General features: G+C 55.1%; 59 protein-coding genes and 1 tRNA gene (2 of these 60 cut by a window edge). 32 read left to right on the top strand and 28 right to left on the bottom strand.

Annotated features, from left to right (window positions below):
- The 3 genes in view from lpxD to AC2FIM_RS02565 are tightly spaced (at most 32 nt apart) and all read left to right on the top strand, a layout consistent with a single transcriptional unit that may run on beyond the window.
- A protein-coding gene (gene lpxD, locus AC2FIM_RS02575; protein WP_271947158.1) for a UDP-3-O-(3-hydroxymyristoyl)glucosamine N-acyltransferase crosses the window boundary here: on the top strand, positions 1-840 show its 3' portion. The gene continues 252 nt to the left of window position 1, outside the view; the window shows 840 of its 1,092 coding nt (coding positions 253-1,092); its start codon lies beyond the left edge, outside the window; its stop codon occupies positions 838-840.
- Positions 841-872: 32 nt separating this feature from the next.
- A complete protein-coding gene (locus AC2FIM_RS02570; RefSeq protein ID WP_142633752.1) occupies positions 873-1,130 on the top strand; it encodes an acyl carrier protein in 258 nt (85 codons plus the stop codon).
- Between the two features lie 9 nt (positions 1,131-1,139).
- Positions 1,140-2,348, top strand: coding sequence for a beta-ketoacyl-[acyl-carrier-protein] synthase family protein (locus tag AC2FIM_RS02565; protein ID WP_271947157.1), 1,209 nt, complete (start codon positions 1,140-1,142; stop codon positions 2,346-2,348).
- Positions 2,349-2,388: 40 nt separating this feature from the next.
- On the opposite strand, the gene AC2FIM_RS02560 is transcribed toward AC2FIM_RS02565, so the two are convergent.
- On the bottom strand, positions 2,389-3,006 hold the full coding sequence (locus AC2FIM_RS02560) for an invasion associated locus B family protein (RefSeq protein ID WP_142633757.1): 618 nt from the start codon (positions 3,004-3,006) through the stop codon (positions 2,389-2,391).
- A gap of 433 nt (positions 3,007-3,439) precedes the next feature.
- Here AC2FIM_RS02560 and AC2FIM_RS02555 point away from each other — a divergent pair, with 433 nt between their 5' ends.
- The gene (locus AC2FIM_RS02555; RefSeq protein ID WP_271947154.1) at positions 3,440-4,981 is read left to right on the top strand and encodes a helicase HerA-like domain-containing protein; all 1,542 of its coding nucleotides are present in this window, start codon (positions 3,440-3,442) and stop codon (positions 4,979-4,981) included.
- Positions 4,982-5,017: 36 nt separating this feature from the next.
- Here the strand turns inward: AC2FIM_RS02555 and AC2FIM_RS02550 are convergent, their stop codons facing one another.
- The 7 genes from AC2FIM_RS02550 to AC2FIM_RS02520 all read right to left on the bottom strand — a co-directional run bounded on the left by AC2FIM_RS02550 (position 5,018) and on the right by AC2FIM_RS02520 (position 11,121).
- Positions 5,018-5,269: a hypothetical protein gene (locus AC2FIM_RS02550; RefSeq protein ID WP_496675633.1), complete on the bottom strand. Its 252-nt coding sequence runs from the start codon at positions 5,267-5,269 to the stop codon at positions 5,018-5,020.
- Positions 5,270-5,445: 176 nt separating this feature from the next.
- Positions 5,446-6,759, bottom strand: a complete 1,314-nt coding sequence (locus AC2FIM_RS02545; protein WP_271947152.1) for a branched-chain amino acid ABC transporter permease — start codon at positions 6,757-6,759, stop codon at positions 5,446-5,448.
- Positions 6,756-7,766: a branched-chain amino acid ABC transporter permease gene (locus AC2FIM_RS02540; RefSeq protein WP_142633765.1), complete on the bottom strand. Its 1,011-nt coding sequence runs from the start codon at positions 7,764-7,766 to the stop codon at positions 6,756-6,758. The genes AC2FIM_RS02545 and AC2FIM_RS02540 overlap by 4 nt, the downstream gene beginning before the upstream one ends.
- Positions 7,766-8,191, bottom strand: coding sequence for a hypothetical protein (locus AC2FIM_RS02535; RefSeq protein WP_142633767.1), 426 nt, complete (start codon positions 8,189-8,191; stop codon positions 7,766-7,768). The genes AC2FIM_RS02540 and AC2FIM_RS02535 overlap by 1 nt, the downstream gene beginning before the upstream one ends.
- A 2-nt stretch (positions 8,192-8,193) precedes the next feature.
- Complete coding sequence (locus tag AC2FIM_RS02530; RefSeq protein WP_142633769.1) at positions 8,194-9,024, bottom strand: ABC transporter ATP-binding protein; 831 nt, start codon at positions 9,022-9,024, stop codon at positions 8,194-8,196.
- A complete protein-coding gene (locus tag AC2FIM_RS02525; protein ID WP_271947144.1) occupies positions 9,021-9,809 on the bottom strand; it encodes an ABC transporter ATP-binding protein in 789 nt (262 codons plus the stop codon). Before AC2FIM_RS02525 ends, AC2FIM_RS02530 begins: the two co-directional genes overlap by 4 nt.
- Positions 9,810-9,939: 130 nt before the next feature.
- A complete protein-coding gene (locus tag AC2FIM_RS02520) occupies positions 9,940-11,121 on the bottom strand; it encodes an ABC transporter substrate-binding protein (RefSeq protein WP_496707798.1) in 1,182 nt (393 codons plus the stop codon).
- A gap of 153 nt (positions 11,122-11,274) precedes the next feature.
- Here AC2FIM_RS02520 and AC2FIM_RS02515 point away from each other — a divergent pair, with 153 nt between their 5' ends.
- Positions 11,275-12,372 carry a PQQ-dependent sugar dehydrogenase gene (locus AC2FIM_RS02515; RefSeq protein ID WP_496707799.1) on the top strand — a complete coding sequence of 366 codons (1,098 nt, stop codon included), beginning with the start codon at positions 11,275-11,277 and terminating at the stop codon, positions 12,370-12,372.
- Here the strand turns inward: AC2FIM_RS02515 and AC2FIM_RS02510 are convergent.
- On the bottom strand, positions 12,369-13,373 hold the full coding sequence (locus tag AC2FIM_RS02510; RefSeq protein WP_496707800.1) for a GlxA family transcriptional regulator: 1,005 nt from the start codon (positions 13,371-13,373) through the stop codon (positions 12,369-12,371). The genes AC2FIM_RS02515 and AC2FIM_RS02510 overlap by 4 nt on opposite strands.
- Positions 13,374-13,542: 169 nt before the next feature.
- On the opposite strand from AC2FIM_RS02510, the gene AC2FIM_RS02505 reads away from it, so the two are divergent.
- Positions 13,543-14,913 (top strand): class II 3-deoxy-7-phosphoheptulonate synthase, encoded by a 1,371-nt coding sequence (locus AC2FIM_RS02505; protein WP_142633778.1) that lies wholly within the window; start codon positions 13,543-13,545, stop codon positions 14,911-14,913.
- 73 nt (positions 14,914-14,986) lie between these two features.
- On the opposite strand, the gene AC2FIM_RS02500 is transcribed toward AC2FIM_RS02505, so the two are convergent.
- Entirely contained in the window at positions 14,987-15,661 is a 675-nt protein-coding gene (locus AC2FIM_RS02500) for a PAS domain-containing protein (RefSeq protein ID WP_416383910.1), read from the bottom strand.
- A 243-nt stretch (positions 15,662-15,904) separates the two neighbouring features.
- Here AC2FIM_RS02500 and AC2FIM_RS02495 point away from each other — a divergent pair, with 243 nt between their 5' ends.
- From AC2FIM_RS02495 to AC2FIM_RS02440, 12 genes are all read left to right on the top strand, one after another.
- On the top strand, positions 15,905-16,795 hold the full coding sequence (locus AC2FIM_RS02495) for a YicC/YloC family endoribonuclease (protein WP_496675618.1): 891 nt from the start codon (positions 15,905-15,907) through the stop codon (positions 16,793-16,795).
- A 16-nt stretch (positions 16,796-16,811) separates the two neighbouring features.
- Complete coding sequence (gmk, locus tag AC2FIM_RS02490) at positions 16,812-17,453, top strand: guanylate kinase (RefSeq protein WP_142633784.1); 642 nt, start codon at positions 16,812-16,814, stop codon at positions 17,451-17,453.
- Positions 17,450-17,974, top strand: a complete 525-nt coding sequence (locus AC2FIM_RS02485) for a gamma carbonic anhydrase family protein (protein WP_281972093.1) — start codon at positions 17,450-17,452, stop codon at positions 17,972-17,974. Before gmk ends, AC2FIM_RS02485 begins: the two co-directional genes overlap by 4 nt.
- 34 nt (positions 17,975-18,008) lie before the next feature.
- Positions 18,009-19,055 carry a sensor histidine kinase gene (locus AC2FIM_RS02480; RefSeq protein WP_142633788.1) on the top strand — a complete coding sequence of 349 codons (1,047 nt, stop codon included), beginning with the start codon at positions 18,009-18,011 and terminating at the stop codon, positions 19,053-19,055.
- A gap of 195 nt (positions 19,056-19,250) precedes the next feature.
- Positions 19,251-20,291: a substrate-binding domain-containing protein gene (locus AC2FIM_RS02475; protein WP_142633790.1), complete on the top strand. Its 1,041-nt coding sequence runs from the start codon at positions 19,251-19,253 to the stop codon at positions 20,289-20,291.
- Positions 20,292-20,369: 78 nt separating this feature from the next.
- Positions 20,370-21,842: a phosphate ABC transporter permease subunit PstC gene (gene pstC / locus AC2FIM_RS02470; protein ID WP_142633792.1), complete on the top strand. Its 1,473-nt coding sequence runs from the start codon at positions 20,370-20,372 to the stop codon at positions 21,840-21,842.
- On the top strand, positions 21,839-23,200 hold the full coding sequence (pstA, locus tag AC2FIM_RS02465) for a phosphate ABC transporter permease PstA (RefSeq protein ID WP_496707802.1): 1,362 nt from the start codon (positions 21,839-21,841) through the stop codon (positions 23,198-23,200). The genes pstC and pstA overlap by 4 nt, the downstream gene beginning before the upstream one ends.
- A gap of 12 nt (positions 23,201-23,212) precedes the next feature.
- Positions 23,213-24,010 carry a phosphate ABC transporter ATP-binding protein PstB gene (gene pstB / locus AC2FIM_RS02460; protein ID WP_142633794.1) on the top strand — a complete coding sequence of 266 codons (798 nt, stop codon included), beginning with the start codon at positions 23,213-23,215 and terminating at the stop codon, positions 24,008-24,010.
- A 16-nt stretch (positions 24,011-24,026) separates the two neighbouring features.
- Positions 24,027-24,728 (top strand): phosphate signaling complex protein PhoU, encoded by a 702-nt coding sequence (phoU, locus tag AC2FIM_RS02455; protein WP_271947126.1) that lies wholly within the window; start codon positions 24,027-24,029, stop codon positions 24,726-24,728.
- Positions 24,729-24,739: 11 nt separating this feature from the next.
- Positions 24,740-25,429, top strand: a complete 690-nt coding sequence (phoB, locus tag AC2FIM_RS02450; RefSeq protein ID WP_142633798.1) for a phosphate regulon transcriptional regulator PhoB — start codon at positions 24,740-24,742, stop codon at positions 25,427-25,429.
- A 121-nt stretch (positions 25,430-25,550) separates the two neighbouring features.
- A complete protein-coding gene (locus AC2FIM_RS02445; protein WP_496675609.1) occupies positions 25,551-26,780 on the top strand; it encodes an acyl-CoA dehydrogenase in 1,230 nt (409 codons plus the stop codon).
- Positions 26,781-26,901: 121 nt separating this feature from the next.
- Positions 26,902-27,669 carry an SDR family oxidoreductase gene (locus AC2FIM_RS02440; RefSeq protein ID WP_496731732.1) on the top strand — a complete coding sequence of 256 codons (768 nt, stop codon included), beginning with the start codon at positions 26,902-26,904 and terminating at the stop codon, positions 27,667-27,669.
- Here the strand turns inward: AC2FIM_RS02440 and AC2FIM_RS02435 are convergent.
- On the bottom strand, positions 27,666-28,535 hold the full coding sequence (locus tag AC2FIM_RS02435; RefSeq protein WP_271947120.1) for an acyl-CoA thioesterase: 870 nt from the start codon (positions 28,533-28,535) through the stop codon (positions 27,666-27,668). The two genes, AC2FIM_RS02440 and AC2FIM_RS02435, sit on opposite strands and share 4 nt — an antisense overlap.
- A gap of 49 nt (positions 28,536-28,584) precedes the next feature.
- A complete protein-coding gene (locus AC2FIM_RS02430) occupies positions 28,585-29,802 on the bottom strand; it encodes a serine hydrolase domain-containing protein (protein WP_496675605.1) in 1,218 nt (405 codons plus the stop codon).
- A 183-nt stretch (positions 29,803-29,985) separates the two neighbouring features.
- On the opposite strand from AC2FIM_RS02430, the gene AC2FIM_RS02425 reads away from it, so the two are divergent.
- Positions 29,986-30,597 carry a 2-hydroxychromene-2-carboxylate isomerase gene (locus AC2FIM_RS02425; RefSeq protein WP_496675600.1) on the top strand — a complete coding sequence of 204 codons (612 nt, stop codon included), beginning with the start codon at positions 29,986-29,988 and terminating at the stop codon, positions 30,595-30,597.
- Between the two features lie 12 nt (positions 30,598-30,609).
- Here AC2FIM_RS02425 and AC2FIM_RS02420 read toward each other — a convergent pair whose 3' ends face one another.
- On the bottom strand, positions 30,610-31,629 hold the full coding sequence (locus AC2FIM_RS02420; RefSeq protein ID WP_496675597.1) for a phosphotransferase family protein: 1,020 nt from the start codon (positions 31,627-31,629) through the stop codon (positions 30,610-30,612).
- Between the two features lie 25 nt (positions 31,630-31,654).
- Positions 31,655-32,473: an SDR family NAD(P)-dependent oxidoreductase gene (locus AC2FIM_RS02415; RefSeq protein WP_271947112.1), complete on the bottom strand. Its 819-nt coding sequence runs from the start codon at positions 32,471-32,473 to the stop codon at positions 31,655-31,657.
- Between the two features lie 151 nt (positions 32,474-32,624).
- Between AC2FIM_RS02415 and AC2FIM_RS02410 the strand changes: the two genes are divergently transcribed.
- From AC2FIM_RS02410 to AC2FIM_RS02400, 3 genes are all read left to right on the top strand, one after another.
- Positions 32,625-33,620: an NADPH:quinone oxidoreductase family protein gene (locus AC2FIM_RS02410; RefSeq protein WP_271947110.1), complete on the top strand. Its 996-nt coding sequence runs from the start codon at positions 32,625-32,627 to the stop codon at positions 33,618-33,620.
- Between the two features lie 100 nt (positions 33,621-33,720).
- Complete coding sequence (aroQ, locus tag AC2FIM_RS02405) at positions 33,721-34,161, top strand: type II 3-dehydroquinate dehydratase (RefSeq protein WP_271947108.1); 441 nt, start codon at positions 33,721-33,723, stop codon at positions 34,159-34,161.
- 5 nt (positions 34,162-34,166) lie between these two features.
- The gene (locus AC2FIM_RS02400) at positions 34,167-34,922 is read left to right on the top strand and encodes a LuxR family transcriptional regulator (RefSeq protein WP_142633818.1); all 756 of its coding nucleotides are present in this window, start codon (positions 34,167-34,169) and stop codon (positions 34,920-34,922) included.
- Between the two features lie 394 nt (positions 34,923-35,316).
- Here AC2FIM_RS02400 and tsf read toward each other — a convergent pair whose 3' ends face one another.
- The 5 genes from tsf to AC2FIM_RS02375 all read right to left on the bottom strand — a co-directional run bounded on the left by tsf (position 35,317) and on the right by AC2FIM_RS02375 (position 39,105).
- Positions 35,317-36,192, bottom strand: a complete 876-nt coding sequence (tsf, locus tag AC2FIM_RS02395) for a translation elongation factor Ts (protein WP_142633819.1) — start codon at positions 36,190-36,192, stop codon at positions 35,317-35,319.
- A gap of 77 nt (positions 36,193-36,269) precedes the next feature.
- A complete protein-coding gene (gene rpsB / locus AC2FIM_RS02390; protein ID WP_142633821.1) occupies positions 36,270-37,061 on the bottom strand; it encodes a 30S ribosomal protein S2 in 792 nt (263 codons plus the stop codon).
- A gap of 167 nt (positions 37,062-37,228) precedes the next feature.
- Positions 37,229-38,065 carry a lyso-ornithine lipid O-acyltransferase gene (gene olsA, locus AC2FIM_RS02385; protein WP_271948058.1) on the bottom strand — a complete coding sequence of 279 codons (837 nt, stop codon included), beginning with the start codon at positions 38,063-38,065 and terminating at the stop codon, positions 37,229-37,231.
- A gap of 4 nt (positions 38,066-38,069) precedes the next feature.
- Positions 38,070-38,825 carry an L-ornithine N(alpha)-acyltransferase gene (gene olsB / locus AC2FIM_RS02380; protein ID WP_496675580.1) on the bottom strand — a complete coding sequence of 252 codons (756 nt, stop codon included), beginning with the start codon at positions 38,823-38,825 and terminating at the stop codon, positions 38,070-38,072.
- Between the two features lie 97 nt (positions 38,826-38,922).
- Positions 38,923-39,105, bottom strand: a complete 183-nt coding sequence (locus AC2FIM_RS02375; protein ID WP_008756567.1) for a DUF3553 domain-containing protein — start codon at positions 39,103-39,105, stop codon at positions 38,923-38,925.
- Between the two features lie 42 nt (positions 39,106-39,147).
- Between AC2FIM_RS02375 and AC2FIM_RS02370 the strand changes: the two genes are divergently transcribed.
- A complete protein-coding gene (locus tag AC2FIM_RS02370; protein WP_271947100.1) occupies positions 39,148-39,744 on the top strand; it encodes a histidine phosphotransferase family protein in 597 nt (198 codons plus the stop codon).
- On the opposite strand, the gene AC2FIM_RS02365 is transcribed toward AC2FIM_RS02370, so the two are convergent.
- From AC2FIM_RS02365 to AC2FIM_RS02325, 9 genes are all read right to left on the bottom strand, one after another.
- Complete coding sequence (locus tag AC2FIM_RS02365) at positions 39,741-41,003, bottom strand: glutamate-5-semialdehyde dehydrogenase (RefSeq protein WP_271947099.1); 1,263 nt, start codon at positions 41,001-41,003, stop codon at positions 39,741-39,743. The genes AC2FIM_RS02370 and AC2FIM_RS02365 overlap by 4 nt on opposite strands.
- A 25-nt stretch (positions 41,004-41,028) precedes the next feature.
- On the bottom strand, positions 41,029-42,135 hold the full coding sequence (gene proB / locus AC2FIM_RS02360) for a glutamate 5-kinase (RefSeq protein WP_271947098.1): 1,107 nt from the start codon (positions 42,133-42,135) through the stop codon (positions 41,029-41,031).
- Entirely contained in the window at positions 42,123-43,157 is a 1,035-nt protein-coding gene (gene obgE / locus AC2FIM_RS02355) for a GTPase ObgE (RefSeq protein ID WP_271947096.1), read from the bottom strand. Before obgE ends, proB begins: the two co-directional genes overlap by 13 nt.
- A gap of 37 nt (positions 43,158-43,194) precedes the next feature.
- Entirely contained in the window at positions 43,195-43,731 is a 537-nt protein-coding gene (locus tag AC2FIM_RS02350) for a GNAT family N-acetyltransferase (protein ID WP_142633834.1), read from the bottom strand.
- Entirely contained in the window at positions 43,728-44,336 is a 609-nt protein-coding gene (locus AC2FIM_RS02345; protein ID WP_271947094.1) for a LysE family translocator, read from the bottom strand. The genes AC2FIM_RS02350 and AC2FIM_RS02345 overlap by 4 nt, the downstream gene beginning before the upstream one ends.
- Positions 44,337-44,429: 93 nt before the next feature.
- Positions 44,430-44,699 carry a 50S ribosomal protein L27 gene (gene rpmA, locus AC2FIM_RS02340; protein WP_120635433.1) on the bottom strand — a complete coding sequence of 90 codons (270 nt, stop codon included), beginning with the start codon at positions 44,697-44,699 and terminating at the stop codon, positions 44,430-44,432.
- 11 nt (positions 44,700-44,710) lie between these two features.
- Positions 44,711-45,328 carry a 50S ribosomal protein L21 gene (locus AC2FIM_RS02335; RefSeq protein WP_282021257.1) on the bottom strand — a complete coding sequence of 206 codons (618 nt, stop codon included), beginning with the start codon at positions 45,326-45,328 and terminating at the stop codon, positions 44,711-44,713.
- A 209-nt stretch (positions 45,329-45,537) separates the two neighbouring features.
- Entirely contained in the window at positions 45,538-46,335 is a 798-nt protein-coding gene (locus AC2FIM_RS02330) for a DUF2059 domain-containing protein (protein ID WP_496707803.1), read from the bottom strand.
- Entirely contained in the window at positions 46,335-47,177 is an 843-nt protein-coding gene (locus AC2FIM_RS02325) for a DUF2059 domain-containing protein (RefSeq protein WP_142633842.1), read from the bottom strand. Before AC2FIM_RS02325 ends, AC2FIM_RS02330 begins: the two co-directional genes overlap by 1 nt.
- Positions 47,178-47,300: 123 nt before the next feature.
- Here AC2FIM_RS02325 and AC2FIM_RS02320 point away from each other — a divergent pair.
- The 9 genes from AC2FIM_RS02320 to AC2FIM_RS02280 form a co-directional block, all read left to right on the top strand.
- Positions 47,301-47,390: transfer RNA gene (locus AC2FIM_RS02320), tRNA-Ser, on the top strand.
- A gap of 344 nt (positions 47,391-47,734) precedes the next feature.
- The gene (locus tag AC2FIM_RS02315) at positions 47,735-48,256 is read left to right on the top strand and encodes a hypothetical protein (protein WP_142633844.1); all 522 of its coding nucleotides are present in this window, start codon (positions 47,735-47,737) and stop codon (positions 48,254-48,256) included.
- A 200-nt stretch (positions 48,257-48,456) separates the two neighbouring features.
- Complete coding sequence (locus AC2FIM_RS02310) at positions 48,457-49,485, top strand: zinc-binding dehydrogenase (protein WP_496675568.1); 1,029 nt, start codon at positions 48,457-48,459, stop codon at positions 49,483-49,485.
- Between the two features lie 74 nt (positions 49,486-49,559).
- Positions 49,560-50,435, top strand: a complete 876-nt coding sequence (locus AC2FIM_RS02305; protein WP_496675565.1) for a branched-chain amino acid ABC transporter permease — start codon at positions 49,560-49,562, stop codon at positions 50,433-50,435.
- A 3-nt stretch (positions 50,436-50,438) separates the two neighbouring features.
- On the top strand, positions 50,439-51,536 hold the full coding sequence (locus tag AC2FIM_RS02300) for a branched-chain amino acid ABC transporter permease (protein ID WP_142633851.1): 1,098 nt from the start codon (positions 50,439-50,441) through the stop codon (positions 51,534-51,536).
- On the top strand, positions 51,533-52,297 hold the full coding sequence (locus AC2FIM_RS02295) for an ABC transporter ATP-binding protein (protein WP_271947084.1): 765 nt from the start codon (positions 51,533-51,535) through the stop codon (positions 52,295-52,297). The genes AC2FIM_RS02300 and AC2FIM_RS02295 overlap by 4 nt, the downstream gene beginning before the upstream one ends.
- The gene (locus tag AC2FIM_RS02290) at positions 52,294-53,067 is read left to right on the top strand and encodes an ABC transporter ATP-binding protein (protein ID WP_271947083.1); all 774 of its coding nucleotides are present in this window, start codon (positions 52,294-52,296) and stop codon (positions 53,065-53,067) included. The genes AC2FIM_RS02295 and AC2FIM_RS02290 overlap by 4 nt, the downstream gene beginning before the upstream one ends.
- A gap of 5 nt (positions 53,068-53,072) precedes the next feature.
- Positions 53,073-54,959, top strand: a complete 1,887-nt coding sequence (locus AC2FIM_RS02285) for an AMP-dependent synthetase/ligase (RefSeq protein WP_271947081.1) — start codon at positions 53,073-53,075, stop codon at positions 54,957-54,959.
- A gap of 29 nt (positions 54,960-54,988) precedes the next feature.
- A protein-coding gene (locus AC2FIM_RS02280) for an ABC transporter substrate-binding protein (protein ID WP_271947079.1) crosses the window boundary here: on the top strand, positions 54,989-55,199 show its beginning. 950 nt of this gene lie beyond the right edge of the window; only the first 211 of its 1,161 coding nucleotides appear in the window; it begins with the start codon at positions 54,989-54,991; the stop codon falls past the right edge of the window.

Genomic DNA, 55,199 nt, shown 5'->3' with positions numbered 1-55,199 from the left:
GCCGGGATCACCTCCATGCTGGATAAAGGGCAGGGCTTTGGATCCGGAGTTCACCCTTCGGCAGTCATAGACCCAACTGCGGATGTGGCAGATGGGGTCTCAATCGGCCCTCTGGCAGTCATTGGTGCACGGGCCCGAGTTGGCAGAGGGGCGAATATCGGACCGCATTGCGTCATAGGCATGGATGCTGTGTTGGGCGAAGACGCGGTTCTGCGCGAAATGGTCAGCATTGGTGCCCGTGTGCAGATCGGGGATCGTTTTATCGCGCAACCAGGGGCAAGGATCGGTAGCGACGGGTTCAGTTTTGTTACGCCCGAAGTATCGGGGGTAGAGAACGCGCGCAAGACCTTGGGGGATGCAGGAGACGCCAGCGCGCAAAGCTGGCTGCGCATTCATTCGCTTGGTTCTGTGGAAATTGGCGACGATGTCGAAATCGGTGCGAATTGTACGATCGACAACGGGACCATTCGTAATACTCGCATTGGGAATGGCACAAAACTGGATAATCAGGTCCATATCGGCCACAACACGCGCGTTGGTAATGACTGTCTGCTGTGTGGTCAGTCTGGTATTTCCGGTTCGGTTGAGCTTGGCAATAACGTGGTTCTGGGTGGGCAGTCAGGCGTTTCGGACAATATTTTCGTTGGCGACGGGGTGATTGTCGGCGGTGGTACCAAAATCCTGTCAAACGTACCTGCCGGTCGTGTATTGATGGGCTACCCGGCTGTGAAGATGGAAACCTTTACTGATGTCTATAAGGCGCAGCGCAGATTGCCGCGGATGCTTCGTGACGTGGAGGCGTTGAAAAAGGCTGTTTCCAAACAGCCTCCGAGCGATTAAATCACATTCAACGTGATAATCAGAGGATCGATATGAGCATCACCGACCGCGTCATTGCCATCATTGCCGAACAAGCCGTGTTGGAGCCTTCGGATGTGACGCCCGAAAGTACGCTCGAAGATCTGGGGATCGACAGCTTGGGGCTGGTCGAGAGTATCTTTGCCATCGAAGAAGAGTTCGACATTACCGTTCCGTTCAATGCCAATGAACCAACGGCCAGTGACTTTGACATCTCAAATGTCGCCGCGATCATAGCTGGGATCGAAAAGCTTGTGGCAGAAAAGGTCTGACCCAAGCAAATGAAACGGGTAGTAATAACCGGGGCAGGCACGATCAATTCGCTTGGTCATTCAGTTCCAGATACGCTTGAGGCGATGCGGGAAGGCCGTTGTGGCATTTCGGAACTTGAATTTCGAGACGTCGACAGGTTGGCGATCAAGATCGGTGGGCAGGTCCGGGGGTTCGAAGCCGAGGGTCGGTTCAACCGCCAACAGATGACTCTGTATGACAGGTTTACACAGTTTACCCTGACCGCGGCCAAAGAGGCCATAGATCAGTCCGGGATCGAATTCCACGGTGAGTTGGCTGCACGATCTGGCGTGGTTCTGGGAACAGCAGGTGGTGGCGTTTCGACCTGGGACGACAATTACCGTTCAGTCTATGAGGACGGGAAGAACAGGGTTCATCCATTTGTTGTTCCTAAACTTATGAACAACGCGGCGGCAAGCCACGTATCGATGGAACATAACCTCAAAGGTCCCAGCTTTACCGTATCGACTGCCTGTGCCTCATCGAACCATGCGATGGCGCAAGCCTTTCAGATGGTGCGCAGCGGGGCGGCCCCTGCGATGATCACCGGCGGCTCAGAATCCATGTTGTGCTTTGGTGGCGTTAAGGCCTGGGAAGGGCTGCGGGTGATGTCCAAGGATGCCTGTCGTCCCTTTAGCGCCAACCGAAACGGTATGGTGCAAGGAGAGGGAGCGGGCATCTTCGTGTTCGAGGAATACGAACACGCGAAGGCGCGTGGGGCAGAAATTTTGTGCGAAGTTGTTGGTTTCGCGATGACCTCGGATGCATCAGACATTGTAATGCCCAGCAAGCAGGGCGCAGCCCGTGCGATGTCAGGGGCGTTGTCTGATGCTGGCCTGAATGCCAATCAGGTGGGTTATATCAACGCCCATGGCACAGGTACTGCGGCCAATGACAAAACGGAATGTGCCGCTGTAGCTGGCGTTTTCGGCCCGCATGCGGACGAACTTTTGATCTCATCCACCAAGTCGATGCATGGTCACTTGATTGGCGGAACCGGCGCGGTAGAGCTTTTGGCCTGTATCATGGCCCTGCGAGATGGGGTGATTGCACCGACGATTGGCTACGAAGAACCAGATCCGGAATGTGCTTTGGACGTTGTGCCCAACGAGGCACGCGATGCGAAAGTCGAGGTTGCGCTAAGCAACGCTTTCGCTTTCGGAGGTCTGAACGCAGTACTTGCCTTGAAGCGGGTTTGAGAAAGCCGTTGGGTTAAACGGCTTTCTCGAAATGTTGTCTTCAGTTGGTTGCGACATCAACAATGTCGTAGCCTGCAGTAAACCCGGACAAAGATAGGTCAAGTTCGATCACCTGATCCGGCGCGGGCGCTGGAACGATGGTCAAAGTCGCCTTGCTGCCCTGCTTCATTGCGTCGATATCCCCTTGAGTCAGGCCGATTTGGGCAACGCAGCCAACAGGGTTACAAAACGAATAGTTGTAGCGTTTGGCAGGCGCCCCGTCGATTGAGAGGGTCAGCTGCGCTTGCAACAGTGTTTCAAGCGGAACCAAGATATTTGCTCCGGCTACGGCCGAACCACCTTCGGGTAGGCGGAACATGGAAAACTCAGCCATAGGCACATCTTGCGGGCCATTTATGACCTGCAGCAGAGAACACAGATCTTTGCCCGCGTTCATCTTCAAACAGTTCAAGCTCCAGTCGCCGAATTTTTCTTTGTCATAGCGCTGTCCAACCTTGACGGTTTCATCGACCGGTTGCCCCAGGTCGAGTCCATTGTCCACCTGCTCGGTCGTAGGGGATTCGGTGGCAGGTTCTGTCGTGTCGGTGGTCTCTTGCGCCAGGGCGGCGCCGTTGAAAAGAAAAGCTGCCGCAACAAGCTTTATCGGTGTCCTGAACATAATTGCCTCGTGATTGTTGATGTGGCTTTTCGCCGGGTCTAGCACCACTTGCGCGCAGTGTCAGGCATTATGCAGCGTAAAAAGACAGAAGTGATCGGAATCTCGCCTGAGGCCCCGTGGACAACACGTGTGGCCAAGATAAAAGGGAGCCGGTGGAGCGGCTCCCTTTCATGAATTTTTCTCCCCGTCGGACCGGCCGACTTATTTATGAGCAGACGTTACGAGAGGGCGGCGCGGTGGTCAACTGCTAACCTGAAAATTTAATTTTGAAGCTATGGTGGAAAAAGGGCCGCGCGTGAACGCGCGGCCAGTCGACAGGGAGGAAGTTTGTTGACCGCGCAATTCTCATACACGAACAACCAGAAAACTATCGCAGCCAAAGGTTAACTTTGTATGCTGGGTGGAGATCGGTAGGAAACAGGGCCTTAAGCATATGAGTGAGAACATATTTCTTGGCGGTGGTGGCGCGGATTATAGCCAACCTCAGACGTTGTCGTTGAAATACGCCAACCGCCACGGCCTGATTGCCGGTGCGACCGGTACTGGCAAGACCGTGACGCTTCAGATCCTGGCCGAGGGGTTTTCCAAGGCTGGGGTGCCGGTGTTTCTGTCTGACGTCAAAGGTGATCTGTCTGGTTTGGCGCTGGCGGGCAGTGAAAGTCACAAGCTACATGGGGCATTTCAGAAGCGTGCCGAAACCATCGGATTCACGGATTACAAATATGCCACTTGCCCGGTCACTTTCTGGGATCTGTTCGGTCAGCAAGGCCATCCGGTTCGAACCACAGTATCCGAGATGGGACCTTTGTTGTTGTCCAGGCTGATGGACCTGAGCGAAGCACAAGAAGGCATTGTAAACATTGCATTTCGGGTTGCCGATGAAGAAGGTATGCCCCTGTTGGATATGAAAGATCTGCAAGCCCTGTTGGTCTGGATTGGAGAGAACAGAGCAAATCTTTCACTGCGCTATGGGAATGTCTCAACCGCCTCGATCGGTGCCATCCAGCGACGGTTGTTGGTTCTTGAAAATCAAGGGGGCACCAATCTGTTTGGCGAACCTGCCCTGGAACTGGCCGATCTTATGCGCACCGATGTCAACGGGAATGGCATGGTGAATATCCTGGCTTCTGACAAGTTGATGGGATCACCTCGGCTGTATGCGACGTTCCTGTTATGGCTGCTGAGCGAACTGTTTGAAGAGTTGCCCGAAGTCGGCGATCCGGACAAACCCAAGCTGGTATTTTTCTTTGACGAAGCGCATCTGTTGTTCGAAGACGCGCCCAAAGTTCTTGTGGACAAAGTCGAGCAGGTCGCCCGCCTTATCCGATCAAAGGGCGTAGGGGTCTATTTCATCTCGCAAAACCCGGCAGACATCCCAGAAGACATTCTGGGTCAGTTGGGTAACCGGGTACAGCATGCTTTGCGAGCCTTCACCGCCCGAGACAGGAAAAACCTTCGCCTTGCGGCCGAAACCTACCGCGAGAATCCGAACTTTGATACAGAGGCCGCCATCCGTGAGGTTGGCGTGGGCGAGGCGGTTACATCCATGCTGCAAAAGAAAGGGGTTCCGGGCATCGTCGAACGCACTTTGATCCGTCCCCCTGGGTCACAGTTGGGGCCGATTACCGCTGCCGAACGGCAAACGGTAATGAATGCGTCTCCGATGAAAGGCAAATACGAAACCCGCATAGATCGCAGATCAGCCTTTGAGATGCTCCAGGCGCGGACTGATGCCGCAGCACAAGCCGCAGCCGAGGCAGAAGAACAACTTGAGTCTCAATCGATTGCAGAACGCGAATTTGCCACGGCTCGCCGATACTCAGATAGCAAAGTATCGCGGTCTTCTTCGCGGATCGTGCGAAAGAAAGACACCTTTGCCACCGCCATGAGCGAGGCCGTCATTAAAGAGCTTAAGGGAACAACCGGGCGCAGGATCGTCCGAGGCATTCTGGGCGGGTTATTTCGTAATCGTTGAATGGCGGGCCGGGCTAATTGCCCGGCCTCACAACGGTCACATCAGGCGGCGTTGGCCTTCTTGTCTGCAATATGCATCAGCCTCGGGGACGGACATTTTTGTTGCCGGAAAGTCGATTGCCCGGTCCCAGTCCACGCGGTTCTGCCGGTAGAGTTGGCATGTTACCACGCCCTTGGGGGTCTGGACTTTGACCGGAGTGGTTTCCAGATCTTTTGGTGACGGAATACATGCGGTCAAAGAGGCAAGAACCGGCAACAGAATGAGTGTCTTTGTAAGAGTGGTTTTCATCGGTGTTTTCTATTCCCTGCGGGCAAATGGTAGTAGTCTGCACAAAGGCAAATATTTGGTGAACACGACTGTGAAACTTGTCAGGCCGATGAGTTGCTCTAGTAAGTTCCTCACTCAAAAGCAAGAAACCGCACCAATTTCTTGACGCGGTTCCATATATTGGAGGTTCTGTGGCCCTATTTCTCGGGGATCAACCCTCTTGGGCTGAATCTAAGAACAATCAGCAGAATCAACCCCATCGTGAACAGTCGCATATGGGCCGCGCTGTCGATCAGATGCGTCTTGAGCGCACTGCCATCGGGCATTCCGGACGTGATCAGGTTCATAAGCCACAACCCAATCGGTTCGACCTGGACCCACAGGAACCAGATGAGGAACGCGCCCAGCACCGCACCAAAGTTGTTGCCCGATCCGCCCACGATCACCATGACCCAGACCAGAAATGTAAAGCGCAGAGGGTTGTAGGTACCCGGCGTCAACTGCCCGTCCAGCGTTGTCATCATTGCGCCCGCGATACCGCAGATGGCAGAGCCCAGAACGAAGATTTGCAAATGGCGGCGGGTGACATCTTTACCCATCGCCTCGGCTGCAACCTCGTTGTCACGGATGGCGCGCATCATGCGGCCCCAGGGGCTGCGCAGCGCCATCTGGGCCATCCACAGCAGGATCAGAAGAACAACCATGAACAGCAGGGAATAGCCCAGCTTGACCGACAGGGTCGAGGCGATGACAGGGTCCAGCCCAAACCAATCGGCACGGGCAATGAAGGATGGATCCTGCTGCAGCTCAACCTCATAGCCGACCACGGGCGAGGGGCGTGGGATGCCGTAGACATTCTTGACACCTCGGGCCAGCCAGTCCTCGTTTTTCATGATTGCGATGATGATTTCGGCAATCCCAAGCGTCGCAATCGCCAGATAGTCCGAGCGCAGGCCAAGGGCTGTTTTGCCGATCAACCAAGCAGCACCGGCGGCCAACACGCCGCCCGCGGGCCAGGCCAGCAGAACCGGCAAATTCAACCCGCCAAGGTTGCCCGCAACGGCTGGGTCAATGGCTTCGACACCAGCAACGCTGGGGTCAAACACCGCACGGTAAATGAAAAACCCGGCGATCAGAATGGCTACGATGGCAATCGTCTGTACACGGCCCCTCGGCATTTTTGTTGCCACCAGAACCGCCGCAACGACGGTCGCAGCCCCCAACAGCAACGCAAGGACGATCCCGTATCCTCCGGATGACCACGCGCCGGGTGTCGGCGGGGTTGAGACCAGCACAACTGCCAGCCCGCCCAGCGCAACAAAGCCCATAACACCAACGTTAAACAGGCCCGCAAAGCCCCATTGCAAGTTCACCCCAAGCGCCATGATGGCCGAGATCAACCCCATGTTCAGGATCAGGATTGCCGAATTCCAGCTTTGCGTGAATCCGGTCAACAGGATCAGGCCGCCAACAACCACGAAAAGCAGCGTATTTTTGACAGTCTCGGTCATACTGCTTTCCCCTTAAACAGACCTGTGGGCTTAAACAGAAGCACGATAAGCAAGATAACAAAGCTGACCGCGAATTTGTAATCGGTGGATAGGAATTGGACCAATCCCGATGGCTCCAGATGTTCCGGTGCCAGATAGGTCAGCACCTTTTTCCACGCATAGGTGATCGTCACCTCGGAAAACGCGATGATGAACCCGCCCGCGATAGCGCCCAGCGGGTTGCCGAGGCCGCCGACGATGGCCGAAGCGAAGATCGGCAGCAGAAGCTGGAAATAGACAAAGGGCTTAAAGCTCTTGTCCAACCCGTAAAGCACACCCGCAGTTGTCGCCAGCGCCGCGACAAGGATCCAAGTGATCATCACCACACGTTCAGGGTTGATGCCGGACAGCAGCGCCAGATCCTCGTTATCCGAATAAGCGCGCATCGACTTGCCGGTGCGGGTTTTGTTCAAAAACCAGAACAAAAGTGCCACGGCGACTACGGCCACAACCACAGTGATGCCCTGAGAGGTCTTGATCGCCAACCCCTCACGCAACCCGGTCATCGCCTTGAATTCCCGCGCTGAAACGATGAACCGCTCACCGTCCGAGAACCTTTGATCATCCGGCCCGATTATGAACCGCACCAGCCCGTTCATGATGAACATCACACCCATCGAGACGATCACAAGAATGACCGGCTTGGCCTTTTGTTCCCGGTAGAAACGGTAAACCATCCGATCCGTGATCAGAACCAGAACGATACAGCCGAGAATGGCAAAGGGCAGGGCCAGCAGAGCGGTTGGCAGCGGCCCGAAACTGACCCCGGCGGCCTGCAGGCCCCATGTGACCAGCACGGCGATCATCGCACCAAAGGCCATCGTGTCGCCATGGGCAAAGTTCGAGAACCGCAGGATGCCATAGATTAACGTCACCCCCAACGCGCCCAGCGCCAACTGGCTGCCATAGGCGATTGCGGGAACAAGGACGAAGTTGGAGAGCGCCACAAGGGCGTTGAGGAAGTCCATTAGTTTTGATTCTCCGCTTCGCAAAAACCTTCAACTGACCTTGTCAGTAGTTTGTCGCGTCCAACCAATGTTTCACTTAAGATTGCAGTTCCAAGTTCATAGTTGGGTTTGTCCGCATTAAAAACGCCTTGAAACACGTCGAGCCTTGGGCTGCCAATGTCTGGGCCATAGGCGAATACCGAAAGTATTGGATCATGCGTGACCCGAATATGCGACCAGTCACTAGTTGGGTATTCTAAGCCATTTTCGTGCCAGATTAATTGGTGCTCTGTTTCAGAAAGCATCACATTTCGTTGATTCTCAAACCTACAAAGAAGCACAATTTCTGATTCAGTTTGTTTTGATTGAAGTATCGCGCTCTCAGCAGAAGCGACGGTTACAAAAAGACAGACGAAAAAGGCGGCGAGACAGCTAAATCTATTCATCCTCACCCCCCCAAGAAACTCTTACGAACCTCTGGATCGGCCAGCAGTTCCTTGCCCGTGCCGGTATAGGCATTCCGCCCCTGAACCAGCACATATCCCTTGTCGGCGATCTCCAACGCCTGACGAGCGTTCTGCTCAACCATCAGGATCGGCAACCCAGTGCGCGAGACCTCGATGATCCGATCGAAAAGCTCATCCATCACGATGGGCGAGACACCAGCAGTCGGTTCGTCCAACATCAGCACTTTGGGCTGGGTCATCAGCGCGCGGCCCACGGCAACCTGTTGGCGCTGACCGCCTGACAGCTCTCCGGCTGCCTGGTTGCGTTTGTCGCGGAGGATGGGGAAGAGGTCATAGACCTGCTCCATCGTGTCCGAGAAATCATCACGGCGGATAAAGGCACCCATCTCAAGGTTCTCTTCCACCGTCATCGACGTAAAGATGTTCGAGGTCTGAGGAACAAAGCCCATCCCCTTGATCACCCGATCCTGGGGCGACAGGTTGGTGATGTCTTCTCCGTCCAGTCGCACAGATCCCGCGCGGACATCCAGCATCCCAAACACGGCCTTCATTGCAGTGGATTTACCGGCGCCGTTGGGGCCAACGATTACAGCGATTTCACCGGCGTCGACGGAAATCGTGCAATCATGCAGGATATCCGGGCCCTTGCCGTAGCCTCCGGTCATGGTGTCGCCGATCAGGAATGGGCCACCTTCGACGCGGTGCGTCTTTCCGCTTTTGCGATGTGCGGGCGTCATTGTGCCCATGCCGTGTGTATTGGTGATCGAGGCATCCTTGTTGCCGTGGTCATCCTGATAAGGATTATCGCTCATGCCCCGGCCTCCAGCTTGTCTTTGTTCTTCAGGCCGGTGCCCAGATAGGCTTCGATCACATGCTCATTGGCTTTGATCTCGTCCAGAGTGCCCTGGGCCAGAACCTTGCCCTCGGCCATACAAATGACCGGGTCGCAGATTTTGCCGATGAAATCCATGTCGTGTTCGATGACTACAAACGTATAGCCGCGTTCCTTGTTCAGGCGCAGGATTGTGTCGGCGATGGTCATCAGCAGGGTGCGGTTCACACCCGCGCCGACCTCGTCCAGAAATACGATCTTGGCGTCGACCATCATGGTGCGGCCAAGTTCCAGCAGTTTTTTCTGCCCGCCCGAGACCTGACCGGCCTTGTGATCGGCCAGATGTTCGATGGTAAGAAACTCCAGCACCTCATCGGCCTTGGCCTTTAACGCGCGCTCTTCATTGGCGATGCGTTTGCGGCCGAACCAGGTGTTCCACAGCGATTCCCCGGATTGCGCTCCGGGCACCATCATCAGGTTCTCTCGGCAACTCATCGAGGAAAACTCATGCGCGATCTGAAAAGTGCGCAGCAGACCTTTGTGAAACAGATCGTGTGGTGGCAAGCCGGTTATGTCCTCGCCATCCATGAACACGCGTCCAGAGGTGGGCGGGAGCACACCCGCGATCACGTTGAACAGAGTTGTCTTTCCGGCCCCGTTCGGCCCAATCAGGCCGGTGATCGAACCCTTCTGGATTTCCAGCGATGCCCCATCCACCGCATGAAACCCGCCGAAATGCTTATGCACGTCCTCGACGACGATCATCTTTTCCCCTAGCCGCCGTTTTCGGCGTTCTTGTTTTCACACCCTCATTGTAGAGGTGCGGTCTTTTTTCACTGAAGCAGCCCGGACACAAGGTCCGGGCTGCTTATTTTCAGGTCTTCTCAGGTCAAAATCAACGGAAGTTGACGGTCTTGTTTTCGCCGTCGGTGACTTCGATCTCGCGATACGAACCTGCGCTTTCGCCGGGGCCGATCAGCTCAACGCCGGACGCGCCGACATAGTCGATGTCCTGACCTGCGGCCAACAGTTCCAGACCTTTGGCCAGCTCACCCGGATAGATCTTCTCTCCTGGAGCGTTGGCAACATCTAGGATCTTGCTGCCATAGTCGGCCGGGTTGGTCGAACCAGCGGCCTGCATCGCCAGCATGAACAGCGCTGCGGCGTCATAGCTTTCAGGCGAATAGGGCGACGATCCGTCAAAACCGGCGGCTTCAGCCATGGCAAAGTATTTTTCAGCACCTTCACCGCCCGAACCGGCGATCTGACCGAACGAGCCGTTCAGGTCGGGACCGACATTGGCAGGCAGCGAGTCACCGATCATGCCGCCCGGCAGACCGAAGGTGTCAAATGCACCGCTGTCCAGTGCTGACTGAATGATGCCCAGTCCGCCCTGATCCAGATACCCGGCAACAACCAGAATGTCGCCACCGGCCGAGGCCAGCGCGCCGACTTCGGCCGAATAGTCTGCCTTGCCATCTTCATGCGCGGCCACGATTGTGACCTCGCCGCCCGATGCCTCGTACGAGGATTGGATCGCGTCTGCCAGACCCTTGCCATAGTCGTTGTTGGTGTAGGTCAGTGCGATTGAAGTGATACCGCGATCATTCAAGATATCTGCCATCACTTGACCTTCACGCGCATCCGAAGGGGCGGTGCGGAAGAACAGGCCGTTATCCTCCATGGTCGACAGACCGGGCGAGGTGGCCGAGGGCGAGATCATGACCATCCCGTTCGGGATCGCGACATTCTGCAGGATCGCTCCGGTCACGCCAGAGCAGTCACCGCCAATGATGCCGGCAACGCCGTCGGCAATCATGCGTTCACCGTTCGAGGTGGAAAGACCGTTGTCGATGCAGCCAGTATCAGCGCGCGATGCGGTGACGGTCGAGCCATCCAGCAGTTTGCCGGATTCGGTGACTTCGGCCATCGCCATCTCGGCGCCTGAACCCATTGCGGGTGCCAGCGATTCAATCGGTCCGGTAAAGCCGAACAGAACACCCAATGTGACGTCTTCGGCCATAGCTGCGCCCGAAAGAAGGGCGGTTGCTGCAGTTGCTGTAAGCAGCTTTTTCATATGGTTACTCCCAGTTGTGAACGTATTCGTTCTGGGCACGACCCTAGGCAAGCTGTTCGAAAAAGAAAAGTCCTAACGCAAACGTGTTTTTGTGGCGCACAGTTCTAGTTGTTCAGATGTGCCCGGCGCGGTGTTTTCGGTAAGGAGAACGAGATGTTTAGACTAGCTTTGATCTTCATCTTTTCTGTTGTTTCAGGGTTGGCAGGGGCAGAATCGCTAACTACCAACTCCGGATCGGCGCGTGTGACGGCGATGGTGAAGGGGCTCGATACGCCCTGGGCAATCGGCATCCTGCCTGACATGTCCTTTCTGGTAACTGAGCGCGAAGGTGAACTTCTGTTTGTGTCGGAGGGAAACATAGTTCGCGTCAAAGGCACTCCCAATGTGGTTGCAAAGGGGCAAGGCGGTTTGCTGGACGTAACCGTTGCCAGGGATTTTTCGCAAAGCCGTGAGGTTTTCCTGACCTATTCCAAGCCTCAACCAAAGGGGGCAGGCACTGCACTTGCGATTGCGCGCCTGTCCGAAGACGGATCAGAGCTGACCGATCTGCGCACGATTTTCGAAGCTGAAAATGGTGGGGATTCTGGGCGTCATTTTGGCTCTCGTATTGTCGAGGCAAAGGACGGGACATTACTTGTCACTATCGGCGATCGTGGTGATCGCCCGACCGCACAGGATCGATCGAGTCACAACGGCTCGGTGATCCGTGTGAACCGGGACGGCTCGGTGCCGGCTGATAATCCATTTGTCGGACAACCGGGAATTCAGCCAGAGATATGGTCTTATGGCCACCGGAATCCCCAAGGTGCAGGGCTGGATGCACGGGGGCATCTATGGGTATCGGAACATGGAGCCAAGGGCGGTGATGAAGTGAACCTAATCCGGCCGGGGCGGAACTATGGCTGGCCGGTGATTTCCTATGGCAAGCACTATTCCGGACAAACAATCGGCGAGGGGACGGCGAAACCGGGGATGGTGCAGCCTGAATTCTATTGGGACCCTTCCATCGCCCCATCCGGCCTTTTGATTTATTCAGGCAAGCTTTGGCCCGAATGGAAGGGTGATCTATTCGTCGGGTCGCTCAAATTCGACTACATTGCTCGGCTTGAAGGCACTCCATTGACTGAGGTCGAGCAGATCAAGGGCCCTCAGACGGAACGCGTCCGCGACATTGTCGAGGCACCGGATGGATCAATCTGGTTTATTTCCGTCGGGCAGGGCGCTGTCTTTCGCATGACCCCCAGCGATTAAACAGACAAGCGCCCGCTTTGCGCACCGCGCTCACGATAGGGCGTGGTGTTGTAGTGCGCCCGGTAGCATTTCGAGAAATGGCTAGGCGAGGCAAACCCGCATGCTAGCGCCACGTTGATCACGCTCATGTCGGTCTGCATCAGCAGGTTCCGGGCCTTATGCAGGCGCAGCTCCATATAATAGCGTTTAGGCGACCGGCTCAGGTAACGGCGAAACAGACGCTCTAGCTGCCGCGTGGACATGCCGACCTCTTTGGCCAGAATCGAAGGCGAGATCGGCTCTTCGATGTTTTTCTCCATCATCAGGATGACCTGGCTCAGCTTGGGATGGCGTACCCCAATCCGTGTTGGGGTCGACAAACGCTGTGTGTCCTGATCGGTGCGGATCGAGGAATAGATCAACTGATCGGCCACCGCGTTGGCAAGGTCTTCCCCGAAATCCTCGGCGATGATTTTCAGCATCAGGTCGATAGAGGAAGTGCCACCGGCTGTTGTCATCCGGTTTCCGTCAATCTGGAATACGGATTTGGTCAGTTCGACCTCATCAAATTCTTCGGTGAAACTGTCTGAGTTTTCCCAGTGAATTGTCGCACGCTTGCCATCCAGTAAACCGGCCTTGGCCAAGGTATAAGCTGCGGTACACAGCCCACCAATGCGCAATCCCCGGCGTGCTTCGCGGCGGACCCAGTTCAGAATTTTCTTGGTGGTAGCGGCTTGAACATCGACACCGCCGCAGATCAGCACGACGTCATCGCGCTGCAGCTCGGCTAGATCAGCGTCCAGTTTGAACTCGGTCCCGGCGGAGCATTTGATCGTCTCGCCGCCTTCGCCAGACAGGCTCCAACTGTAAAGCTCATTGTCGGCCATGCGGTTTGCGATGCGCAGGCTATCCAGCGCGGATGCGAAACACAGCAGCGAGAATTTGTCCAACAGGACAAACACGAAATGACGAGGGCTGGCCGCAGTGGTTTCCACCGTGACAACTTGGCGTTGCTCTTGCATGGCGAGGTGTCCTTGATTCGGCGCCGTTTGACCCTACGTCCGGCGACAGATTTGACCGCCACCATGATCAAAGCTTGTTTGCGACGTCAAGAGGTCCAAATCGTATATGGCCTCTCATCAAACGTTTTTGTATAGAGGCGACTTGAATACTTCAGCGGAGATCAAAGCTATGACCGAATGGCAAAAAACGAACTGGCGCAACAAGCCCCGGGTTCAGATGCCAGACTATACCGACGCAGCCGCGCTGGCAAAAGTCGAGGCTCAGCTTTCGCAGTATCCGCCGCTGGTGTTTGCAGGTGAGGCACGTCGGCTCAAGCAACATCTTGGTGCTGCGGGGCGGGGTGAGGCTTTCCTGCTGCAGGGCGGCGACTGTGCTGAAAGCTTTGAACAATTCAGCGCGGATGCGATCCGCGACACCTTTAAGGTGATGCTGCAGATGGCCATGGTTCTGACCTATGGCGCAAAGGTGCCGGTGGTCAAAGTGGGCCGTATGGCTGGACAGTTCGCCAAACCGCGCAGCGCACCGACAGAGGTGGTGGATGGCATTGAGCTGCCCAGCTATCGCGGCGATATCATCAACGAGCTGGATTTCACGCCCGAGGCGCGGATTCCGAATCCGTCCAAGATGTTGCAAGCCTATACGCAGGCAGCGGCAACATTGAACCTGTTGCGTGCCTTTTCGACCGGTGGTTTCGCCGATATGAGCCATGTGCATTCGTGGACACTCGGCTTTGCCGATGGCCAGGATGTTCAGAAATACTCTGAAATTGCTGACCGAATTCAGGATTCGATTGATTTCATGGGGGCTGCGGGCATCACCGCGGACACAACGCATGAATTCTCGTCGGTTGAATTCTATACCAGCCACGAAGGTCTGCTGCTTGAATACGAAGAGGCGCTAACCCGTCTTGATTCTACATCGGGCAACTGGTTGGCCGGGTCCGGCCACATGATCTGGATTGGCGACCGCACCCGTCAACCTGATGGCGCGCATGTTGAATTCTGTTCCGGCGTTCTGAACCCGATCGGTCTGAAATGCGGTCCGACGACATCTGCCGAAGACCTCAAAGTTTTGATGGCCAAACTGAACCCGGAAAACGAAGAAGGGCGTCTGACCCTGATCGCGCGGTTTGGTGCAGGCAAGGCGGGAGAGCATCTGCCGCGTTTGGTCAAAGCCGTCAAGGAAGAGGGCGCCAAGGTGACCTGGGTCTGTGACCCTATGCACGGCAATACGATCAAATCGGCCACCGGCTATAAGACCCGGCCCTTTGATTCCGTGCTGCGCGAAGTTCGCGACTTCTTTGGTGTGCATCAGGCCGAGGGCACGATCCCCGGCGGTGTGCATTTTGAGATGACCGGGCTAGACGTGACCGAATGCACTGGAGGTGTACGCGCTGTAACAGAAGAAGATCTGTCAGACCGTTACCACACTGCCTGCGATCCACGTTTGAACGCGTCGCAGTCGTTGGAACTGGCCTTCCTTGTTGCGGAAGAACTGACAGATCTGCGCCGGAACCGCGGCAAACGCGCAGCCTCCTAACCACTTGGTCAGACGGTTTTAAAAAGGCGGGTCTAATAGGCCCGCCTTCTTTACATTTAATACGCGTTACTCGTTACTTATCCCGTGATACGACCAATCGAAGGTGAAATCCGGGACGTTTGAACTCTTGTTGTTCTTCGGCAAATCCTTCGACAACAGGCTGAACCGGTTGTTGAGGCGCCTGTATTTCTGACACAGCACGCAGTTTATGATGGCTTACATCAAAGCGCCGGGGGGTTGCCCCAATCGCCCCGACACTGACCATGACGCCCAGAACACGGCTGACATCGCCCAATTCGCTTTTCAGCGGTAAAAGGATCATTCGCGCCTGAAGATCCGTGCGCCCAAACCCACCGGTCGAGGCCAATTCAAGTTCAGCAATGGCAGGACCGGCAAAAACCTGTTCAAGGATTTCGTTAACCTGAGTTCGCGCGCTGGGTTCGAAAAAAGCGGTCAGAGGCATTCCCCGAACCTCCATACCCGCCAGTGTGTTCAAGTGACTGCCGGCCAGACGAAACCGGGCCAGACCGGGTGCAATGCGTTCAAGGATGAAGGTGTTAGGCAGGATATTCTCAAGCCCGCGCGGGTCGATCTGAGATCGCATAGGAACACCATCGCCGGGCAGCAAGGCTGTCCAGTACGCTTCGGCCTGTTGTATGGGCGATAGACTGCGCCCACTGTCAAAACGATCCATTGCGACGATCTTTCCAAATTTAGTCCCGGAACCGTTACCGAAAAAGATCTTCATTTTCATCACCCTAACTGCAATCGACCGTCATTTTCATAAAATGCAAGATACCGGGAGCTTTTGCGCCTTGTCGGTACTTGCCTAGACGAGATTGGCACGGGTTGAGTCAATTTTGGAGTAATTCTTTAATGAATGGTTAACCTCTGTCCGACGCTGTCATTCTCAGCAAACTCTTGCCCTGCACACGAGGATGGCATTAGGTGCGGACAAGAACACTGGGCGGGCAAAGCGGAGAAGATAGGCATGATCAGATCCATGACCGGATTTGCCTCGGGCAAGGGAACACATGGTCCACATAGCTGGACCTGGGAGTTGCGCAGCGTAAACGGCAAAGGGCTGGATATGCGTCTGCGGGTGCCTGAATGGCTCACCGGGCTCGAAGCCGCGCTTCGTTCGCGGATTTCGAAAAGCCTGGGCCGGGGGAATGTGACGCTTTCGCTCAAGCTGAGCCGCGAGGAAACGACAGCCGATCTTGTGCTGAATCCAGTTGCGATGGCCGCTGCTCTGGATGCTCTGGCGCGAACGCAGACGATGGCAGAAGAACGGGGACTAGCGCTGGCCCCGTCGACGGCGGCCGAGCTTATTGCTGTCAAAGGCATGTTGGAAACCGGTGGGGATGCGGATGATCCGGCCCCCTTGGTCAAACATCTAACCGGCGCGTTTGATGATTTGCTGAGCGATTTCATTAAGATGCGTGTATCCGAAGGCCGGGCCCTGGCCGATGTGCTTGAGGCGCAGCTATCGCAGGTTTCAAGCCTTACGGAGCAAGCCGCCAAGCTCGCTGAAGAGCGCCGGGATAAAATCGCTGAAAACTTACAAGAAAACCTGCAGCGCGTGATGGATAATGCGCAAGGCGCAGATCCGGACCGGGTTGCACAGGAGCTGGCTCTGATCGCAGTCAAGTCGGATATAACGGAAGAAATTGACAGGCTGAAAGCCCATGTCACTGCCGCACGCGATTTGCTTGCACAGGATGCCGCCGTGGGGCGCAAGCTTGATTTTCTGATGCAAGAGTTCAACCGCGAGGCCAATACGCTGTGTTCCAAGGCACAAAGCGCCGATTTGACATCGGTTGGGCTTGAGTTGAAGGCGGTAATAGATCAGATGCGCGAGCAAGTGCAAAACGTAGAATAATGACAGGAGCGCCCTGATGGCGGATCGACGTGGCCTATTAATCATTCTGTCCTCGCCTTCGGGCGCAGGGAAATCCACGTTGGCCAAGCGTCTGATGCAATGGGACACAGATCTGGAGTTCTCGGTTTCGGCCACAACACGCGCGCCCCGGCCTGGGGAAGAACATGGGCGTGAGTATTATTTCCTGACCGAAGATACCTTTCGACAGCAAGTGTCCGAGGGACAGATGCTGGAACATGCCCATGTGTTTGGCAATTTCTACGGCTCTCCGGCTGGGCCAGTCCGCGAGTCCATCAATGACGGCAAGGACGTTCTGTTCGATGTCGACTGGCAGGGCGAGGTGCAGATTAGGAACTCGGATCTGGGCAAACACGCCCTGTCGATTTTCATCCTGCCACCGTCGATCCCCGAATTGCGCCGCCGATTGGAAAGCCGCGGTCAGGACAGTGAAGAGGTTATTTCCAAGCGGATGCTCAAAAGCTGGGATGAGATCAGTCATTGGGGATATTACGATTATGTGCTGGTCAATGACGATCTGGACGAGACCGAAGAAAAGCTGAAAACCATCGTCAGTGCCGAGCGAATGCGGCGTATCCAGCAACCCAAGCTTCAGGATCATGTCCGTACGCTGCAAAACGAATTCGAGGATCAGTCATGACCATCTATGCCCTTGGCTCTGATGTACCGGAAATCCACGAGGACACCTGGGTCGCCCCAGACGCCAATCTGATCGGCAAAGTCGTGCTCGAGCAGGGGACTTCGGTCTGGTTCGGCTGTACGATCCGCGCTGATCACGAGGAAATTCGGATTGGAGAAGGCAGCAATGTTCAGGAAAACTGCGTCATGCATATTGATGCGGGGTATCCTCTGACCATCGGGAAGAACTGCACGATTGGGCATAAGGTCATGCTGCATGGCTGTACGATCGGGGATAATACCCTGATCGGAATGGGGGCCATCGTGTTGAACGGTGCCAAGATCGGCAAAAACTGTCTGATCGGGGCAGGGGCTTTGGTGACCGAAGGAAAAGAGATACCGGATAATTCTCTGGTCATGGGCTCACCGGGTAAAGTCGTGCGCGAGATCGACAATGCGACCGCCCAGAAGCTGACCTTCAGCGCCTTGCATTATCAAGAAAACATGCGTCATTTTCGCGATACAATGCGAGAGCTATCCTAGCGTCCAACTGCGTTGCTAAGAGAACTGCCCCTATATGACCAACGACCAACTTGAAGAAATTGTAACCGCCATCCCGATGCCCGCGCTGATGGTTGACCAGACGGAACGGATTATTGCGGTCAATACCGAAGCAAAGACGTTGTTGGGCCAGAATATCCTGCAGCGGCATTTCGCGACCATCCTCAGACAGCCGCAGGTTATCGAAGCGATTGAACAAAGCCTGCGCACGAAGGGAACGTCCAACACTCGGCACCTGTCCAATGACGGTGCCCAGGATACAACTTTCGAAGTTCAGTGCCGGTATATGAATGGGGTCGGTGCAGTATCCGGCGGTGCGTTGCTTGCTGTATTTCAGGACGTTACGCATGTTGAGCAAGCAAATCAGATGCGACGTGATTTCGTCGCGAATGTCAGCCATGAATTGCGGACCCCGCTGACGGCATTAATGGGCTTTATTGAAACCTTGCGCGGTCCGGCCCGAGATGACGAGGCTGCCCGGGATCGTTTTCTTCAGATCATGAACGACGAGGCAAATCGAATGAACCGGCTTGTCGGTGATCTTCTGTCTTTGAACCGCGTCGAAAGCGAAGAGCGGGTTCGCCCGAAAGAACAACTTGAGTTGACAGCACTTCTTAAATCGACCCTCAATTCTCTGCGCCCGTTGGCAGATGACGCGGATGTAGTGCTGAGCCTGGATGCGCCCGAAGACAAAATAATGCTAGTTGGCGACAGCGACCAGTTGCTCCAAGTATTTACCAACCTGATCGAGAACGGAATTAAATACGGCGGCAGCGGTGGTCGGGTAGAAGTTCGCGTCAAATCTTCGGATCACGATACTGCTATGCGTGGTCCCGGTGTTCGCGTTCAGATCGTGGATAGGGGACCTGGAATCGACCCGAAGCATGTATCGCGTTTGACCGAACGATTCTATCGCGCGGACAGTCATAGGTCACGGCAACTGGGTGGAACCGGGTTGGGCCTGGCGATTGTAAAACATATTCTAAACCGCCATCGCGGCAGATTGCGGGTGGAAAGCGATCTTGGAAAAGGCACTGTTTTTACAGTGATTTTGCCGCGCTGATCGCTTGGATCAAGCCAGTTGTCGGATCTGTTTTGTTTCTTTCACAGCATATGTTCTGTGGCGTATCGGCTGAAAATCCAAACATGTCATGAAACCGTTACACACTTGTCACAAAAGACTTACGCACGACTTTTAGAGGTTCGGCCAAGATCATCATGAGGATGATCCAGAAACATATTTCTCAAGGAGACTGAAATGTCCTTTGTAAAACTGTCGGCTTCGGTTCTGGCTATCGCTGCTGTTTCGGCCACTGCGGCCACCGCGCGTGATCAAGTTCAGGTTGCTGGTTCTTCCACCGTTCTGCCCTATGCTTCGATCGTTGCAGAAGCCTTTGGCGAAAACTTTGACTTCCAGACCCCGGTTGTTGAATCGGGCGGATCTTCGGCCGGCCTCAAGCGGTTCTGTGAAGGTGTTGGCGAAAACACCATCGACGTAGCGAACGCTTCGCGCCAGATCCGTGAAAAAGAGATCAAAGCCTGTGCCGAAAACGGCGTCACCGACATCATCGAAGTTCAGATCGGCTATGACGGCATCGTTTTCGCATCCGACATCAACGGCAACTCGTTCGAGTTCACGCCGGAAGATTGGTACAAAGCTCTGTCCGCTCAGATCGTGGTTGATGGCCAGCTGGTCGACAATCCCAACAAGACCTGGGCCGACGTGAACCCTGCATTCCCAGCGCAGCCGATTGCAGCCTTCATCCCCGGCACCAAGCACGGCACGCGTGAAGTGTTCGAAGACAAGGTGATCCTGGCCGGTTGTGAGCATCTGGGTGACTTTGATGTCTACAAAGCCGCAAATGGCGACGACAAGAAAGCCGCTGAAAAAGCCTGTATCGCTCTGCGTACGGATGGCGTTTCGGTCGACATCGACGGTGACTATACCGAGACCCTGGCGCGTATCGACAGCAACAAAGACGGCATCGGCGTCTTTGGTCTGGCGTTCTACGAAAACAACACCGACAAACTGCAGGTTGCGACCATGGCAGGCATCGTGCCTTCGACCGAATCCATCGCAACTGGCGAATACCCGGTATCGCGCCCGCTGTTTTTCTATGTGAAAAAAGCGCATATCGGCGTTATCCCCGGGCTGAAAGAATATGCAGAGTTCTTCGTCGCTGACGAGGTTGCAGGCCCCGATGGCCCTCTGGCTGCATACGGTCTCGTATCAGACCCAGAGCTGGTCAAGGTTCAGGAAATCGTAGCCAGCGAAACCACTTTGGGCGGCGGTTCCTAAGCTTTCACACGACTGAACCGGGGCGGTGTCTACGCCCCGGTTTTCTTAAATCCACTCCTGCCGCTTGACGGAGTTCTCATGGCACTAACCTGGCTGCTGCTCATTTTGCTGGCGATTGCTGTTCTTGGCTATTTTGCGGGCCGGTCCCGCGCGATGGCCAGCGCGGACGGAAACCTGCGCAATCTGCACTCTCTTCCATCCTATTACGGCTATAACGTCGCACTGACGGCTCTGATACCGGGGTTCGTTTTGTTGGTCACCTGGTTGCTGGTGCAGCCCTTGATCGTTAGCAATTCTGCCTCTGGGTTGCTGCCGGACTCGGCAATCCCCGAGGGGTCGACCCGCGGCTTGCTGATGAGCGAAGTGCGCCGGGTCGCCAACGGCCTGGACGGCGCGGTTGCCGCAGGCACCATGACCGAAGACTTTGCCCGCAGCGCGCATGAGGATTTTGCCGATGTGACCGCGAGACTGAAAGAGGCTGGCCAGATCATTACGCAAGAGGTAACCGCACCCATTCTGCTGGCGGCGCAGAAATATCGCTCGATGAGCGCAAGCGGAAACATTGCGATGCAGATCGCGGTTTTGGTTGTGACGCTGATCGGGGCCTCATTTGCCTATATCCGCACTCATAAAGAATTTCGCGCCCGAAATGTTGTCGAACAAGGCATTCTGGCGCTGCTGCTGCTGGCCGCTTCGATCGCAGTTCTGACCACAGTCGGCATCGTCCTGTCCATGTTTTTTGAAACGATGAATTTCTTCGAACTTCATTCGTGGAAAGACTTTTTCTTTGGAAGCACCTGGGCCCCGAACTTCCGGGGCGGAAGTGAACTGTCGATCCTCCCACTGCTGTGGGGGACTTTGTATATTTCTCTGATCGCGTTGCTGGTTGCGGTTCCGATTGGGCTGTACGCTGCGATCTATCTTTCCGAATATGCCTCGAGCGTGGCAAGGTCTGTGGCCAAGCCTTTGCTGGAAATCCTCGCCGGTATCCCAACCATCGTTTACGGTCTTTTCGCGCTGCTGACGGTCGGTCCGGCACTGGTATCTGTGTTCGGGCAGGGGGGTGCTTTGGGCGTTGGTTGGATGGCCAGTTCGAACGCTGTACTCACGGCGGGTCTGGTCATGGGCATCATGCTCATCCCATTCGTGTCGTCACTATCTGACGACATCATCAACGCGGTGCCCCAGTCAATGCGAGACGGATCGCTAGGCTTAGGCGCAACGCATTCCGAAACTGTCAGGCAAGTCGTCCTGCCGGCAGCTTTGCCCGGGATCGTAGGGGCAATCTTGTTGGCCGCCAGCCGCGCAATCGGTGAGACCATGATTGTCGTGATGGCCGCAGGTGCGATTGCCAAATTCTCGGGAAACCCGTTCGAAGCCATGACCACAATCACCACTAGGATCGTCAGCCAGCTGACCGGGGATACTGATTTCGCAAGCCCGGAGACTCTTGTGGCCTTTGCCCTGGGTCTGACCCTGTTCATCATCACGCTGGGGCTGAACATCTTCGCCCTCTATATCGTGCGCAAATACCGGGAGCAGTATGAATGACTGACATGTCCCAAAAACAAGACGCAGCACCTGCCGCTAAACACAAAGGGGCTTCGCTGTTCAATCAGGACACACAAACCAAGCGTCGCAATGCGGCCGAAACCCGGTTCAAATTGTACGGTATCGCGGCCATTGGTATCGGTCTTGTGATGTTGATTGTGTTGGTGACTAATATCGTCACCGCTGGTACGGGCGCTTTTCAGCAAAGCTTCCTAGAGCTGACGATTGAGCTGAAGGAAGACAAGCTCGACAAAAAGGGCAACCGCGACATCGCGGATATCAGCAAGGTTTCGACCTTCGGATACGCGCCTTTGATCGCCTCCGCACTGGAGGTTGAGGTGCAGAAACTGGGCATCCAGTCCGATCTGTCGCCCAAAGAGATGGGGCAAATCCTTTCCAAATCCGCACAGGCGGACCTTCGTAATTACGTCATCTCGAACCCGGATGAGATCGGAAAGTCGGTCAGCTTCCGTTTTTTGGTGAACAGCCGCGTTGATGGCTATCTGAAGGGCCGTGTGACACGCCATTCCATCGCGAATGACAAGAGCATCTCGGTCGCACAGCTGGACTTCGTGGATCAGTTGCGTGCTGCTGGTGTGCTGTACAAGGCGTTCAACCCTGACTTTATCTTCGGGGCGGACGCCTCCGATCAGCGGCCCGAGGCTGCCGGGATCGGGGTCTCTATGCTGGGCTCACTGTTCATGATGCTGGTTGTGTTGGTGCTGGCGCTGCCGATCGGGGTTGCGGCCTCAATCTATCTGGAAGAATTCGCGCCGCAGAACCGGTTTACCGATATTATCGAGGTGAATATCTCGAACCTCGCGGCAGTTCCTTCGATTGTGTTCGGTATTCTGGGCCTGGCCGTGTTCATCAACTATATGCACCTGCCGACCTCGGCCCCGCTGGTGGGTGGTCTGGTTCTGACGCTGATGACGCTGCCGACGATCATCATTTCGACCCGCGCGTCGCTAAAGGCGGTGCCGCCGTCGATCCGGGACGCCGCGCTGGGGGTAGGGGCCTCGAAAATGCAGGCAGTGTTTCATCATGTGTTGCCACTGGCCGCACCTGGCATCCTGACGGGTACTATTATTGGCCTGGCGCAGGCGCTTGGTGAAACTGCGCCGTTGCTGCTGATCGGGATGGTGGGCTTTATCGCCTCGAACCCGCCGGATGGAATAGTGGACGGTTTTCTGTCTCCGAACTCGGCCATGCCAGCACAGATTTACGAATGGTCCAAGCGCGCCGACCCGGCCTTTTACGAACGCGCATGGGGGGGCATCATTATCCTTCTGCTTTTCCTGGTAACAATGAATGCAATCGCAGTCATCCTGCGCCGTCGCTTTGAACGCCGCTGGTAAATGGGGTCAATTATGAACGATATGACACGAGTGGAGAGAACCGTGGACGCCAAAGACATCAAGATCGCCGCGAACAAGGTTCAGGTTTATTACGGTGAAAATCACGCCATCAAAGACGTCGACGTCAGGATCGAAGACAAGACCGTCACCGCCTTTATTGGTCCCTCGGGTTGCGGAAAATCCACCTTCCTGCGCTGCCTGAACCGGATGAACGACACGATCGACATCTGCCGTGTCGAGGGCGATATCCTGCTGGATGGCGAAGATATCTATGACAAACGCGTCGACCCGGTTCAGCTGCGTGCCAAGGTCGGCATGGTGTTCCAGAAACCGAACCCGTTTCCCAAGTCGATCTATGACAATGTGGCCTACGGCCCGCGTATCCACGGGTTGGCCAGAAACAAAGCTGAACTGGACGAGATTGTTGAGAAATCACTGCGCCGCGGCGCCATCTGGGATGAGGTCAAAGACCGTCTGGATGCCCCCGGAACCGGCCTGTCCGGCGGTCAGCAACAGCGCCTGTGCATCGCCCGTGCGGTGGCTACGGAACCTGAGGTTCTGCTGATGGACGAGCCGTGCTCGGCCCTTGATCCGATTGCGACTGCGCAGGTCGAGGAACTGATCGACGAATTGCGGTCGCGATACTCGGTGGTGATCGTTACCCACTCGATGCAGCAGGCCGCTCGCGTCAGCCAGAAGACCGCGTTTTTCCATTTGGGCAACCTTGTCGAGTTTGGTGAAACCGGACAGATTTTCACCAACCCAGAAGATCCCCGCACCGAAAGCTACATCACCGGCCGTATCGGCTGAACATAGGTATTCTGAGATGACAGAACAACATATCGCATCCGCCTTCGACCGGGATCTGGAAGCCATTCAGGCGCATATCATGAAAATGGGCGGCCTCGTCGAAGCCGCAATCATGAGCGCGGCACGGTCGCTTGAGTCGCGCGATGTCGAACTCGCGCAAGAGGTGCGTCAGGGCGACAAGGCCATTGATGCGTTGGAAGAGCTGATCAACGAAGAAACGGCGCGTTTGATCGCGCTGCGTGCGCCAACAGCAAGCGATCTTCGTCTGGTCCTATCGGTATTGAAGGTTTCCGCCAACCTGGAACGTATCGGCGACTATTCAAAGAACATAGCCAAACGCACGACGGTCCTGGTCAATACCAGTGAGATCAATGGCAGTGCCGCCGCCTTGCGACGTATGGCACGTGAGGTCGAGCGGATGCTCAGGGACGCTTTGGACGCCTATGTCCAGCGCGACGCTGAGCTGGCGGCGGATGTCATCGAACGTGATGAGGAAGTCGACCAGATGTATAATGGTCTGTTCCGAGAATTCCTGACTTTCATGGCAGAAGACCCACGCAACATCTCATCCTGTATGCACCTGCATTTCATCGCCAAGAATATAGAACGTATGGGCGATCATGTGACGGCGATTGCCGAGCAGGTCGTTTATCTGGTGACCGGAGAGCGCCCGACAGAAGCGCGTCCCAAAGCCGATTTTACATCGCAATCCGTCTAGGAGATTTGAGAATGTCCGCTGATCAACCGACCGTTCTGGTTGTCGAGGATGAGCCGGCTCAGCGCGAAGTCCTGGCCTATAATCTCGAGGCAGAAGGCTTTCGCGTATCCAAAGCAGCCAATGGTGAAGAGGCCATGTTGCTGGTCGATGAAGACAGTCCGGACATTATCGTACTGGACTGGATGATGCCCAATCTCAGCGGGATCGAGGTTTGCCGCCGGCTGAAAACCCGCTCCGACACGCGGTCGATTCCAATTATCATGTTGTCGGCCCGGTCGGAAGAAATCGACAAAGTACGAGGTCTGGAAACCGGGGCTGATGACTATGTGGTCAAACCCTATTCGATTGTCGAGCTTATGGCCCGGGTACGCACCCAGTTGCGGCGTGTCCGGCCTGCGACTGTAGGAATTAGGCTGGAATTCGCAGACATCGTTTTGGATTCTGAAACTCATAAGGTCAGCCGCGACAGCAAACCACTAAAGCTTGGCCCAACCGAATTTCGCTTGCTGAGCACATTCATGGAAAAGCCGGGCCGCGTCTGGAGCCGAGAACAGCTATTGGATCGCGTCTGGGGGCGGGATATTTATGTCGATACACGAACGGTCGACGTTCATATCGGCCGCTTACGCAAAGCACTAACGCAGTATGGTGGAGATGATCCGGTTCGCACTGTTCGCGGTGCGGGATACGCGCTGGGTTGAACGCGTGGGGCAGGCGGATGCAAGCTATGAGTTTTACTCAAGGGTGGATGCGAAACTCTTACTGTTTTTTGACGGGCCGACGGGTTAGTTTGCCGCGAAGCTGACAAAGCGGAGAAGCACCATGAATGCCCCTGACACCAAGCCGACATTACGCGCCAAAGATGTGCCTGACATGGGCCAGTTCGCCTGGGATGATCCGTTCCGCCTGTCAGACCAGCTAGACGAAGACGAACGTATGATTGCGGCCAGTGCGCAAGCCTATGCGCAGGAAAAGCTTCAGCCGCGGGTGACAGAAGCATTTCAGAACGAAAAAACTGACCCCGAGATTTTTCGTGAAATGGGTGAAATGGGTCTGCTGGGCACTACGATCCCGGAAGAATACGGCGGGCTAGGGGGCGGATATGTCTCTTACGGCCTTGTCGCCCGAGAAGTGGAACGCGTGGATTCGGGCTATCGCTCGATGATGTCTGTACAAAGCTCGTTGGTGATGTATCCGATCTATGCCTATGGCAGCGAGGAGCAGCGCCGGAAATACCTTCCGAAACTGGCCAGCGGCGAATGGATCGGATGTTTTGGTCTGACCGAACCTGATGCGGGCTCTGATCCGGCAGGTATGAAAACGCGTGCGGAAAAGATCGACGGTGGATATCGTCTATCTGGCAGCAAGATGTGGATATCGAACGCCCCGATTGCGGATGTGTTTGTTGTTTGGGCCAAATCTGATGCACATGACGGAAAGATCCGTGGTTTTGTCCTTGAAAAAGGCCTCAAAGGTCTGAGCGCGCCGAAAATCCAGAACAAGCTGAGCCTACGCGCCTCGATCACCGGTGAAATTGTGCTGGAGGGTGTCGAAGTCACCGAGGATGCTTTGCTGCCTCATGTTCAGGGCCTGAAAGGCCCGTTTGGATGTCTTAACCGCGCACGCTACGGAATCAGCTGGGGTGTTATGGGCGCTGCCGAAAGCTGTTGGCATGCGGCGCGCCAATATGGGTTGGACCGGAAACAATTTGACAAGCCATTGGCGCAGACGCAGCTTTTCCAGCGCAAATTGGCGGATATGCAGACAGAAATTGCTCTGGGTCTTCAGGCAAGCCTGCGTGTCGGGCGACTGATGGACAAGGCCGAAGCCGCGCCCGAGATGATATCGATCATTAAGCGCAACAATTGCGGCAAAGCCCTGGATATTTCACGTCATGCGCGTGACATGCACGGCGGCAACGGCATTTCGCTAGAGTTTCAGGTCATCCGACATATGGTGAACCTAGAAACGGTCAACACCTACGAGGGGACGCATGATGTTCACGCGTTGATCCTCGGGCGTGCACAGACGGGATTGCAGGCGTTTTACTAAGTTTCCAGAATACGTGTAATTGGTATTATGGTAAATTAATGCCAATGCGCTTGGGAAACTTTTCAAATCCTCACAATACCTTACGATCTGTTCCTGACACCTACTGCATCATGAGGATCGAATGGAATTGAACGGAAAGATCGTTGTTGTGACCGGTGCCGCTGATGGCATCGGAAAAGGTTTGGCACAGCGATTTGCTCGTGAAGGTGCCACGGTTGTCTGCGCTGATATCAACAAAACCGGCGCAGACGCTGTCGCAAAAGAGATTGGCGGCCATTCATTCCATTGTGATGTTTCGCTTGAGGCTAATACAGCCGAGTTGATCGAAGCTGTAGAAAGCTCGGTTGGCCCTATCGATCTGTATTGTGCAAATGCCGGGATATTGACGATTGGTGGTTTGGAGGTTCCGGATGAAGACTGGGATCGCATCTGGAAAATCAACGTGATGTCACATGTTTGGACCGCGCGGCATCTGGTGCCCAGAATGCTCGAACGTGGCGGCGGCTATATCATGACAACGGCCTCAGCCGCTGGATTGCTGAACCAGCCAGGTGCAGCTCCATATGGTGTCACAAAGCACGCAGCCGTTGGGTTTGCTGAATGGTTGTCGTTTACATATGGGCACAAAGGTTTGCGGGTCTCGGTACTTTGCCCACAAGCCGTACGGTCCGATATGACGCGCGGGCACGAAACTTCCGTGGCTTCGATTGACGGAATGTTGGAACCTGAAGATGTTGCCGAGGCTTGCGTAAAGGCAATATCTTCTGAGCAATTTCTGGTACTGCCGCATCCACAGGTTCTGGACTACATTCGCCATAAATCCGGAGATTATGACAGGTGGATTTCAGGAATGCAGAAGTTAAATCAAATGTTTATTGAAGAGACTTAACTTTTGTTCTGAGGGCGCCTCATCAGGCCTTCCTGGGCAACTGATGCGACCAGAACGCCATCTTCGGAATAGATTGATCCACGGTTGAAGTTGCGCCCTCGTCCGCTCCATGGCGAATCCATGGAATACAGATGCCAATTCTCGAACTTGAGCGGCGCGTGAAACCAAATCGCATGGTCCAGGCTGGCGCCGTTCACCTCACCAGTAAACCAGCTTAGGCCGTGCGGGCGCATTCCCGAGCTCATGAGATACATATCTGAAGCATAGGCCAGCAACAGATGCTGCGTGACCGCATCGGCATTGGCCGCGGCCCCCATCCGGAACCAGATCTGGTTGCGGTCATCCGATTTCTCTGGGTTGAAAGGATCCAGATGGCCGACCTCGCGGACTTCGATCGGGCGCTCGCGTGTTAGTTCTCCGCGAAAGCTGGGCGATACTTTGTCCAGATATTTCTTCTTGAGCTCTGATCTCGATGGGTAGGATTCAGGCGTTTCCATCTCAGGCATGTCGTGCTGATGATCCCAACCTTCGTCCTGAATGTGGAATGAGGCGGACATGTTTAAAATCTGCTTACCATGCTGAATTGCAACCACACGGCGCGTCGTGAAGGAACCTCCGTCACGGGCCCTATCAACTTGATAAATTACGGGAATGCTTGGGTCGCCTGGGCGGATGAAATAGGCGTGCAGGGAATGACATAGGCGGTTGTCGACGGTGCGATATGCGGCGGCTAGTGCTTGTGCGATGACCTGACCGCCGAAAATCCGCATAGGTGTTTCGCCGCCCGACCCTGTTCCCCGAAACAGGTCCACTTCCAGTCTTTCAACGTCCAGAAGATCCAGAAGAACTCTCTCTGCTTCGGTCATATGCGGTACTCCGATTAATCTTGGCGAATGGGTATCAGCGCGCCGAATGTCATTCAATGATTGACCCGAGGGTGAGCGCCTTCAATTCTGCGCGGGAGGGATAAGAGCTGGATGGTGACAGTTGGGTGAAAAAAATCGCTGTAAAATCGTTCTGACGATCAACCCAAAAGAAGGTCGATGCCATACCACCCCAGCTGAAATCCCCCATGCTGCTCGGAACACAGGTTCTGCCGGGGTTAATGATGACAGCGCCACCAAGGCCAAAGCCCATGCCCTCCATGGGTTGTTCCGCAAAACTCTGCGGTCCCATCGAGGCAATATCGCCGGGTAAGTGGTTGTGAAGCATGAATTCTACAGTTTTTGGTGCAAGAATCTGTTGATCACCGAATCTTCCGCGATTTCGGAGCATCTCTGAAAATCTAGCAAAGTCATCAATGGTTGAAACCAACCCTCCGCCCCCAGAGTACATTGTTGCCGATTCAAAGGGCGATGCTTCGGCATTGTCGACCAGACGCAATGTCTGCTCACCCGTACGGGCTTCGTTTAGCGCCATCGCATTGCCCGCCAAAGGCGTATAGAGCGAGGCAAACCGATCCCCTGCTCCCGCCGGAACCCTGAACCCGGTCTGGGACATGCCAAGAGGTTTGAAAATCTCTTCCGCAAGGAAATGCTCCAGAGATTGGCCAGAAATAACTTCTATCACGCGACCAATAACGTCTATCCCCACCGAATATTCCCATCGCGTTCCTGGCTGAAAGGCGAAAGGCAAAGTGGACAGCAAAGATACTCTTTCGGCCAAAGACCCTTCTTTAGGGCCGAAAACAAGATCAAGTTCGTCCATTGCCGCAGCCAGGATGCCGGGGTTGAAAGGATAGCTCAGGCCACTTGTATGGGTCAGCAGCTGATGAAGCGTTGGTGCAGGTGCAGGTTCGGTCTGATCCAACCTTGTGGCGCCGGGTACCAGCGCCTGTGTTGCGGTGAAATCAGATATATATTCAGACACTTGAGCGCCGAGGTGAACCTCACCGCGTTCGACAAGGATCATCAGGGCCGCAGTGGTTATCGGCTTGGTCATCGAATAGATGCGAACGAGGGTATCCCGCTCGAATGGCAGATTGTTCTCAACGCTTCTAAGCCCGCAGGAATGAAACAGAACCTCCCTGCCCTGATGCATCATCAAGAATGAGCTTCCGGCATATTTGCGATCATCCACATAGGATTGCATCCAATCGCAAATACGATCTAGCCGGGCTTGTTCGAACTTCATCTGTGTGTGCTCAACTTTGAGAAATTAACGTATCTTTCCCGGATATTGCGGGGTTAAGCGGAAAAAGGACAGCTAAATCACCTCAATCCAACGATGTCCCTGTACGCCAGAAGGGTTTTGCCTGCTAATGTGGTCGCAGATAGATTCGTGTCCGGTTCGGCTCTCGCCTAATGGAGGAGAAATATGCCGCAACATATAGAATTTGTTTATGATTTTTGCAGTCCGAACGCCTTCCTCGCGCAGAAGATGATATCTGATATCGCTGCAAAGCACGAAGTCGGTGTTACATATGTTCCGGTTCTGCTGGCCACTGTTTTCAAAGCCACCAATAACCAAAGCCCGTTTAAGGCTTTTTCAGAGAACCGGCAGAAGACGGCCTATTTGACCCGCGATCTCCATCGCTTTGCGCGTCACCGTGGGTTGAGCTTTCATATGAGCCCACATTTCCCGATGAACACCAAATTCGCCATGCGCGGGGCTTTGTTAGCATCCGGTAAACCATGGGAAAACAGATATATAGCGTCCATATTTGATGCTATTTGGGTGCACGGCCAAAAAGTGGATGATCTGGGTGTCCTTTGCGACATTCTTCAGGATAACGGCTTGCCTATACGAAAACTGCGCGAGGCCATGACCAATCTGAACGTAAAACAAAACCTGAAAAACCAAACCAAGGCTATGGTCAAGCGAGGTGTTTTCGGTGTCCCCAGCATGTTTGTAGATACTGAGATGTTCTTTGGCAAAAACAGCCTGGCCAACCTTGAGCTTGAATTGTCGAGATTTCATACGCCCTAGGTGGTTTCACCCTCAGCCCAATGCAGTCAGCCCTCGTTGTGCAAACTTAGGAACGTAACTACCAAAAACCTGAGCTCTTTTCGGATCAGAGGCGTTTCCGTCAAGCGCCCGCTTATAAACACCCTGCAAGATCGCGGCCATTCGGAAGAAATTGAACGCCAGATAGAACCCAAAGTTATCAATTCCGGGCAGATCGCGGCGCTCGCAGTATTGATCAATGAAAGCCTGATCGGATGGCAGGCCGAGCGAGGACCGGTCTATGCCAGCCAGACCCCGCCCCTCTTTTCCAGGTGGCATCTGCCATTGCATGATAACGGCTGCGAGATCGGCAAAGGGATGCCCGATTGTCGACAATTCCCAATCCAGTACGCCCAGACAGCGTGTGCCCTGCTTTTCGAACATCAGATTGTCGATGCGGTAATCGCCGTGAACCAGCGTTCTCTGACCATCATCCTTGGGGGTTGCGTTGGTCAAAGCCTCGATCAAGGCATCCATATCCGGAATCTGAGTGGTTTCGGACGCCCGAAATTGTTTCGTCCACCGCCCGATCTGACGCTCAAAATAGCTTCCCGGCGGGCCATAGTCGGACAGACCAACAGAATCGATGTCGACCTTATGCAGCGCCGCCAGAACGCGGTTCATCTCGTCGATAATTGCCGTGCGGGTTTCGGTTCTTTCACCAAGCATTGTGGGTTCAAGAAAAGTCCTGCCATCGAGATGCTCCATCACATAAAACGCCGACCCGATGACGTCATCATCCTCGCAAAGCAGCAGCATTTTGGGTACAGGCACATCGCTGTCGGCCAGAGCACTTTGAACCCTGAACTCGCGGTCAACGGCATGGGCGGATTTCAGCAACACTCCCGGCGGCTTGCGGCGCAGGACATAGGAATTCTCAGGCGTTTTTAACTCAAAAGTTGGGTTTGATTGGCCAACCTCGAATTTTTTCGCCTCCAACGGACCCCGATACCTTTTGAGATGCGTGCCGAGATAGGCATCGACGCGTTTCAGATCCAGAATTGCGTTGTCCATTTCGTGGCTCCCCTTGGCCGATGCTTCAGAGTGCTTCAGCAAAGATGTTGCCGGCGGTGACAACATTGATCCCGCCCGAAACCGGGATCACCGCGCCTGTGACATAGCTGCCGCCCAGACCGCACAGGAACAGCATACAGCCTGCGATATCCTCGTCACGTCCAACGCGACCCAAGGGCACGGATTTGCCGACTTTCTTGCGCGTCCCTTCGTCAGATGTGGCAAATGCCGTCATCCGAGAGACAAAGGGTCCAGGTGCCAGCGCATTGACGGTGATGTGATGCGGAGCAAGTTCTTTGGCCATGATTTTGGTTAGATGCAGCACAGCCGCCTTTGAGGCAGAGTAGCTATACGCACCGTCGCCCATAGGAACTTCGCCCATAACCGATCCAACATTGACGATGCGGGATGGATCTTCGGCAGTCCCGGAAGACATCAGAATCGGCAACAGTTTTTGGGTCAGTTCGAATATTCCTGTCACATTGATCGACATGACTTTTTCCCAGGCTTCGTAGGGAAACTGACCCATCGGTGCGCCCCAGGAAACACCGGCATTGTTCATGAGGATATCCAGCCGGTCCGTGCGCTTGAGCACTTCGGCCACCAGATTGCCGACACCCTCTTTTGATCCGACATCACCGGCAAACCCTTCGGCGGTTCCTGTGGCGCCCAGTGCGTTCAATTCGGCCGCGACCGCCTCGCACGCGTCACCTTTACGAGATGCCAACAGTACACGTGCACCCGCCCGGACCAGCGCCTCGGCCGCCATTCGGCCAATTCCGGTGGCCCCACCCGTGACCAGAGCGGTTTTGCCCTGCAATGAGAAAAGAGTTTCGGGGGTCATGACCTGCTCCTCGGTTTTTGATTTTGGCAAACTGTCTCATTTGTCGGTCAAGAGTAACGCCTAACCCGGTTGTGCCGGGTGGTTTCTTGACAACTCAGAACAGTAGGCCAAAAGTTCCTCCTTACCGAATAACAGGGACATTAGCGTAAACATGCAAGCCTTACTCAGCGTCGCTCCGGGCGGGCCGGAGACATTGGAACTGACCACCCTGCCCGATCCGTCGCCGGGCAAGGGCGAATTGCTTGTTCGCGTGCGGGCCGCAGGCGTTAATTTCCCGGATACACTGATGATACGCGACCTGTATCAGATAAAGCCACCAAGACCGTTTGCCCCCGGAGGTGAGATCGCTGGCGAGGTTATCGGGTTGGGCGAAGGTGTTTCGGGCTTTAACGTTGGCGACCGTGTGCTGGCCCTGACCGGACACGGAGGTTTTGCCACACATCTGGCGGTCAAAGCGGCGACAGCTGTTAAATTCCCGAGCTCAATGCCATTTGAGGACGCGGCGAGCTTTATCTTCACCTATGGCACCTCATATCACGCACTGAAGGACCGCGCTGCGCTGCAACAAAGGGAAACGGTCCTGATTCTGGGTGCCGCAGGCGGAGTTGGTACGGCTGCGATTGAGCTAGCCAATGCCATGGGGGCTAGGGTTATTGCGGCAGTCTCATCGCAGGACAAAGCAGATTTCTGTCGTCAGATCGGGGCGGACGAAACGATCATTTACGCGCGCGACATGGACAAACAGGCGCAAAAGGCCTTTGGATCGGACATCAAGGCCTTAGCCGGTAGTCAGGGCATTGATGTCGTCTACGATGCCGTTGGCGGTGCCTATTCAGAGCCAGCGCTGCGCAGCTTGGGGTGGAAGGGGCGATTCCTGGTCGTCGGTTTCCCAGCCGGAATCCCTCAGATACCATTGAACCTCCCTCTGCTTAAGGGTTGTCAAATTGTTGGTGTTTTCTGGGGCGCCTCGGTGTTTCGCGACCCGAAGGGACATGGCAAAAACATGAAAGATTTGTTCGGGTTATATGCCAAAGGTCAGATCAAACCACAGATCAGCGCGCAGTTCCCTCTGGACCAAGCGCAAGAAGCGCTAGAGCTTTTGGCCAGCCGAAAGGCCCTTGGGAAGATTGTCGTGACCATGGCATAGCCTCGTGTCCTAATGGCCGCGGTTCTGACGCATGATCCAGGTTCGGTGGACATCTCTACCTGTTCACGTTTAAGAACCTTGTTATGGGGACAGTATAACAATGCATAAAGCTCTTATTCTGAATGGTCCGAACCTCAATCTGCTGGGCACGCGACAGCCCGAGGTTTACGGAAGCACAACGCTGCAAATGGTCGAGGATATGTGCCTCGAACACGGTAAGTCTATCGGGATGGAAGTGATTCATTTCCAATCCAACCACGAAGGCGCGTTGATTGATGCCATTCATGCCGCCAAAGGTGTGCAGGACGGCATTGTTTTGAACGCAGGTGCCTATACGCACAGCTCGATTGCCCTGATGGACGCAATCGCCTCGGTTGAGCTGCCGGTCATCGAGGTTCATTTGTCTAATATCCACGCGCGTGAGGAGTTTCGACACCGATCCTATATCTCACGTGTGGCTGTAGGCATGATTTGCGGATTGGGCCCGCAGGGATATGTGCTGGCGCTGGATGCGTTGCGGTCCCATTTACAGGGTGAATGATCGCTATGAAGCTTTCTGAGTATCTGAATTTCCTCAGCTATACCAAAACCCTGGAAGAGCTCTGGGATGCCCATTGCCGGCAAATGGCAGAATATGGGTTCGATCGTTTGCTGTACGGATATACGCGATATCGCACCGAAACGTCGCTGGGGGATCCCGAGGATTTTGTAATCCTGACCAATCACAGCAAAGATTACCTGGATGGGTTTCTGGGAGGCGGGTTGTATTTCCATGCTCCAATGCTGAAATGGGCTTTGCATAATGAAGGGGCCGCAAGCTGGAGGATCGCCCAGGATCTGATGACTGATGGCACCCTGACCGCAAAAGAGCGAGACGTCATCGAGTTCAACAAAACCAAAGGTGTCGTCGCCGGCTATACGGTCAGTTTCGACTCGGTTTCGGTTCGGTCGAAAGGGGCAATTTCGCTTTCAGCGCATGGATCGCGTACACAAGACGATGTGGACGCTGTCTGGGAGGAATTTGGCCAGGATATTCTTCTGATGAACAACGTTGCTCATCTGAAAATCCTCACCCTGCCCTATAACGCACCAAATCGCGCCCTGACAAAACGTCAGCGTGAGGCGCTTGAGTGGGTCGGCGACGGCAAAACAACTCAGGACATTGCGATTCTGATGGGGCTGACTTCGGCCACTGTCGAAAAGCATCTGCGTCTGGCGCGCGAGGCCCTCGTAGTCGAGACAACGGCGCAGGCAGTTTTGAAAGCATCTCTTCAAAATCAGATGTTCATCGTTGGGGTTTGACTCAGGGAGTGACGCGAATATGCGTCAATTTACCTAGGGTAAGGAAAACATGACTTTCCGAATCTAACGCTAAAGTTGCAAAGTGGTATTGTTCCGTGAGTGGTGGCTTTAGCCTGGGAACATTTGGTCGGATCTTTGCAATAACAAAGCTCTCCGATCGCTCTGACAATAGGGCGCCTATTTGTCCGCGTCTCTTTGTCGGAATTTTGGGGGGCCTCGTCCATCCCCATCTTTGCGGGGCCCCTCATTCAAACTAGGTTTAACTTGTGGACGCTTTCGGCGTCCTTTTTCGTTTCTTGGCATCATTTCTACACTAAGGGCAAAGAAAAACCGGATACGCATGGCGTACCCGGTTTCTCTGATCGATACAGGCCCTGTTCAGGGCCTGTGATGCTTAGCCCTGAACTGCTTTTGCAACTTCAGCAGCAAAGTCTTCTTTTTCGACAACGATGCCTTCGCCAACTTCCAGACGCACGAATCCGGTGACAGTCGCGCCTGCTTCTTTGGCAGCGGCCTCAACGGTCAGGTCAGGGTTTACAACGAACTGCTGGTTCAACAGGGTCGATTCAGCGACGAACTTCTTCATGCGACCAACGATCATCTTTTCGATGACCTGCTCCGGCTTGCCGGATTCGCGCGCGATGTCCATCTGGACCTGCTTTTCTTTTTCGACGATCGCCGGGTCCATGTCTGCCTCGGACAGAGCTGCCGGGTTCACAGCCGCGATATGCATCGCAATCTGCTTGCCGATGGCTTCGTCACCGCCGGTCAGAGCGACCAGAACGCCGATCTTGCCCATGCCGTTGGTGGCTGCGTTATGGACGTAAGATACAACAGTGTCGCCCGACAGTTTTGACATACGGCGCACCGACATGTTCTCACCGATGGTGGCGATCTTGTCGGTCAGCGTTTCCGCAACGGTTTTGCCACCCAGATCAGCTGCCAGCAGAGCTTCGACATTGTCGACGCCTTCTGCGGCATATGCGATCTTACCAACCATTTCCTGGAATTCGGCGTTTTTCCCGACGAAGTCGGTTTCCGAGTTCACTTCAACTGCAACACCATTGTTGCCGTTTACGTGAACGGCAACCAGACCTTCCGCCGCGGTACGACCCGATTTCTTGGCCGCTTTGGCCAAGCCTTTGGTGCGCAGCCAATCAACGGCTTCGTCCATGTTGCCGCCGGTTTCGGTCAGCGCTTTTTTCGCGTCCATCATGCCTGCGCCAGTGGTGTCGCGCAGTTCTTTTACCATTGCTGCTGTGATTGCCATCTTTTGGCTCTCCTCAATTCAAACGGAATTGGGGCAGGTCATACCCTGCCCCAGATGTCATTTACGTGACGGGCAGCTTACGCTTCGGCAGGTGTTTCTGCTGCTGCGGGTGCTTCTTCCGCAACGACTTCTTCAACCGGTGCTTCTTCGAATGCGCCAAGATCAACGCCTGCTGCACCCATCTGAGCGGTCATGCCGTCCAGAGCGGCACGTGCTGCCAGATCGCAGTACAGCGAGATCGCGCGGGCTGCGTCATCGTTGCCAGGAATGATGTAATCCACACCATCGGGCGAGCAGTTGGTGTCGACAACTGCCACGACTGGGATACCCAGCTTGTTGGCTTCGGCTATGGCCAGTGCTTCTTTTTTGACGTCGATGACGAACAGCAGATCCGGGACGCCGCCCATTTCGCGGATACCGCCCAACGAAGCCTGCAGTTTGCCCTGGTCACGTTCCATGCCCAGACGCTCTTTCTTGGTCAGGCCTTCGGCGCCCGATTCCATGGCTTCGTCAATCTGGTTCAGACGGTTGATCGACTGGGAAACGGTTTTCCAGTTGGTCAGGGTGCCGCCCAGCCAGCGGTGGTTCATGTAGTACTGGGCTGACTTTTCAGCTGCTTCGGCGATTGGGCCTGCGGCCTGACGCTTGGTGCCTACGAACAGAATGCGGCCGCCCTTGGCAACAGTGTCACGAACAGCCTGCAGAGCCTGGTCCAGCATAGGAACGGTCTGGGTCAGGTCCATGATGTGGATGCCATTGCGCGAGCCGTAGATGAACGGGCCCATGCGGGGATTCCAACGCTGTGTCTGGTGACCAAAGTGAACGCCAGCTTCCAACAGCTGACGCATGGAGAACTCGGGAAGAGCCATGCTTTATTTCCTTTTTCCGGTTTACGCCTCGGCGGGGGTGAAAGAAGCGGATGCTCCAACCGGCGGGCCAGATAGGGATGTCTCCCCTATAAAGCCCAAACCCCGCCTGCGGGTTTGAATAGCGCGCGTATACGGCAGGTTTTCAGGCAGTGCAAGGGCCAATCGCCCTATTTTTCAAGCCGCGCAAGGCTGTGCGCCTGACGCACGGTATCTTCGCAATAGGCGGCCAGGGCTTTTCGGTTTTCAAAGTCGCTGACCTTGGCTGGCGAATGATAGATTAGCTCTACGCCACCTTGGCGACGCGCTCCCAAAGTCTTTAACAGATGCGGCGCAAAATCCATGTCACCCCACCAGCCATAAAACCGGTCAGGCTCACCCTTAGGTGCATGGTAAACGACCGACACCGGTTGAACATACATGAAATCGCGTAGATCTTCGGTGAAGAATGCCGCAAAAAGTGTTGTTTTAAATGGTAAAATCCGCAAACCGTCGGTCGACGTGCCCTCTGGAAAAAACAGCAGCTTGTGACCGGCTGTCAGGCGCTCCTGAAACAGAAGTGTCTGTTCGCGTGCCTTCTTGCGGTCGCGCTCGATGAAAACCGTACCTGTCGCTCGCGCCAGCCAGCCTATACCGGGCCATTTGGCTACCTCGGCCTTCGAGACAAAATAGATTCTTTTACGGGCATTCAGCGCAAAAATATCAAGCCACGAGGAATGGTTCGCAACAACCGCACCACGCTGGGTCATAAGCTCGCCGGTTGTACGGTAGCTAATCCCGAGAATCCGGAACGCATTACGGCATACGAACTGCGTGATGAAGGGCGTGACCGGACGGTGAACCCCATAGAGCGGGCGCTCGATCATGCGAAGGATCAGCAGGACAATCAGCCCGCTGAATACAAATACAGCAAGTGGTAAACCCCGAAGGAAGACCAATAGCCATCCGCAGACCCCCAGATTGATTGGGTCAGGTGCGTCTTCACTGTGCCAAGAGGCGTCACTCATCACGTTACGCTCCGCCATAGATGCGCCGTTGTCGCTCATTCATCCGCGCCGTGTCGAGGATAAGGCAAACATCGGTGGTATTGAACATATGGTCGATAAAGGCACCCTCGCCCACAAACCCGCCGAGACGCAGGTATGCTTTTATCAGTGCTGGAACCTGCACCATCGCTGCGCGCCGATCCAGTTTATCGCTATCCAGCATATCCATGGGCTGGAACACTTCGGGCTGAGCCCGAACCCGAAGGTCCGGAGGCGCAAGGTGATTGTGATGTAACATGGACAAAGGCTGAGCCAGAGCTTGAGGATCGGTGCCGTGGAAACTGGCGACGCCGAACAAGACCTCAATCTCGCGCTCGGCGACATAGGCGGCCAAGCCATTCCACAGGTGGTACATTGCTGTGCCGCCGCGATAATCGGGATGTAGACATGAACGTCCCAACTCCAACAGCTTGCGTCCGCCTTGTTTCAAGATGGAAAGATCGTATTCATCTTCGGAATAGAACTGTCCGATTTCAGAAGCACGATCACCTGGTAACAGCCTGTAAACGCCAACAACTTTTCCAGATTGATCGTCAATCGCCAACATATGATCGAAATAGGGATCGAACCTGTCGCGCTCCAGCCCGGCATCGTGGTCGACCATTTCTCCACCGCCGCCCAGTTCACGTATGAACACGTCATAGCGTAACCGCTGTGCAGCCTGCAATTCGGTGTCATTTTCGGCGAGTTTGACGGTGAAAGAAGGGCCTGCGTCCGGCATCAGAGGTTCCGTGTTGTTTCCGCGCTGATACCGCAGGTTTCAGGGGAATGGCAACATAGAGCGCTTCGATCAAACGTTAACCTTTCTTAAACCAGTTTCACGGATCAAAGACCGGCATCAGGGCGATGCGTGTCCCGTCGATTACCACTTTTCCCTGCTCGCGGAAGTTTACGGTGATCTTACCTGCGATGTTGGATTGTACCTGTCCAACGCCCCAATCGGGGAAATCGGGGTGGCGGACATACATGCCCGGTGCAAGAATGGCATTCAGATCTGTCATCAAGGGGCTCCGGTCCGGTGGCAGATACAGCAGGAGGTACGCATGAGCGACTTGGACGTCAACCTGGCCGAACTGATCGGCTCGCGGATCTGCCACGATCTGATCAGCCCGATCGGGGCGATCACCAACGGCTTGGAGCTGCTTGAAATGGTTGGCGCGGTGCAAGGCCCCGAGATGGAACTGATCGCGGGAAGTGTCGGCAGCGCCGGCGCACGTATCCGCTTTTTCAGGGTCGCTTTTGGGTCGGCCAGCGATCATCCCCTTGGGCGGGCCGAGGTTTTAGAGCTGTTGAATGATGTCGAACGCGCAGGTCGTGTTCGCGTCAACTGGAACCTGACCGAAGCGGTACCGCGTAATCAGGTGAAACTGGCCTTTCTGGCGTTGATGTGCTGCGAAAGCGCGATGCCATTTGGCGGGGATGTAACGATCGTAAACGACGGGAAGAACTGGTCTGTGACAGGGACCGCGGACAAATTGAAGCTGGAAGCCGAGCTATGGAAGAACCTGCCCAGCGGACGGTTTACCAACAAGGTCACCCCTGCGCAGGTTCAATTTGCGCTGCTGCCTGAATCCGCATCGTCGATTGGACGGCGGGTCGCGACCGATACGGCCTCAACCCGCGTCGAAATCCGGTTTTAAGACCGAACAGTCCCTGAACCGCGCACCAGATACTGAAAACTGGTCAGTTGAGCCGCACCTACGGGGCCGCGCGCGTGCATCTTTCCGGTGGCGATGCCGATCTCGGCCCCCATGCCAAACTCACCGCCATCGGCGAATTGGGTTGAGGCGTTATGCATCAGGATCGCGCTATCAAGCCGTTCAAAGAAACGGGCAGCTGCAGCGGGATCCTCGGTCATGATGCAATCCGTATGGTTCGACCCAAACCTGCGGATATGCGCAATGGCGGAGTCGATATCAGCCACCGGCTTGGCCGCGATGATACTATCCAGAAACTCTTTGCCCCAGTCATCAGAAGTGGCCGCGATAGTGCCATCAACGGCCAAAGTACCTTCGGCGTGTACTTCGACACCTGCGGCCAACAGCGCCGATATGACATCCCGTCCGAGCGTTTCAGCGATATCCCGATGGATCAGCAGACATTCGGCAGCACCGCAGATTCCGGTACGACGGGTTTTGGCGTTTAAAACCACATCGAGCGTCTTTTGCGGATCAGCGGCCTTGTCGATATAGATATGCACAATGCCTTCCAGATGGGCAAATACCGGGACCCGGGCCTCGCGCTGGACTAGCCCGACCAGCCCTTTGCCCCCACGGGGAACGATTACGTCGACATAATCGGTCATGGTCAGCAGTTCCTGAACCGCCGCCCGGTCGCGGGTTGGGATAAGCTGAACGGCATCCTCGGGCAGGTTCGCCGATTTCAGACCCTGAACCAAACAGGCATGGATGGCTGACGAGGAATGAAAGCCTTCTGATCCACCGCGCAGGATGACCGCGTTCCCGGATTTCAGGCACAACGCCCCCGCATCCGCCGTGACATTCGGGCGGCTCTCATAGATCACGCCGATCACGCCCAGAGGCGTGCGCACGCGCTGAATGTTCAGGCCCGAGGGCATGTCCCATTCGGTCAGAACCTCACCAACAGGATCGGCCTGCTCTGCAACGGCGCGCAGCCCGTCGACCATGCCCTGAATGCGGGCCTCATCCAGCATCAGGCGATCCATCATCGCCGGGCTCAACCCTTTGTCGCGCCCGAATTCCATATCTTTCTTATTGGCCGCAATGATCTTTTCACGATTGGCCCAAACAGCCTCGGCGGCCCCAATCAGGGCTGCGTGTTTACGCTCGGCGCTTGCAAATGCCAGCTCGGCAGCGGCGGCCTTGGCGCGTTTCCCAAGATCGGTCATCAGGTCGGGGATGCTGTCGAAATCCTTCATCTCAGGTGCCTTTCAGTCAGTGTTGTCAAACAGCCAGATCATCGCGGTGGATCAACACCGCGCGGCCAGGATAGCCTAGAGTGGCTTCGATCTCGGTCGATTTGCGCCCCTTGATAGCGTCTGCTTCTTGCGCGGTATAGCGGCTGAGCCCCTGCGCAAGCCGTCGCGCCTGTGGGTCCATGATCGAAACAGGATCACCGCGCCCGAAATCTCCGGACACTTCGACTATTCCTGCTGGCAACAGGCTTTTGCCATTGCTCAGCGCCCGCGCGGCCCCCGCGTCTACAACTATCTCACCCCGGGGTTTCATCGCTGAAATCCAGCGTTTGCGTGCGGCATGCGGGTCAACTGTCGCGATGAACCATGTACAGTTCGCGCCGTTTTCAAGCGTTTTCAACGGGTTCAGAGGGGAGCCTTCGGTGATCGCCATGTCGCAACCAGCAGCCGTGGCCATTTTTCCCGCCAACAGTTTGGTCTTCATCCCGCCCTTTGATAGGCCGGAACCGGCATCACCCGCCATCGCCTCAATCTCGGGCGTGATGTCTTCGATGATGTCAAACCGCTTGGCCGAGGCATCCTCATTTGGATTGGCCGAGTAGAACCCATCAACATCCGACAGCAGGATCAGCTGATCAGCGCCAACAGTGACGGCGATCTGAGCGGCCAGACGATCATTGTCGCCATATCGGATCTCATCCGTGGCGACTGTATCGTTTTCGTTGACAATCGGAACGACACCCAGCCCCAGCAGCGTTTCCAAGGTGGCGCGTGAATTCAGATAGCGGCGACGATCCGCGCTATCCTCCAGCGTAACGAGCACTTGTGCAGTGGTAATGTTGTGAGGCGTCAGCGCTTCTTCATAGGCGCGGGCCAGCCGGATTTGCCCGACAGCGGCGGCGGCTTGCGACTGTTCCAACGGAAGCGTGGCCATGGGCAGACCCAAAACGCCACGCCCCAACGCGATTGACCCCGATGAGACCAGAATGACGTCGGTCCCCTGCCCCTTTAGCCATGCGACGTCCTGAGCAAGCGAATGTAACCAGTCCGAGCGCAGCAACCCTGTGTTCCGATCCACCAGCAAGGCGGATCCGATCTTGACCACGAGGCGTTTGGCTGCGGTCAGGGTTGCCAAGGCAGTTCCTCCTCGGCGGGTTTCTGACGTACGCGGTCATCGTCGATCTGACTTCGCAAGGCCCGCAGGACGTCGGTTACGCCAAGATGCGCGACACCTGACATGGCCATCACAGAGCCACCAACGGCCCCTTCTAGCTCGGATTTTGCCAACTCTCGTTCCTCGTCATCCAAGGCGTCGACCTTGTTCAGCACAGTGATGCGAGGCTTATCGGCCAATTCTCCACCATAGGCTTCGAGCTCGTGAATGATCGTACGGTAGTCTTCGGCCACTGTCTCGGAAGTGCCATCGACCAGATGCAGCAATACCGCGCAGCGTTCGACGTGGCCCAGAAAGCGGTCTCCGATCCCGCGTCCTTCATGTGCGCCCTCGATCAGACCGGGGATGTCGGCCACCACGAATTCCACATTGTCGACACCCACCACGCCCAAATTGGGGTGCAAGGTGGTAAAGGGGTAATCGGCAATTTTGGGGCGTGCGTTCGATGTCGCAGCAAGAAAGGTCGATTTGCCAGCATTAGGCATCCCCAACAGGCCGACATCGGCAATCAGTTTCAGGCGCAGCCAGATCGTGCGGTCGATACCTGCCTGACCCGGATTAGCCCGACGAGGGGCCTGGTTGGTGGCCGATTTGAAGTGCAGGTTGCCAAAACCGCCATTGCCGCCCTTGGCCAGAAGGACCCTTTGGCCCACCTCTGTCAGATCGCAGATGACGGTTTCTTCGTCTTCGTCCAGGATCTCAGTGCCGACCGGGACGCGCAGAATGATGTCATCACCATCTTTTCCGGTGCGCTGCTGCCCTCGGCCAGGCTGACCGTTCTTGGCAAAGAAATGCTGCTGGTAGCGAAAGTCGATCAGGGTATTCAACCCATCCACAACTTCGACCCAGACAGAGCCACCTTTACCGCCGTCGCCGCCATCGGGACCGCCGTATTCAATGTACTTTTCGCGCCGAAAACTGACGCAGCCGCCACCGCCGGCCCCGGACCGGATGTAGACCTTTGCAAGATCGAGAAATTTCATGACTGTCCCCTACTGCAAAGGCCCCACCGGCCACAAGTCAGAGTTTTTTACTGTATGTCCAAGTGGGCACGTTCGCATCACGCGCCACTGAATAGATTTCGGCATCACCCAGGTATTCGAAACCACAATGCGTCAGCACCCTGGCTGAGGCTGGATTGTCCTGAAATACGCTTGCGAACATCGACGTGTTTTCAAGCGGATTGGCGACAACCAGTGCTTCGACCGCCAGAGATGCGATCCCGGTGTTCCAATAGACAGGAGCCACCCAATAGCCGACCTCGGATTGGTTGCGATCCAGGCGTTCCAGAGAGATTAGGCCTATCAGCTCCGGACCGCCATCCTTGGTCGCGTCCATCGCCCAGACATCCTCGCTGCGGTCTTCGGCCATGGACCGGGTCACAAAGGCCTCAACCGCGCCGGGCGGCAAAGGATGCGCAATCCTTGTCGTCATACGCGCAACCCGCTCATCTCCGGCATAATGTTCGATGAGACCCAGATCCGACCGGCGCAGAGGGCGCAGATCGAACCGCTCGGTTTCTATGACCGGCTGGTTTATGATCGTCTCAAGTTTCATAGGTGCGTTCCTCCTCCGAACAACACAAAAAGTACAGACGCAACAGTGAGACCTGCTAACGTCCACATCAGATATTTTTCCATCGGCCGACCTTCAACCGCGTGGGCAATTCTATCCCCGGCAAATGTCCAGATTGGGTGAAGAATCACCTGACAAATCAACAAACAAGCCGCGATTGCGAGCGTTGCCTCAAAAGTTGGTGTTCCGATGGCGACAAACCCCGTGAACCCCGCAACGATCATGGCCCAGGCCTTGGGATTGAGCGGATGAACAATCAATCCAGCCAGAAACCCTGGCGCTGCGCCATCAGCCTCTTGCCGGGACAGCCGCGTGTTGGCGATCTTCCAGGCCAGCCACATGATATAGGCCGCCGAGGCGTATTTCAGAACAGCAAACACCGCCGGCGCCTGATCCGCTAATTGCAGCAATCCAAAGCCCACCGGCCAGATGATTAGCTGCTTGCCCAGAATGACGCCGCCCACAAAAGGCAGCGCTGCCCGAAACCCGTAACGCGCACCGGTTCCCAGCAGGACCATATTGGCCGGTCCCGGCGTGCCGACCTGACTGGCGGCAAAGATCAGGAAACTGGTGGTTGCGACTGTCATCGGACTGTTTGATCGAACCTGCGTTAAAACGAGAAAAGGGACCGGCATTTTCTGCCGGTCCCCCAAGAATTTTCAAACCTTATGGGTTTCGGCTTACTCTGCGGCCTCCGCCACTGGCAGGACCGAAATAAAGGTGCGGTTTTTGAGGCCTTTGTGGAACTTCACAGCGCCATCAACAGTTGCAAAGATGGTGTGATCTTTGCCAATGCCTACGCCTTCGCCCGGCCAGAACTTGGTGCCGCGCTGACGCACGATGATGTTGCCTGAAATGGCGGCCTGGCCACCATACAGTTTCACGCCAAGGCGGCGACCAGCTGAGTCGCGACCGTTACGGGAGGAACCGCCAGCTTTTTTATGTGCCATTCTCTCTCTCCTTAGCCTTTAGCAAGCTCTTTGGCCTGCTCAACCCATTCGGGCTTCACTTTGACCGTTTCGATAGCAGCAATCTGCTCGTCCGACAAGGCGGCCAGAGCGGCAAAGCTCTCGATACCGGCCTCGTTCAGCTTTTTAGCAGCGGCTGGGCCGACACCGTTCAGCGCGGTCAGATCGTCTGCAGCAGCAACAGCGGCGGGTGCCTCTGCTTTGGCTTCTGCTTTCTTGGCGGGCTTTTTCGCTGCGGGTGCAACTTCGCCAGCCGGCGCGGAACCGGTTGCAGCTTTGATGCCCGACTTGTCAGCGCCCGACGACAGGATGTCGGTAATCTTGACCAGGGTCAGCTTCTGACGGTGGCCAACGGTACGCTTCGAGCTGTGCTTACGACGGCGCTTGACGAAGTTGATGACCTTGTCACCCTTGATCTGTTCGATCACGTCGGCCTGAACGGCTGCACCATCTACAAACGGTGCACCAACAACCGGAGCGTCACCGCCCAGCATCAGAACATCGTTGAATTGAACTTTTTCACCTGCGTCGGCAGCCAATTTTTCAACACGGAGGATATCACCCGCCTGAACCTTGTACTGCTTGCCGCCAGTCTTGAGGACCGCAAACATGCGTCTTTCCTTTGTCTAACCCGCGTTCTGTGGTCCCCTTGCGGGTGTTTTCGGCCTCAGCCACCTCGAACAGCGCGCCCTTTTCGGGCTGTGTGAATGACCCATGGATCAGCCCCTTGGGTCAACAATAACGATACCCGGCGCGGAGATTCCGGCCGGGATGGGCGCTTATCCAAAGATTGCAGGGGAAAGTCAACATGAAATGGCGACTAAAGATCAGAGCCCTGTAAGACAGCCGCAACCGCCTTTCCCAGATCGTAATAGATCTGATCATACATACTGTCGAAGCTCTCGAACAGTGAGCTGTTCAGCGCTTGCCCTGTATCCGTTCGAGAAAACGCGATGTTCTTGCGCATCTGGGCGTTGCTCAGAGGGTTATAGGCCATCAACAGAAAGGAATACAGCCAGGTTTCTGTCTCTTGCTCGATCCCGTCCTTTTGCAGCAGAAGGTTGTCCAGAAGGTCGCTGTTATTGAGAACCTGGCCGTCATTTATCCCCCTGAAAAAGTTGTAATCCGCGCTCAAAGCGCTCCGCACGTTCTGTTGGATCAGGTCGTTGGCCAGTATGTACTCTTCGACCAGTTTGAACTGCATGCTGGCTTTGGTGTTTTCGAAATAGGCCTGTTTTGCCAAGTCTTCGATTGCCGGATCAACAAATGCAAGCCGTGCGGAATTCTCAAGGGAAACGATGGTCTGGCCAAGATCGCTTTCAAAAAAGGCGATGGCGCGTTCCAAATGCACTTCATCCAGGCTTTGCCGGAATCCCTGGACCAACTGATCATACATCCAATCGGGATCATAAATCGCCTCGACCCGAGTTTCGAACAGAGCACCACCGTTGCCATCCAACAAAGTGGCGTCCATCTCTTGGCTCATCTTTCCGCCTTCGGACAGGAGAATTTCGATCAGGTTCTCCAGACGCATTGCCTGCGCCAGCCGATCCGCTTTTTCCACGGCGCCGGATGATGTGGCCCAGAAGATCAGGGCGAAAACGATCAGAATGCGCATCAGATGTCCTGTGCGGGGTGAAGCTCGGCCATTTTGGTTGCCAAGACTTCGAATTTCATAGCCATTATCTCATACTGAATGGCGTTCAAAAGTTCGTAGACTTCCTGCATTAGAGGCTGTTCCAACGCTTCGACATAGGTGATGACATCCGCATCCGAGAAATCCTGATAGGTATAAGCAGCACCGGCAAGTGCGGAGAGCTGTAAGGCCTGTCGCATCCCGGTTTCGTTCTGTTTCATCATTGCGCGCAATTCATCTGCATCCAACTGTAGTTCGATCACACCTGAAGCGCTGGCGGCGAGGAGGAACCGGATTTGTATTTCCTGAAGAGCGCGCAAAGAAGTACCGCTTGAGTCGATGGCAGTGTTCATCCTTTTTAGACTCTCAACACGTTGAGAGCCTTCGCGGACAAGTTGAGCGACTATCTCTTGCCCCTGCTGTTGTTTCGCTTCGTCATCTTCGATCAGATGGGATGCGTTTTCAGCAGAGACCAGTCGTTGACCCAGATCTGATGCATAGAATTCTACCGCGTGATTCAGCGCCTGATCGCTGAGCGTCTGCTCTAAAATCGAAACTGCAGTTTCATGCATGTCTTTGGTATCGAAAACTTCTTCGGTCAGCCGCGCCCAGTCCGACCCGAATCCATCGGGGTCAAAACCCAGCATCTGAGGTGCCGAGGCCGAAGCCAGAGCAATACTTTCAAGAGCAACGTCGAAACCGGTCGTGGTCAAGAATGCCTCGATCCTATCGCGCCCGGCCGCGGATGCCGGGATTGACAGCATGAATACTGTGAAAAGAAACAGCGAAAGGGCGGTGGTGATGTGGTGCGTAAAATGTCTCATGTACAGAAGCCTAGGGGTTTTGCGGCATCTGGCAACGGAAAATCCTGGGATTGATAAATTATGAAACTTTCTGCTTGCACCCCCGGGTGTTCATCACTAAATCCCCCCCTCACAGACCCCCGCGGAGAGGTGCCGGAGTGGTCGAACGGGGCGGTCTCGAAAACCGTTGTGGGTGCAAGCCCACCCAGGGTTCGAATCCCTGTCTCTCCGCCATCAGCCATTCAGCGCATGATTGGCAACCAGCTTTCCGGAATTTAGCTCAAGCACCTGAAATGCAGGCCTTTGTCGCCTTATTCGCTTTGCGCGCCTTCCTACGAGAATTCTTAGCCTCTGTGCTTTCCTGTCGAACAGGCATTTGTGCGACCCTGTGGGTTAGTTGACAAGAATGGCATCTCGGCCACTGGTTGTTCAACGTTGGCGTGTTATTGCCATGGGATCGGCCCAGATCGGCGTACACTGGCTCAATCCCTTGTTCTGAGAGGATGTTCCACGAATTCCCCTTTCCAGTCCGCTAGTTTCCCCCCATCTCGGCGACACATATTTCAAAGGAGAATCCCATGTCGCGTATAATCTTGCTAGGGGTCGTCGTCGCCGGCGTTGGCGCCGCAATCTATTACTATCTGAATCAACCTGCCGCTCCGGTCGAACAGCCGCAAGCCGCCGCTGAAGAAACCGGAAACGCTGTGTCCGAAGCCGTAGAATCGGTTACTGAACAGGCTAGCGAAGCTGCGTCTTCCGTTACGGAACAGGCGGCTGAAATCGTCGAACAGTCCAGTGAAGCCGCGTCTGACTTAGCCACTCAGGCTGGTGAAACAGCGACTGAGCTGGCCGATCAGGCTGGAGAAGAGGTCGCTGCCCTCACCAACCAGGGGCAAGAGCTGCTGAATTCCTGGGTTGAGAGCGGCGCTATGAGTGTTGATAACTTTGACTATGACGCGATGGTGGCCTCAGTTCAGGAAAGCACACTGGCAGAAGAACTGAAGGTAAAAGCGGTTGGTATTCTCGATGATATCAAAGCCTCACCTGCAACAATCGCGCTGAAAATTCAGGAACTTCAGGCCCTGTTGACTGGTCAGTAAGAATTAGAAAGACCGCCGAAAAGGCGGTCTTTCCCTACGTCAAAGAATAGTTCGATTGACGCGCCTTTGGCCATTTGCTTGGCTGATCTGAACACATATGCCACGGTTGATGTCGATCATGGCCATTATTTTCGAAATTGTTGGTTCGATGCAGTCAAGCAGGACCCGACAGTTTCCTATCGTTCAGAAAAGGTACGCTCATGACCCCCCTTCCCACTTCCATGTTTGCGATCGTTCAAACTCATCATGGGTATTCGGGCAAAGCCACTGGTCCCAGCATCCAAAATGCGTCTGATTGGCTGGCCGAAACGGAAATGCCTGTGCCCGAGCCGGGCGCAGGACAGGTTCTGATCCGCCTGAGGGCATCATCGGTTAATCCGTCCGACCTGCATTTTATCAAGGGTGAATACGGGCAGCCTAGGGTAAAGGGGTCTCCGGCCGGGTTTGAGGGATGTGGAGACGTCGTCGCCACCGGTGCCGGTGCCGAGGGTTTGCAGGGACAGCGCGTGGCATTCATGGCCACTCATTCCGGTGCCTGGGCCGAGTACGCTCTGACCGATGCACAAATGTGTATTCCACTGCGCCCGGATATCTCGGATGACGATGGGTCAGCACAGATTGTGAACCCGATGACGGCCATGGCGATGGTCGATCTGGCGCGTCAGGCCGGAGATGCTTTTATCGTATCTGCCGCAACCAGTCAGTTGGGCAAGCTTATGTGCAGCCTCGGTCGCGATCTTGGGCTCAAGCCGATTGCGATCGTGAGACGCGCTGAGACCGTTGCTGCATTGAAGGAGCTGGGCGCTCATGACGTGCTGGTAACATCAGACCCCGACATGCTGCAGAAATTTTCAGCGCTTAGCAAAGAGCTTAAACCTCGGGTCTTTCTGGATGCCGTCGCCGACCAGATTTCCGAACAGATTTTCTGTGCGATGCCGAAAGGTGCGCGCTGGGTGTGTTATGGCAAGCTCAGCCCTGAACTGCCCAAACTAACGCAGACGGGACAGCTCATCTTTATGGGTAAGAAAATCGAAGGGTTTTGGCTGACACAATGGATGACAGCGACGCCTCGCGAAGATGTGGTACGTGTCGTTGCCGAGGTTCAGGCCCGCTTTGCGGACGGGCGTTGGAAAACAGATGTTTCAGAAAAGCTTACATTAAAAAATGTTATGTCCGGGCTGGTCGATGCACTGCAAAAGAGTGACGGAAAGGTAATTATCACGCCATAGTAGTACAAACCCCGGGCTAAGGAGGAGGCCCGGGATCTAAATGAACCCGGAGCAACCGGTATAGGGAGGTGAGTTTGGATAATGCGCAGCTGCTGATTAGCGGGCTGGCGAATGGCTGTGTCTATGGGCTGATCGCGCTCGGATTTGTTCTGATTTACAAGGCGACCGAGGCAGTGAACTTCGCACAGGGTGACCTCATGATGCTGGGCGCCTTTGTTACCATCGGGCTTACAAATGCCGAATATATGGGGCTGCCTTTTTGGCTGGCCTTGCCGATCTCGTTGGGGATCATGGGCGCGCTGGGGTACTTGCTGGACCGGTTGATCATTCGGCGACTTTTCGGGGAAAGCCAGACGGCTGTGGTCATTCTGACCATCGCCCTGGGCTTTGTAATCCGATTTGTCGCTGGTCTGATTTGGGGGCACGAACCGCAGACGCTGCAGAATCCCCTGGCCGGAAAAGAAGTGCGTTTTGGTGGCCTTGTACTGGGGATGGAGGACGTGGCGGTTATTGTCGTTACCGTTCTGCTGACCTGGGGGCTGTACCAGTTCTTCAGTCGCACCAAGCTTGGGCTTGCAATGCAGGGTTCCTCACAAAATCAGCTGGCGGCCTATTATATGGGAATCCCGGTAAAACGCGTGCAGGGTTTCATCTGGGCGTTGGCCGGCGTGGTTGCGGGTATCGCAGGCATTTTGTTTGCCGCCAAAGGATCCGTGGACCCGGCAACCGGACTTCTGGGCATTAAGGCCTTCGCCGCTGCGGTCATTGGCGGATTCGGAAGTTTACCTGGAGCATTGGCTGGAGGTTTGATCGTTGGCGTAATCGAACCGTTTGCCAGTCGCTATATCGCTGCTGGGTACAGTCAGATTGCACCTTATGCACTGTTGTTGGCTGTCCTGATCTTTCGCCCCAATGGGCTGTTCAGCCAAGTTAGGGTCAAAAAGGTTTAAGCCATGCGGATCATTTTCAAGACCAGTTACATGCAAGATATCCGGCCTTGGAAAGACCGGTATCAACTGAGCCTATACCTGATCCTTCTAGGCGTCGTGATCGCTGCTCCGTGGTGGTTGGACGCATTCTATCTGGGTGAGCTGACAAATGTTCTGATCTGGGCGATTGCAGGTCTTGGGTTGATGATACTGACCGGCCATACCGGACAGGTCAGCCTTGGGCATGCGGCTTTTCTGGCCTTTGGGTGCTATGCGAATATCATCTTGATTGAGGCAGGCTTGCCATTCCTGCTGGCCTTCCCGATCGCCGGTATCCTGACCGGGATAGCAGGGGTGACCGTTGCTATCCCGGCCCTGCGCCTTCACGGTATCTACCTGGCAATCTTTACCATGGCCCTGTCGATCCTGATGGATGACGTGATTGTCCTGGCCGAGCCGATCACCGGCGGGGTCGCCGGTAAATATATCGGCGGGGTCGAGATATTTGGATTCATGGTCGATCGCTGGGCTACGCCGGTCCAATTCTTCTGGCTGGTGCTTGCAGTCGCGGTTCTGGTCACTCTGGGCTATATCAACCTGCTGCGCGCACCGCTTGGGCGCAGTTTCATCGCCGTGCGAGATTCTGAGGTCTCGGCCCAGGCGATGGGTGTTGATATTGCGCAGACCAAGATGATCTCATTTGCCCTGTCCTGCGCTGTGACCGGCTGGGCGGGTGCTCTGATGGGGATGTTCTCGGGCGCGTTCAATAACGAGACATTCAGCGTCCTAATCTCAATTCAGTTGCTGATGATGATCGTGATCGGTGGTCTGGGCTCAATCCACGGGGCATTCCTGGGTGCTGTCGTCATTGGGTTTCTGCCGCAATTTTTGTCGATCGCAAAAGAGTATGTCGGCGCAGTTTTCGGGGGCAGCACCGTCGCAATTCCGGGATTGGAATTTGGTATCTTCGGCATGATCCTGATTGCCTTTATCCTGTTCGAACCCATGGGGATGTATGGACGTTGGCTGAAGATCCGGACATGGTTCGAACTGTTTCCCTTCTATCGCAAGGACATGTTCAAACGTCAGAAATCCTATCTCAAGACGGAGCGTCTGAGATGAGCCTGCTTGAATTTAAGAATGTCACCTTGAAATTTGGTGGCGTCACGGCTGTGAACGACCTGTCCTTTTCGGTCGAAGACGGCGAGGTTTTTGCCATAGTCGGCCCCAATGGCGCGGGTAAATCGACCGTTTTCAATCTGATCTCGCGCTTTTATGAACCAATAGAGGGTTCAATCCGGTATGACGGGCATAACTTGCTGCAGGTGAAACCGTCAGGCGTTGCAGCTTTTGGTGTTGCGCGGACGTTTCAGAATATCGAACTGTTCGAACACGCCACTGTTTTGCAGAACCTGCTGGTCGGGCGTCATCGGCACCGCAAGACAAAACTTTTATCCGAGGTGCTGTTCCTGCCGTCGGCCCGGCGGCAAGAGATCGAAAACCGTGAAAAGGTTGAAGAAATCATCGATTTTCTTGATCTGCAGGCCTATCGCGACAAGATGATATCAGGCCTACCTTACGGTGTGCGCAAAGTGGTTGAAGTTGCCCGCGCCCTGGCCACCGATCCCAAGTTGTTACTGCTGGATGAACCGGCCTCGGGGCTGTCGGTCGAGGAAACGACCGATATGCGCTGGTGGATAGATGATATCCGGCGGCAGATGGGGATTACGGTGCTGATGGTCGAACATGACATGGCTTTGGTCTCGGGCGTCTCGGATCGGGTCCTTGCAATGGCGGATGGGGCTATGCTCGCACTGGGAACCCCTGCGCAGGTACAGTCACACCCGGCAGTGGTTGAGGCCTATCTGGGGAAAGTTTCATGAGCGATCCGATCCTGACCATTCGCAATGTCGAAAGTTTTTACGGGCCAATCATGGCAATCCGGGGCGTGTCGCTGGATGTGCATCCGGGTAAAATCGTGTCGATCCTTGGGGCTAATGGGGCCGGCAAGACTACTTTGATGAAAACCGTGTCCGGCGTAATGGACCCGGAAAAGGGCAAGATCAGCTTTAACGGGGTCGAAATTCAAGGGGCCGAGCCGCATAAAGTCGTGCAGAAAGGCGTCGTCCACGTACCCGAAGGGCGCGAAGTATTTCCCCTTTTGACCGTGGAGGAGAACCTGAGTCTCGGGGCCTATACCTCGTCGGACCGGGGGCAAATTGATCATGATCGCGATCTGGTTTTTTCATACTTCCCGATCCTGAAAGAACGCCGCAATCAAGAGGCGGGGACCTTATCCGGCGGCCAACAACAGATGTTGGCAATCGGGAGGGGGTTGATGGCAAATCCAAGGATCATGTTACTGGACGAGCCCTCGCTGGGCCTGTCTCCTTTGCTTGTGCAAGAGATTTTCGGAATCCTGAAGCGCCTGAATGATGAACAGAACATGACGATGATGCTGGTTGAACAGAACGCCAATGCTGCGCTGGAACTGGCGCATCACGGCTATGTCATGGAGGTCGGGCGCATCGTCATGGATGGCCCCGCGGATGAGCTGATGCAGTCAGAAGACATCCAGAATTTCTATCTGGGCGTGCAGGAAGAAGGTTCGCGTGAAAACCGTCGCTGGAAACGCAAGAAGACGTGGAGGTGAGCAGCATGAATATAAGCACCCTGCCCTCTCAGATCATGATCAACGGTGTTCAGTACAACGCAAATCCCGGTCAGCGACCGGTCTATGTAGATGAATGCACAACCATCGGGCAACTATTTCAAAAGCGTTGTGCCGATTTGGGCGCGCGTACGGCGCATCGTGAAAAGGATTTAGGTATCTGGAAATCCTATTCCTGGGCAGATTACTGGCAGCACGCGAAATGGATAGGCCTCGCCCTGCAAAAGCTCGGTTTGAAACGCGGTGAGGTCGTATCGATCCTGTCCGAGGACCGAAAAGAATGGGCTTGGTTCGATATGGGCATTCAGGGCGCCGGGGGGATCGCCTCGGGCATCTATACGACGGATTCGGCCGCGCAACTGAAATATCTGATCAATGACAGTGACAGCCGTTTTCTGGTGGTCGAAAATGAAGAGCAGTTGGACAAGTTCCTTGAGGTCGAAGGTGATCTTTCCAATCTTTTGAAGGTTATCATCCTTGAGGATGAAGGTCTGCATGACCTGGACCATGACCGCTGCATGTTGATCGGCGATCTTTATGAGCTAGGTCAGCAAACCGAGCGTGAAGAGCCGAACCGCTTTGACGCCGAAATCGCGCTTGCATCCCCGCAGGATACCGCCCTTCTTGTCTATACGTCCGGCACGACCGGCATGCCAAAAGGCGCAATGCTGAGCCACGAGAACATCCTGGCCGCAATCGAAGCCGGCGCCCATTCCTTGCCCGCATTGGAAACAGATGAACAGCTGTGCTTTTTGCCGCTCTGCCACATCCTCGAGCGTGATGTTTCCATATATTTCCCGCTGGCAACGAAATCTGTCGTCAACTTTGCCGAAAGCCCCGAGACTGTTTTCGCAAATCTGCAAGAGGTTTCTCCTTCGACGTTTACGGCGGTCCCGCGTGTATGGGAAAAGATCTATTCTCAGGTTCAGATCATGGCCCAGGATGCAACCTCGACCGGGCGCGCGGCCTTTGGAATGGCGGTAAAGGCGGGTCTGGCACGTGCCGAATATATCCTGGCGGGCAAGCCGGTCCCGGCCAGTGTTGCCGCGCAGTACTGGCTTTGGGACCGTTTGGTTCTGCGTAACCTGCGCCGGATGCTGGGGTTGGACAATATGCGGCGCGGTGGAAGCGGCGCCGCTCCGATTTCGGCGGACTTGCTGAAATGGTACTGGGCCATTGGTGTACCTCTGGTCGAAGGTTTTGGTATGACCGAAACATCGGGCCTGGCGACATTGAATACACTTGGAAACAACAGGATCGGAACCATTGGAAAGGCTGTGCCGGTCAATGACGTCCGTATTTCCGAAGGCGGAGAGATTCAGCTTAAAGGGTTGAACATCTTTCAGGGTTACTGGCGAAACAACGCCAAAACAGCCGAGACTTTCACTGCCGATGGTTGGTTGCGTACTGGTGATATGGGCGAGATCGACCAAGACGGTTTCGTGACCATTACGGGTCGCCTCAAAGATCTTATCATCACGGCGGGCGGCAAAAATATAGCCCCGGCCGAGATTGAAAGCCGTCTCAAGTTCAGCCCCTTTATCTCGGACGCAGTTGTAATTGGCGATAAGCGCAAGTTCCTGACTGCACTAATCATGATTGATCAGGAAAACGTGGAGAAATTTGCGCAGGATCGAAAGGTTCCCTTCTCGAATTTCGCCTCTCTTTGTGCCTCCGCCGAGGTTCGGGACCAGATCAAAGACGAAGTTGGTGCCGCAAACAAGGATTTCGCACGGGTTGAGCAGATCAAGGATTTCCGCCTGATAGATGTTCTGCTGACGGCAGATGATGACGAACTGACGGCCACAATGAAGCTCAAGCGCAGCTTTGTGGAAAAGAAACACGAACATCTTATCGAAGACATGTACAATTAGACAAAACGTTATCCAAAGGGAGGATTATAATGAGGAATCTGATTAAACGGCTGTCCGCTGCCACAGTTTTGACGGCTGTCGCGACACTCTCCAGCGCTCAGACACAGGGTGTTACGGATGATGAGATCGTAATCGGGTCGGTCAATGATCTGAGCGGTATCTTCGCCGCCGTTGGTGTCCCAGCCACCAAAGGCGCCAATGTGGTGTTCGACCGCGTAAACGCTGCAGGTGGTGTTCACG

The organism is Ruegeria sp. CDSC052 (assembly GCF_059610685.1).
The sequence above is the reverse complement of the archived record's forward strand: the minus strand, read 5'-3'. Positions and strand labels throughout refer to the sequence as shown.

Bases quoted from the DNA above. Each gene is read 5' to 3' on its own strand.
- AC2FIM_RS02530 (WP_142633769.1), bottom strand. From the start codon at position 9,024: ATGAGCGATAATCCTTATCAGGATGACCACGGCAACAAGGATGCCTCG.
- AC2FIM_RS02445 (WP_496675609.1), top strand. From the start codon at position 25,551: ATGAATGCCCCTGACACCAAGCCGACATTACGCGCCAAAGATGTGCCT.
- AC2FIM_RS02400 (WP_142633818.1), top strand. From the start codon at position 34,167: ATGAAGCTTTCTGAGTATCTGAATTTCCTCAGCTATACCAAAACCCTG.
- AC2FIM_RS02415 (WP_271947112.1), bottom strand. From the start codon at position 32,473: ATGACCCCCGAAACTCTTTTCTCATTGCAGGGCAAAACCGCTCTGGTC.
- AC2FIM_RS02565 (WP_271947157.1), top strand. From the start codon at position 1,140: ATGAAACGGGTAGTAATAACCGGGGCAGGCACGATCAATTCGCTTGGT.
- gmk (WP_142633784.1), top strand. From the start codon at position 16,812: ATGGCGGATCGACGTGGCCTATTAATCATTCTGTCCTCGCCTTCGGGC.
- AC2FIM_RS02365 (WP_271947099.1), bottom strand. From the start codon at position 41,003: ATGAAGGATTTCGACAGCATCCCCGACCTGATGACCGATCTTGGGAAA.
- AC2FIM_RS02545 (WP_271947152.1), bottom strand. From the start codon at position 6,759: ATGACCGAGACTGTCAAAAATACGCTGCTTTTCGTGGTTGTTGGCGGC.
- AC2FIM_RS02425 (WP_496675600.1), top strand. From the start codon at position 29,986: ATGCCGCAACATATAGAATTTGTTTATGATTTTTGCAGTCCGAACGCC.
- AC2FIM_RS02475 (WP_142633790.1), top strand. From the start codon at position 19,251: ATGTCCTTTGTAAAACTGTCGGCTTCGGTTCTGGCTATCGCTGCTGTT.
- AC2FIM_RS02430 (WP_496675605.1), bottom strand. From the start codon at position 29,802: ATGAAGTTCGAACAAGCCCGGCTAGATCGTATTTGCGATTGGATGCAA.
- AC2FIM_RS02295 (WP_271947084.1), top strand. From the start codon at position 51,533: ATGAGCCTGCTTGAATTTAAGAATGTCACCTTGAAATTTGGTGGCGTC.
- AC2FIM_RS02410 (WP_271947110.1), top strand. From the start codon at position 32,625: ATGCAAGCCTTACTCAGCGTCGCTCCGGGCGGGCCGGAGACATTGGAA.
- obgE (WP_271947096.1), bottom strand. From the start codon at position 43,157: ATGAAATTTCTCGATCTTGCAAAGGTCTACATCCGGTCCGGGGCCGGC.
- AC2FIM_RS02520 (WP_496707798.1), bottom strand. From the start codon at position 11,121: ATGAAAAAGCTGCTTACAGCAACTGCAGCAACCGCCCTTCTTTCGGGC.
- aroQ (WP_271947108.1), top strand. From the start codon at position 33,721: ATGCATAAAGCTCTTATTCTGAATGGTCCGAACCTCAATCTGCTGGGC.
- AC2FIM_RS02285 (WP_271947081.1), top strand. From the start codon at position 53,073: ATGAATATAAGCACCCTGCCCTCTCAGATCATGATCAACGGTGTTCAG.
- AC2FIM_RS02335 (WP_282021257.1), bottom strand. From the start codon at position 45,328: ATGTTTGCGGTCCTCAAGACTGGCGGCAAGCAGTACAAGGTTCAGGCG.
- AC2FIM_RS02540 (WP_142633765.1), bottom strand. From the start codon at position 7,766: ATGGACTTCCTCAACGCCCTTGTGGCGCTCTCCAACTTCGTCCTTGTT.
- AC2FIM_RS02510 (WP_496707800.1), bottom strand. From the start codon at position 13,373: ATGCAAGAGCAACGCCAAGTTGTCACGGTGGAAACCACTGCGGCCAGC.
- olsA (WP_271948058.1), bottom strand. From the start codon at position 38,065: ATGAGTGACGCCTCTTGGCACAGTGAAGACGCACCTGACCCAATCAAT.
- AC2FIM_RS02350 (WP_142633834.1), bottom strand. From the start codon at position 43,731: ATGAAACTTGAGACGATCATAAACCAGCCGGTCATAGAAACCGAGCGG.
- AC2FIM_RS02555 (WP_271947154.1), top strand. From the start codon at position 3,440: ATGAGTGAGAACATATTTCTTGGCGGTGGTGGCGCGGATTATAGCCAA.
- AC2FIM_RS02570 (WP_142633752.1), top strand. From the start codon at position 873: ATGAGCATCACCGACCGCGTCATTGCCATCATTGCCGAACAAGCCGTG.
- AC2FIM_RS02345 (WP_271947094.1), bottom strand. From the start codon at position 44,336: ATGACAGTCGCAACCACCAGTTTCCTGATCTTTGCCGCCAGTCAGGTC.
- pstB (WP_142633794.1), top strand. From the start codon at position 23,213: ATGAACGATATGACACGAGTGGAGAGAACCGTGGACGCCAAAGACATC.
- AC2FIM_RS02370 (WP_271947100.1), top strand. From the start codon at position 39,148: ATGAGCGACTTGGACGTCAACCTGGCCGAACTGATCGGCTCGCGGATC.
- olsB (WP_496675580.1), bottom strand. From the start codon at position 38,825: ATGCCGGACGCAGGCCCTTCTTTCACCGTCAAACTCGCCGAAAATGAC.
- pstC (WP_142633792.1), top strand. From the start codon at position 20,370: ATGGCACTAACCTGGCTGCTGCTCATTTTGCTGGCGATTGCTGTTCTT.
- AC2FIM_RS02485 (WP_281972093.1), top strand. From the start codon at position 17,450: ATGACCATCTATGCCCTTGGCTCTGATGTACCGGAAATCCACGAGGAC.
- AC2FIM_RS02290 (WP_271947083.1), top strand. From the start codon at position 52,294: ATGAGCGATCCGATCCTGACCATTCGCAATGTCGAAAGTTTTTACGGG.
- phoB (WP_142633798.1), top strand. From the start codon at position 24,740: ATGTCCGCTGATCAACCGACCGTTCTGGTTGTCGAGGATGAGCCGGCT.
- AC2FIM_RS02550 (WP_496675633.1), bottom strand. From the start codon at position 5,269: ATGAAAACCACTCTTACAAAGACACTCATTCTGTTGCCGGTTCTTGCC.
- tsf (WP_142633819.1), bottom strand. From the start codon at position 36,192: ATGGCAATCACAGCAGCAATGGTAAAAGAACTGCGCGACACCACTGGC.
- pstA (WP_496707802.1), top strand. From the start codon at position 21,839: ATGACTGACATGTCCCAAAAACAAGACGCAGCACCTGCCGCTAAACAC.
- AC2FIM_RS02375 (WP_008756567.1), bottom strand. From the start codon at position 39,105: ATGACAGATCTGAATGCCATTCTTGCACCGGGCATGTATGTCCGCCAC.
- AC2FIM_RS02525 (WP_271947144.1), bottom strand. From the start codon at position 9,809: ATGATCGTCGTCGAGGACGTGCATAAGCATTTCGGCGGGTTTCATGCG.
- AC2FIM_RS02515 (WP_496707799.1), top strand. From the start codon at position 11,275: ATGTTTAGACTAGCTTTGATCTTCATCTTTTCTGTTGTTTCAGGGTTG.
- AC2FIM_RS02535 (WP_142633767.1), bottom strand. From the start codon at position 8,191: ATGAATAGATTTAGCTGTCTCGCCGCCTTTTTCGTCTGTCTTTTTGTA.
- AC2FIM_RS02495 (WP_496675618.1), top strand. From the start codon at position 15,905: ATGATCAGATCCATGACCGGATTTGCCTCGGGCAAGGGAACACATGGT.
- AC2FIM_RS02310 (WP_496675568.1), top strand. From the start codon at position 48,457: ATGACCCCCCTTCCCACTTCCATGTTTGCGATCGTTCAAACTCATCAT.
- AC2FIM_RS02505 (WP_142633778.1), top strand. From the start codon at position 13,543: ATGACCGAATGGCAAAAAACGAACTGGCGCAACAAGCCCCGGGTTCAG.
- AC2FIM_RS02435 (WP_271947120.1), bottom strand. From the start codon at position 28,535: ATGACCGAAGCAGAGAGAGTTCTTCTGGATCTTCTGGACGTTGAAAGA.
- AC2FIM_RS02330 (WP_496707803.1), bottom strand. From the start codon at position 46,335: ATGCGCATTCTGATCGTTTTCGCCCTGATCTTCTGGGCCACATCATCC.
- AC2FIM_RS02480 (WP_142633788.1), top strand. From the start codon at position 18,009: ATGACCAACGACCAACTTGAAGAAATTGTAACCGCCATCCCGATGCCC.
- AC2FIM_RS02315 (WP_142633844.1), top strand. From the start codon at position 47,735: ATGTCGCGTATAATCTTGCTAGGGGTCGTCGTCGCCGGCGTTGGCGCC.
- AC2FIM_RS02420 (WP_496675597.1), bottom strand. From the start codon at position 31,629: ATGGACAACGCAATTCTGGATCTGAAACGCGTCGATGCCTATCTCGGC.
- AC2FIM_RS02300 (WP_142633851.1), top strand. From the start codon at position 50,439: ATGCGGATCATTTTCAAGACCAGTTACATGCAAGATATCCGGCCTTGG.
- AC2FIM_RS02440 (WP_496731732.1), top strand. From the start codon at position 26,902: ATGGAATTGAACGGAAAGATCGTTGTTGTGACCGGTGCCGCTGATGGC.
- rpmA (WP_120635433.1), bottom strand. From the start codon at position 44,699: ATGGCACATAAAAAAGCTGGCGGTTCCTCCCGTAACGGTCGCGACTCA.
- rpsB (WP_142633821.1), bottom strand. From the start codon at position 37,061: ATGGCTCTTCCCGAGTTCTCCATGCGTCAGCTGTTGGAAGCTGGCGTT.
- AC2FIM_RS02500 (WP_416383910.1), bottom strand. From the start codon at position 15,661: ATGAAGATCTTTTTCGGTAACGGTTCCGGGACTAAATTTGGAAAGATC.
- AC2FIM_RS02325 (WP_142633842.1), bottom strand. From the start codon at position 47,177: ATGAGACATTTTACGCACCACATCACCACCGCCCTTTCGCTGTTTCTT.
- AC2FIM_RS02560 (WP_142633757.1), bottom strand. From the start codon at position 3,006: ATGTTCAGGACACCGATAAAGCTTGTTGCGGCAGCTTTTCTTTTCAAC.
- phoU (WP_271947126.1), top strand. From the start codon at position 24,027: ATGACAGAACAACATATCGCATCCGCCTTCGACCGGGATCTGGAAGCC.